Source organism: Gordonia sp. LMA167, assembly GCF_058130025.1.
Map to the genome: position 1 here is coordinate 5,857,455 of NZ_CM176708.1, position 56,641 is coordinate 5,914,095.

At 66.9% G+C, this 56,641-nt stretch carries 52 protein-coding genes, 4 tRNA genes and 1 pseudogene (1 of these 57 running past the window's edge); 12 read left to right on the forward strand and 45 right to left on the reverse strand.

What is annotated here, in order from left to right:
- Positions 1-14: 14 nt before the first annotated feature.
- The 13 genes from ACVT6V_RS26240 to rplJ all read right to left on the reverse strand — a co-directional run bounded on the left by ACVT6V_RS26240 (position 15) and on the right by rplJ (position 14,124).
- The gene (locus tag ACVT6V_RS26240; protein WP_489896999.1) at positions 15-1,121 is read right to left on the reverse strand and encodes a hypothetical protein; all 1,107 of its coding nucleotides are present in this window, start codon (positions 1,119-1,121) and stop codon (positions 15-17) included.
- Positions 1,121-1,753, reverse strand: coding sequence for a hypothetical protein (locus ACVT6V_RS26245; RefSeq protein WP_489897000.1), 633 nt, complete (start codon positions 1,751-1,753; stop codon positions 1,121-1,123). Before ACVT6V_RS26245 ends, ACVT6V_RS26240 begins: the two co-directional genes overlap by 1 nt.
- A gap of 118 nt (positions 1,754-1,871) precedes the next feature.
- On the reverse strand, positions 1,872-3,113 hold the full coding sequence (locus ACVT6V_RS26250; protein WP_489897001.1) for an MCE family protein: 1,242 nt from the start codon (positions 3,111-3,113) through the stop codon (positions 1,872-1,874).
- A 34-nt stretch (positions 3,114-3,147) separates the two neighbouring features.
- Positions 3,148-4,530 carry an MCE family protein gene (locus tag ACVT6V_RS26255; protein WP_489901022.1) on the reverse strand — a complete coding sequence of 461 codons (1,383 nt, stop codon included), beginning with the start codon at positions 4,528-4,530 and terminating at the stop codon, positions 3,148-3,150.
- A gap of 14 nt (positions 4,531-4,544) precedes the next feature.
- Positions 4,545-5,888 (reverse strand): MCE family protein, encoded by a 1,344-nt coding sequence (locus ACVT6V_RS26260; RefSeq protein WP_489897002.1) that lies wholly within the window; start codon positions 5,886-5,888, stop codon positions 4,545-4,547.
- Positions 5,888-6,967 carry an MlaD family protein gene (locus ACVT6V_RS26265; protein ID WP_489901024.1) on the reverse strand — a complete coding sequence of 360 codons (1,080 nt, stop codon included), beginning with the start codon at positions 6,965-6,967 and terminating at the stop codon, positions 5,888-5,890. Before ACVT6V_RS26265 ends, ACVT6V_RS26260 begins: the two co-directional genes overlap by 1 nt.
- Positions 6,968-6,985: 18 nt before the next feature.
- A complete protein-coding gene (locus ACVT6V_RS26270) occupies positions 6,986-8,068 on the reverse strand; it encodes an MCE family protein (protein ID WP_489897003.1) in 1,083 nt (360 codons plus the stop codon).
- Positions 8,065-9,399, reverse strand: coding sequence for an MCE family protein (locus ACVT6V_RS26275; protein ID WP_489897004.1), 1,335 nt, complete (start codon positions 9,397-9,399; stop codon positions 8,065-8,067). The genes ACVT6V_RS26270 and ACVT6V_RS26275 overlap by 4 nt, the downstream gene beginning before the upstream one ends.
- A 3-nt stretch (positions 9,400-9,402) precedes the next feature.
- A complete protein-coding gene (locus tag ACVT6V_RS26280) occupies positions 9,403-10,284 on the reverse strand; it encodes an MlaE family ABC transporter permease (RefSeq protein WP_489897005.1) in 882 nt (293 codons plus the stop codon).
- Between the two features lie 2 nt (positions 10,285-10,286).
- Positions 10,287-11,093: an MlaE family ABC transporter permease gene (locus tag ACVT6V_RS26285; RefSeq protein ID WP_489897006.1), complete on the reverse strand. Its 807-nt coding sequence runs from the start codon at positions 11,091-11,093 to the stop codon at positions 10,287-10,289.
- A gap of 2 nt (positions 11,094-11,095) precedes the next feature.
- A complete protein-coding gene (locus ACVT6V_RS26290) occupies positions 11,096-12,310 on the reverse strand; it encodes an ABC transporter ATP-binding protein (RefSeq protein WP_489897007.1) in 1,215 nt (404 codons plus the stop codon).
- Positions 12,311-13,121: 811 nt separating this feature from the next.
- A complete protein-coding gene (gene rplL, locus ACVT6V_RS26295; protein WP_164310988.1) occupies positions 13,122-13,511 on the reverse strand; it encodes a 50S ribosomal protein L7/L12 in 390 nt (129 codons plus the stop codon).
- Positions 13,512-13,599: 88 nt separating this feature from the next.
- Positions 13,600-14,124, reverse strand: coding sequence for a 50S ribosomal protein L10 (gene rplJ / locus ACVT6V_RS26300; protein ID WP_489897008.1), 525 nt, complete (start codon positions 14,122-14,124; stop codon positions 13,600-13,602).
- A gap of 356 nt (positions 14,125-14,480) precedes the next feature.
- Between rplJ and ACVT6V_RS26305 the strand changes: the two genes are divergently transcribed.
- Both ACVT6V_RS26305 and ACVT6V_RS26310 read left to right on the forward strand, forming a co-directional pair.
- On the forward strand, positions 14,481-15,809 hold the full coding sequence (locus ACVT6V_RS26305) for a glycoside hydrolase family 76 protein (protein ID WP_489901025.1): 1,329 nt from the start codon (positions 14,481-14,483) through the stop codon (positions 15,807-15,809).
- 175 nt (positions 15,810-15,984) lie between these two features.
- Positions 15,985-18,012 (forward strand): CocE/NonD family hydrolase, encoded by a 2,028-nt coding sequence (locus tag ACVT6V_RS26310; protein ID WP_489897009.1) that lies wholly within the window; start codon positions 15,985-15,987, stop codon positions 18,010-18,012.
- Between the two features lie 864 nt (positions 18,013-18,876).
- Here ACVT6V_RS26310 and ACVT6V_RS26315 read toward each other — a convergent pair.
- The 3 genes from ACVT6V_RS26315 to ACVT6V_RS26325 are packed head-to-tail and all read right to left on the reverse strand — an operon-like array spanning position 18,877 to position 21,964.
- The gene (locus tag ACVT6V_RS26315; protein WP_489897010.1) at positions 18,877-19,383 is read right to left on the reverse strand and encodes a TIGR04338 family metallohydrolase; all 507 of its coding nucleotides are present in this window, start codon (positions 19,381-19,383) and stop codon (positions 18,877-18,879) included.
- Positions 19,380-21,020, reverse strand: a complete 1,641-nt coding sequence (locus ACVT6V_RS26320) for an ABC transporter permease (RefSeq protein WP_489897011.1) — start codon at positions 21,018-21,020, stop codon at positions 19,380-19,382. Before ACVT6V_RS26320 ends, ACVT6V_RS26315 begins: the two co-directional genes overlap by 4 nt.
- Entirely contained in the window at positions 21,017-21,964 is a 948-nt protein-coding gene (locus tag ACVT6V_RS26325) for an ABC transporter ATP-binding protein (RefSeq protein ID WP_489897012.1), read from the reverse strand. Before ACVT6V_RS26325 ends, ACVT6V_RS26320 begins: the two co-directional genes overlap by 4 nt.
- An 89-nt stretch (positions 21,965-22,053) precedes the next feature.
- Here ACVT6V_RS26325 and ACVT6V_RS26330 point away from each other — a divergent pair, with 89 nt between their 5' ends.
- On the forward strand, positions 22,054-22,665 hold the full coding sequence (locus ACVT6V_RS26330; RefSeq protein WP_489897013.1) for a TetR/AcrR family transcriptional regulator: 612 nt from the start codon (positions 22,054-22,056) through the stop codon (positions 22,663-22,665).
- A 44-nt stretch (positions 22,666-22,709) separates the two neighbouring features.
- Positions 22,710-23,675, forward strand: a complete 966-nt coding sequence (locus tag ACVT6V_RS26335; RefSeq protein WP_489897014.1) for a YhjD/YihY/BrkB family envelope integrity protein — start codon at positions 22,710-22,712, stop codon at positions 23,673-23,675.
- Positions 23,676-23,684: 9 nt separating this feature from the next.
- On the opposite strand, the gene ACVT6V_RS26340 is transcribed toward ACVT6V_RS26335, so the two are convergent.
- The 11 genes from ACVT6V_RS26340 to ACVT6V_RS26390 form a co-directional block, all read right to left on the reverse strand.
- On the reverse strand, positions 23,685-24,515 hold the full coding sequence (locus ACVT6V_RS26340) for a DUF2786 domain-containing protein (protein WP_489897015.1): 831 nt from the start codon (positions 24,513-24,515) through the stop codon (positions 23,685-23,687).
- 123 nt (positions 24,516-24,638) lie between these two features.
- A complete protein-coding gene (locus ACVT6V_RS26345) occupies positions 24,639-25,097 on the reverse strand; it encodes a VOC family protein (protein WP_489897016.1) in 459 nt (152 codons plus the stop codon).
- Between the two features lie 65 nt (positions 25,098-25,162).
- Positions 25,163-25,606 carry a helix-turn-helix domain-containing protein gene (locus tag ACVT6V_RS26350; RefSeq protein WP_489897017.1) on the reverse strand — a complete coding sequence of 148 codons (444 nt, stop codon included), beginning with the start codon at positions 25,604-25,606 and terminating at the stop codon, positions 25,163-25,165.
- Between the two features lie 6 nt (positions 25,607-25,612).
- Positions 25,613-25,858, reverse strand: a complete 246-nt coding sequence (locus ACVT6V_RS26355) for an excalibur calcium-binding domain-containing protein (protein ID WP_489901026.1) — start codon at positions 25,856-25,858, stop codon at positions 25,613-25,615.
- Between the two features lie 148 nt (positions 25,859-26,006).
- Complete coding sequence (locus ACVT6V_RS26360) at positions 26,007-26,960, reverse strand: L-lactate dehydrogenase (protein ID WP_489897018.1); 954 nt, start codon at positions 26,958-26,960, stop codon at positions 26,007-26,009.
- A gap of 141 nt (positions 26,961-27,101) precedes the next feature.
- A complete protein-coding gene (gene rplA, locus ACVT6V_RS26365) occupies positions 27,102-27,815 on the reverse strand; it encodes a 50S ribosomal protein L1 (protein ID WP_489897019.1) in 714 nt (237 codons plus the stop codon).
- A gap of 100 nt (positions 27,816-27,915) precedes the next feature.
- Positions 27,916-28,350: a 50S ribosomal protein L11 gene (gene rplK, locus ACVT6V_RS26370; protein WP_489897020.1), complete on the reverse strand. Its 435-nt coding sequence runs from the start codon at positions 28,348-28,350 to the stop codon at positions 27,916-27,918.
- Between the two features lie 124 nt (positions 28,351-28,474).
- Entirely contained in the window at positions 28,475-29,344 is an 870-nt protein-coding gene (gene nusG, locus ACVT6V_RS26375) for a transcription termination/antitermination protein NusG (protein WP_489897021.1), read from the reverse strand.
- Between the two features lie 67 nt (positions 29,345-29,411).
- The gene (gene secE / locus ACVT6V_RS26380) at positions 29,412-29,861 is read right to left on the reverse strand and encodes a preprotein translocase subunit SecE (RefSeq protein WP_489897022.1); all 450 of its coding nucleotides are present in this window, start codon (positions 29,859-29,861) and stop codon (positions 29,412-29,414) included.
- A 39-nt stretch (positions 29,862-29,900) separates the two neighbouring features.
- Positions 29,901-29,973 (reverse strand) — tRNA-Trp (locus ACVT6V_RS26385).
- Between the two features lie 191 nt (positions 29,974-30,164).
- Positions 30,165-31,586, reverse strand: a complete 1,422-nt coding sequence (locus ACVT6V_RS26390; protein ID WP_489897023.1) for an aminotransferase-like domain-containing protein — start codon at positions 31,584-31,586, stop codon at positions 30,165-30,167.
- On the opposite strand from ACVT6V_RS26390, the pseudogene ACVT6V_RS26395 reads away from it, so the two are divergent.
- A pseudogene (locus ACVT6V_RS26395) lies at positions 31,585-32,415 on the forward strand (DMT family transporter); the annotation flags it as partial. The gene ACVT6V_RS26390 and the pseudogene ACVT6V_RS26395 overlap by 2 nt on opposite strands.
- A 93-nt stretch (positions 32,416-32,508) precedes the next feature.
- On the opposite strand, the gene ACVT6V_RS26400 reads toward ACVT6V_RS26395, so the two are convergent.
- The gene (locus ACVT6V_RS26400; RefSeq protein WP_489897024.1) at positions 32,509-33,537 is read right to left on the reverse strand and encodes an ABC transporter permease; all 1,029 of its coding nucleotides are present in this window, start codon (positions 33,535-33,537) and stop codon (positions 32,509-32,511) included.
- 88 nt (positions 33,538-33,625) lie between these two features.
- On the opposite strand from ACVT6V_RS26400, the gene ACVT6V_RS26405 reads away from it, so the two are divergent.
- Positions 33,626-34,219, forward strand: a complete 594-nt coding sequence (locus ACVT6V_RS26405) for a TetR/AcrR family transcriptional regulator (RefSeq protein ID WP_489897025.1) — start codon at positions 33,626-33,628, stop codon at positions 34,217-34,219.
- Here ACVT6V_RS26405 and ACVT6V_RS26410 read toward each other — a convergent pair.
- From ACVT6V_RS26410 to ACVT6V_RS26430, 5 genes are all read right to left on the reverse strand, one after another.
- Positions 34,212-35,294 carry a fused (3R)-hydroxyacyl-ACP dehydratase subunits HadA/HadB gene (locus tag ACVT6V_RS26410; RefSeq protein ID WP_489897026.1) on the reverse strand — a complete coding sequence of 361 codons (1,083 nt, stop codon included), beginning with the start codon at positions 35,292-35,294 and terminating at the stop codon, positions 34,212-34,214. The two genes, ACVT6V_RS26405 and ACVT6V_RS26410, sit on opposite strands and share 8 nt — an antisense overlap.
- A gap of 167 nt (positions 35,295-35,461) precedes the next feature.
- Complete coding sequence (rpmG, locus tag ACVT6V_RS26415) at positions 35,462-35,629, reverse strand: 50S ribosomal protein L33 (RefSeq protein ID WP_003929651.1); 168 nt, start codon at positions 35,627-35,629, stop codon at positions 35,462-35,464.
- An 82-nt stretch (positions 35,630-35,711) separates the two neighbouring features.
- Positions 35,712-35,785: transfer RNA gene (locus ACVT6V_RS26420), tRNA-Met, on the reverse strand.
- Positions 35,786-35,805: 20 nt separating this feature from the next.
- Positions 35,806-35,878, reverse strand: a tRNA-Thr gene (locus tag ACVT6V_RS26425).
- 123 nt (positions 35,879-36,001) lie between these two features.
- Positions 36,002-36,082, reverse strand: a tRNA-Tyr gene (locus ACVT6V_RS26430).
- A 152-nt stretch (positions 36,083-36,234) separates the two neighbouring features.
- On the opposite strand from ACVT6V_RS26430, the gene ACVT6V_RS26435 reads away from it, so the two are divergent.
- On the forward strand, positions 36,235-36,726 hold the full coding sequence (locus tag ACVT6V_RS26435; protein WP_489897027.1) for a YajQ family cyclic di-GMP-binding protein: 492 nt from the start codon (positions 36,235-36,237) through the stop codon (positions 36,724-36,726).
- A gap of 388 nt (positions 36,727-37,114) precedes the next feature.
- Here the strand turns inward: ACVT6V_RS26435 and ACVT6V_RS26440 are convergent, their stop codons facing one another.
- Positions 37,115-37,777 (reverse strand): hypothetical protein, encoded by a 663-nt coding sequence (locus ACVT6V_RS26440; RefSeq protein WP_489897028.1) that lies wholly within the window; start codon positions 37,775-37,777, stop codon positions 37,115-37,117.
- 97 nt (positions 37,778-37,874) lie between these two features.
- On the opposite strand from ACVT6V_RS26440, the gene ACVT6V_RS26445 reads away from it, so the two are divergent.
- Together ACVT6V_RS26445 and ACVT6V_RS26450 are read left to right on the forward strand one after the other, a co-directional pair.
- Entirely contained in the window at positions 37,875-38,804 is a 930-nt protein-coding gene (locus ACVT6V_RS26445) for an oxidoreductase (protein ID WP_489897029.1), read from the forward strand.
- Between the two features lie 257 nt (positions 38,805-39,061).
- The gene (locus ACVT6V_RS26450; RefSeq protein ID WP_489901027.1) at positions 39,062-40,480 is read left to right on the forward strand and encodes a stealth family protein; all 1,419 of its coding nucleotides are present in this window, start codon (positions 39,062-39,064) and stop codon (positions 40,478-40,480) included.
- A 16-nt stretch (positions 40,481-40,496) separates the two neighbouring features.
- Here the strand turns inward: ACVT6V_RS26450 and ACVT6V_RS26455 are convergent, their stop codons facing one another.
- The gene (locus ACVT6V_RS26455; protein ID WP_489897030.1) at positions 40,497-41,420 is read right to left on the reverse strand and encodes a phosphodiesterase; all 924 of its coding nucleotides are present in this window, start codon (positions 41,418-41,420) and stop codon (positions 40,497-40,499) included.
- A 123-nt stretch (positions 41,421-41,543) separates the two neighbouring features.
- Positions 41,544-42,401: a zinc metalloprotease HtpX gene (htpX, locus tag ACVT6V_RS26460; protein ID WP_489897031.1), complete on the reverse strand. Its 858-nt coding sequence runs from the start codon at positions 42,399-42,401 to the stop codon at positions 41,544-41,546.
- Between the two features lie 283 nt (positions 42,402-42,684).
- On the opposite strand from htpX, the gene ACVT6V_RS26465 reads away from it, so the two are divergent.
- A complete protein-coding gene (locus tag ACVT6V_RS26465) occupies positions 42,685-44,175 on the forward strand; it encodes a peroxidase family protein (RefSeq protein WP_489897032.1) in 1,491 nt (496 codons plus the stop codon).
- A 6-nt stretch (positions 44,176-44,181) separates the two neighbouring features.
- On the opposite strand, the gene ACVT6V_RS26470 is transcribed toward ACVT6V_RS26465, so the two are convergent.
- Positions 44,182-45,201 (reverse strand): polyprenyl synthetase family protein, encoded by a 1,020-nt coding sequence (locus ACVT6V_RS26470; RefSeq protein ID WP_489897033.1) that lies wholly within the window; start codon positions 45,199-45,201, stop codon positions 44,182-44,184.
- Between the two features lie 57 nt (positions 45,202-45,258).
- Between ACVT6V_RS26470 and ACVT6V_RS26475 the strand changes: the two genes are divergently transcribed.
- On the forward strand, positions 45,259-46,605 hold the full coding sequence (locus ACVT6V_RS26475) for a geranylgeranyl reductase family protein (RefSeq protein WP_489897034.1): 1,347 nt from the start codon (positions 45,259-45,261) through the stop codon (positions 46,603-46,605).
- A gap of 232 nt (positions 46,606-46,837) precedes the next feature.
- On the opposite strand, the gene ACVT6V_RS26480 is transcribed toward ACVT6V_RS26475, so the two are convergent.
- Positions 46,838-48,034, reverse strand: a complete 1,197-nt coding sequence (locus ACVT6V_RS26480; protein WP_489897035.1) for an FAD-dependent monooxygenase — start codon at positions 48,032-48,034, stop codon at positions 46,838-46,840.
- A 127-nt stretch (positions 48,035-48,161) separates the two neighbouring features.
- Here ACVT6V_RS26480 and ACVT6V_RS26485 point away from each other — a divergent pair, with 127 nt between their 5' ends.
- Positions 48,162-49,328, forward strand: coding sequence for a helix-turn-helix domain-containing protein (locus ACVT6V_RS26485; protein ID WP_489897036.1), 1,167 nt, complete (start codon positions 48,162-48,164; stop codon positions 49,326-49,328).
- Positions 49,329-49,715: 387 nt separating this feature from the next.
- Here ACVT6V_RS26485 and ACVT6V_RS26490 read toward each other — a convergent pair whose 3' ends face one another.
- The 7 genes from ACVT6V_RS26490 to ACVT6V_RS26520 all read right to left on the reverse strand — a co-directional run.
- Positions 49,716-51,107, reverse strand: a complete 1,392-nt coding sequence (locus ACVT6V_RS26490) for an IS1380 family transposase (RefSeq protein WP_489897037.1) — start codon at positions 51,105-51,107, stop codon at positions 49,716-49,718.
- Between the two features lie 309 nt (positions 51,108-51,416).
- Positions 51,417-52,115 (reverse strand): demethylmenaquinone methyltransferase, encoded by a 699-nt coding sequence (locus tag ACVT6V_RS26495; RefSeq protein ID WP_489897038.1) that lies wholly within the window; start codon positions 52,113-52,115, stop codon positions 51,417-51,419.
- A gap of 43 nt (positions 52,116-52,158) precedes the next feature.
- Positions 52,159-53,304: a glycosyltransferase family 4 protein gene (locus tag ACVT6V_RS26500; protein ID WP_489897039.1), complete on the reverse strand. Its 1,146-nt coding sequence runs from the start codon at positions 53,302-53,304 to the stop codon at positions 52,159-52,161.
- A gap of 101 nt (positions 53,305-53,405) precedes the next feature.
- Positions 53,406-54,554: a phosphotransferase gene (locus ACVT6V_RS26505; RefSeq protein ID WP_489897040.1), complete on the reverse strand. Its 1,149-nt coding sequence runs from the start codon at positions 54,552-54,554 to the stop codon at positions 53,406-53,408.
- An 8-nt stretch (positions 54,555-54,562) separates the two neighbouring features.
- Entirely contained in the window at positions 54,563-55,012 is a 450-nt protein-coding gene (locus tag ACVT6V_RS26510) for a hypothetical protein (RefSeq protein WP_489897041.1), read from the reverse strand.
- Between the two features lie 36 nt (positions 55,013-55,048).
- Positions 55,049-55,783, reverse strand: a complete 735-nt coding sequence (locus ACVT6V_RS26515) for a hypothetical protein (protein WP_489897042.1) — start codon at positions 55,781-55,783, stop codon at positions 55,049-55,051.
- Between the two features lie 135 nt (positions 55,784-55,918).
- Positions 55,919-56,641, reverse strand: the 3' portion of a protein-coding gene (locus ACVT6V_RS26520; RefSeq protein WP_489897043.1) for a CbbQ/NirQ/NorQ/GpvN family protein. The gene runs 84 nt beyond the window's last position; only the last 723 of its 807 coding nucleotides appear in the window; the start codon falls outside the window, past its right edge; the stop codon is at positions 55,919-55,921.

Here is a 56,641-nt window from a genome sequence, read left to right on the forward strand (position 1 = left end):
TCGGTGGGCGATCGTCAGAAGGCCTCGACCTTGTTGATCAACCAGTCGTCGCCCTGCTTGACCATCGCGAACTGGTAGCGCGGCGCGGCACTCTGTCCGGCGATGCCGGCCTGCTCCTGGCTGACGATCATGTTCACGACCACGCGAGCGGTGTCCCCGTCGCCGCCGCCGCTGAGATCGGCGACGCCGACGGATTCGACGCGGCAGTCGGCGATCGCCTTGGTCTGCTGCAGGATCTCACGTTGCTGAGGCAGGTACTTGTCGAACTCGCTGCGCGCCTCTCCGGTCAGCACCGACCGGGCCTTGTCCGCCCATTTGTTCACGTCCGCGGTGTCGACCGTCAGATTGCAGGCCTTGCTCTGCACCTGGGAGGTCAGTTCGGTGGTCGCCGCCTGGTCGACGAACGCCTTGTTGGCGCCGATCTTCGCACCGGGGTGCAATCCGGCGATGAGGGCGAAGATGCCCAGGATCACCGCCGCGGCGAGCAGGATGGCGATGGTTCGTCGGCGACCCGACCCGGGCGCGGACGAGGTGAACCTGCGCTTGCGCCGAGACCCGGAAGCACTGGCCGCAGCCGGGTCGCTGGGCCTCAGCGTCGAGACCCGCGCCACCGGTTTCTTGGCCGTCGGCCTGGGCTTGTCGGCGGGTTCTGGGGTTCCGTCGGCGGGTTCTGGGGTTCCGTCGGCGGGTTCTGGGGTTCCGTCGGCGGGTTCTGGGGTTCCGTCGGCGAGATCTGGGGTTCCGTCGGCGAGATCTGGGGTTCCGTCGGCGAGATCTGGGGTTCCGTCGGCGAGATCTGGGGTTCCGTCGGCGAGATCTGGGGTTCCGTCGGCGAGATCTGGGGTTCCGTCGGCGAGATCTGGGGTTCCGTCGGCGGGTTCCGGGGTTCCCTCGGCGGCTTCTAGGGTTCCGTCGGCGCGATCCGGGGTTCCGTCGGCGAGATCCGGGGTTCCCTCGGCGCGATCCGGGGTTCCATCGGCGGATTCTGGGGTTCCGTCGGCGAGGTCTGGGGACTCCGGGCCGGAACCGGCAGGAGCCGAGCTGCCCGGACGGGGGTGACCCGCGACGCGACGGGCGGCGTTGCGGTTGGTCTTCTTACGCGGGGGGCGTGGGTTGGTCATCAGTTGCCTCCCGGGGTGGTCGACGGCGCGGCGCCGCCACCGCCGGGCACCGCTGCGGCGGTGCCCGGGTCCTGATAGGCCAGCGAGTCGAGCGGGACGATGTTGTCGGCCTTCCAGTCGTCGCCGACCTTGGTCATCGAGACCGAGAAGCCCATGGTCTGGGTGACGCCGGCCTCGTTCTCCCGTTTGGAGGTCGCCGCGACGTAGACGAGGACCTTGGCCGAGCCGCCGTCCGCGTCCACCTCCGACGGCGCACTGCGCACCAGCCGTGAGGTCAGGGTCGCGGCCTGGGGTCCGGCCTGCGAGATCATCGAGTTGAGGTTGCTGACGTCCTGCTTCGTGATCTGCTCGCGAGCCTTGCCGGTCAGCGACGCGTCGACCCGACGCTTCCACTCGGCCGTGTCCTTCGGGTTCACGGTCGTCACGTTGATGATGGCCTGCTCGGCGCCGTCGACGGCACCGTCGCGGGCATCCTGGATCGGCTTCTGCACGAAGTAGGCCTGGTATCCCTGGTAGCCGAACCAGACCGCGCAACCGGCGGCCACGACAACTGCGACCACTGCGGCCACGAGGGCCAACGTGCGCCCGATGCCGGCCCCGGTGGGGGTCGTCGGTGTGTTACTCGTCGTCATCGGCCGTCACTGTAACCGGTGGCACCTGAGAGAAAACCAAGCTGCGCTACCGCACTCGTCACTGCCGAACACCTCACTGCCAAAAGCCTCATTGCCGAGCGCATCATTACCGAACACCTCACTGGGGACGCACGCCCATCAGCGCGGCCAGTTGTCGGGCCAGTGGGTTCAGGTTCAGCTTGTCCGGGTCCTTCTTCGGGATGTCATCCCACGGCTGCGGATACGCCGGATTGGCCAACGTCGCCCGCTGGGCGCTGCGCACACCGGTCGGGTTGCCCACCGGCACCGTGCACTTGGCGTTGGTGTTGAACGGGAACTCGTCGTAGTGGATGTCGAACGACGGATCCTTGCGCTTCATCTCCTGGATCATCGCGTTCGTGCTCTCATAACCGTGCGTACACGCCGCCGGGTTGTTCGTCTCCAACACCACACCGAAATGGATCTGACCATCGCCGGGCGCCGGACTGTGGCTGCCGGCCGACAACGCGGAGAGCATGGCGAACGTCGTCGACGTCGCATAACTCGTCGGTTCGATGGTGCGCAGCGTGGACGCCAACTGCTTGACCACCGTGGAGATGTCGCCACCCGACTGCTGCAACAACGCCGAGATCTGCGTCGCCGACGCCGTGCCCGTCGTCAGTAACCGCCGCAGATCCGGATCGGCCGACGCCAGGGTGGCGGTCACCACCTCCAGATTCCGCGACCATTCCAGGATCGCGTCCGACTGCTCGGCCTGCGTCGAGAGCACCACATCGGAATTCCGGATCAATGAGATCGTCTCGTCCAGCGAGTCGTACCCCGACCGCGACAATTTCGACAGCGAGTCCACCAACCGCGTCAGGTTCTCGCCCTGACCGTTGAAAGCCTTACCCAGCTCCGTGATCACTGTGTGCAGATCATCGATCGGGATCGACGAGGTGAAATCGATCGCCGAGGCCACCACATCCTCCAACGGCGGCGGCACCGACGTCTTCGTGATCACCGACCCGTCCGACAGGTAGGGCCCCTGCGCCGACGTCGGCTGCAGATCCACGTACTGCTCACCGATCGCGGAACGGTTCGCCACCACCGCGGTCGCCGACGCCGGGATCTTCGGGCCGCCGGAGTTCAACTCCAACGCGACATCCACACCGGTCTTGGTCAGGGTCAGCTTCCCGACCCGACCCACCGGCACACCCTGATACGTCACCTCGGCGTTGGTGAAGATTCCACCCGACGACGGCATCGCCGCCGTCACCGTGTACTGGCCGATCCCGGCGAGCCGATCCAGACGTGCGTACTTGGCGCCGACGTAGACCAGCGCGAGCAGGCCGACGACCGTGAACACGATCAATTGGATCTTGGCGAACTTCGACAGCATCAGCTCGCTCCGATCCGTGCCACGACGATGATCATCACTGTGCTCCGATCATGCTGAGCGGTCCGTCGATGAACCGCTGACCCGGCTGGGCCGGCGGCATCAACGTGAACTGTCCGTCATCGCTCTTCTCCGACTTCGCCGGGGTTTTCGCCGACGTCGGCGCCTTGGCCGACCCCGACGCCGGGTTCATCGGGTATGTGCCGCCCGACGGCGGGGTGTTCGGTCCCGGCTTCCAGTTCGGGCCCGGCGGCAGCAACGTGATCGTCGGCCACCCGTAGCGCGGACCGTTCCCGCCGACGTACGGGTTGCTCGGATCGATCGGGACCTTGACCCGCTCCGGGGGCGAATACTTCGGGGTGCCCTGACCGACGCCCAGTGCCTCGAGCTGGTTGAGCAGCCGGAAATCGAGCGTCATGAAGAGGTTCGTCGAGTCACCGTGGACCGCGGGCAGCAGCCAGTCCGGGAACGGAATGGTCAGCATCAGCGGTGCCGCGGTGATGAGGTCCGGGGTGGCCTTCGCCAATTCGGTCAGCACCGGGCGCAACGCCTTGAGGTCGGTGATCAACGCCGTGCGCGACTTGCCGAGGACGTCGGTGCCGACCTGCCCGAGCTTGTCGAGCTTGGTGAGCAGGTCCACCAACTGCGGACGCTGTTCCTCGAGCACCGCGACACCCTCGGGCAGCTCCTTGAGGATCCGCTCGATCTGCGTCTTCTGGTTCGACGCCCGGGTGGACAGCCGCGCGAGACCGTCGATGGCGGTGACGATGTCGTCGCGCTGCCGGTTGAGGCTGGTGATCAACGAGTTCGTCTGCTCCAGCAGGCTTCGGAAGGCGGGACAGCTGTTGCCCTTCGGCGGGACCTCGCACGGTTGGTCGACCGACCCGGCCAGAGCCTTGTTCAGCTCGGTGACGATGGGCTGCAGCTGATTGATCCCGCCACCGTTGAGCAGCATCGACAATGCGCCGAGCACCTGCTCGATGTCGGTTGCGGTGCGGGTGCGGTCGAGCGGGATCGGTGTCGCCGGGTCCTGCCGGGGCAGGTTCTCGGCGTCCTTCGGGTCGGTGAGCTCGATGAACTTCTCACCGAGCAGCGACGTCTGCTGCACCGCGGCCCGGGCCTTGTCGGACAGGTCGACCTCGTTCTTCACCTTGACCTTGACCTGGGCGTACCACTGGTCGTCTGGCACCTCGATCGCGGTGACCGTGCCGACCGGGATGCCGTTCATCTTGACCATCGACTGCGGCACCAGATCGAGGATGTCGTCGAACTGGATCTCGTAGGTCCGGGGGTTGTCGCCGGTGTCCACCCCACCCGGCAGCGGCAGGGACTGGATTCCATTGCTCATGCAGCCGGACACGACGAGCACCATCGACACCACCGCCGCGCCGAGGGCGGCGCGCAGTGGCCTGCGGGTCAGGAACTTCCGGGTCATCAGTTCTCACCTGCCCCGGGACGCGCCGACGGTCGGGTGGCCGTGGGCTTGGTCGGCTTCTTCGGAGTTCGCGGTGCCGACTCGGCGCCCGACTCCAGGTCCGGATCCGGGTTGCCCGAGCTGGTGCCCGGTGCCGGGTACCGCTGCAGCTTGTTGTTGCTCATGATGCCGAACGGCAGCACCGGCAACAGCGGGTCGAGGACGCCGTCGGTGATCTGCTTGCCCAGGTCCTCGCAGTGGGTGATCAGCGGACTCAGCGTGGTGCTGAACTGCTTCGCGGCGGGGTTGCCGGGCAGCAGTTTGCCGAGATCGAGCAGACGGCACTGCGCGCCGATGAGGTCCTGCAGATCCGGGATGGTCAAGCGCATCGCCAGCGTGCCGGATTCCGCGTCGTAGGCGTTGATGAGGTTGCTGATCGTGACCGGCAGGACGGTGAGGACCTCCTTGAGGTGGTCCTTGGTGTCCAGCAAGGCCTGCGTGGTCGGTTCCAGATCTTTGACGGTCTGGCCCAGCAGGTCACGGTTGTCCTCGACGAAACCGGCGACGTCGCCCAGCGCGACGGACAGCTTGTTCAGCGCGGCCGACAGCTGGGTGCGCTCCCCTGCCAGGAAGCTGTTGAACGAGGCCATCTGGGTGTTGAACTGCCGCACCTGTGCATCGTTCTCACGCAGCGCACCGACGAACACATCCAGGTTCTTGATCGTGTCGACGATGTTGCCGCGCGAATCGCTCAGCGTGGTGGTGGCCTTGGAGAGCTGCTCGATGGCGTCGCCCAGCTTGGCACCGTTTCCGCGCAGGTTGTCGGCGCCGGTGGTGACCAGATCGCTCACGGCGCCGTTCTTGTTCGCGCCTTCCGGGCCGAGCGCCTCGGACAGCTTCTGCACGCTCGCGTAGATCTGGTCGACCTCGACCGGGACCATCGTCTGCTTGAGCGACAGCGTGATGTTGTCGGGGGCCTTCTCCCCGCCACTGTAGGCGGGGGTCAGCTGTACGTAGCGGTCGGCGACGACCGACGGGATGATCTGCACGGCGCGCACATCGGCCGGCAGATCCACTCCCCGATCGACCGTCATCGTGACCTTGACGGTGTCGCCCTCCGGCGTGACCGAGTCGACCTTGCCGACCGGTACACCGAGGACCCGCACGTCGGAGCCGGAGTAGATGCCGACGCTGCGTGCAAACGTGGCGGTGATCTTGGTGGTACCGATCAGCGAGAACGCCCACCACAGCACACCGGCCACGATCAGCGCGATGATGAGACCGAGCACCAGCATCACGATGTGCCGCGGCGTGAACCACCGGCCGGGACCGGAGGTGCCGGTGAGGTCGGGAGCTGTCGTCATCAGCCGGCCTCCGTTCCACCGTTGTTCTGGTTCTTCTGCTTGTTGGGCGGCCGGGTCGTGTTCTGCTGCGGCAATGCCGGCGGCAGCAGGTTGGTCACCACGGACTCGAACCAGCGGCCGTTGCCCAGCACGTTGGCGTAGAGGCGATAAAACGGCGCCATATAGGTGATCGTCTGCCGCAGGTTCTGGTTCTGCGCGATGAGCAACTGGTTGACCTGCTGGACCGCCTGCAGCGCCGGACCGATCTGTTCCTCGTTGTCGCGCACGATCCCCGACAGCGAATCCGACAGGGTCGTGGTGGTGGAGAGCAGGGTCGAGATGGCCTTCTGGCGGTTGTTCAGTTCGTCGAGCAGCTGGCCCGCACCCGCGATCAACCGGACGAACTCCTGGTTGCGATCGGCCAGGATCTTCGACGTCGACTTGGTCGCCGCCAGCAGTCGCTGGACCTCCTGGTCACGGCTGGCGATGGTCGCCGACAGCCGCTTCAGACCGTCCAGCGACGGGCCGATGTCACCGGCCGTGCCGGAGAACGCATTCGACAGCGTCTTCATCGAATCCGCGAGCTGGGTGGTGTCGAGGTCCTCGATCTGCGTCGTCGCGTCGGAGAACGCCTCGACGACGTCGTAGGGCGAGACGGTGTCGGTGAGCGGGACGTCGGGGTCCGCGGGCTTGCTGCCCCGCGGGTTGAGCCCCAGGTACTTCTGCCCGAGGATCGTCTTGATCTGGATGGACGCCTGGGTCTGATCGCCGATCCAGGTGTTGGTCACCCGGAACTTGACGTCGACATGGTCGCCGTCGAGTGAGACGCCGTCGACCTCACCGACCTTGACCCCGGCCACGCGGACCTCGGCGCCCGGCTTCAGGCCGGCCGCCTCGGTGAACTGCGCGGTGTAGCGCGCGGCGGCACCGATGAGCGGCAGCGAGTTCAGGTAGAACGCCGACACCGCCATCATCAGCAGCACCAGGATGCCGATCGCGCCGATGCTCACCGGGCTTCGGCGCCCCGCGAACCGTCGATGGCTGTGCTCGGCGGGCGGGCTCTTCGTGTCGTCTTCGGACGTGTTGTCTTCGGGCTTCATGTCGTCGTCAGCCACCGGTCATCCCCCCGGCCTCTCGTCTTTCCAGCAACGGGTGGCCGCGCTGGTGTAGAGCACATGGTTGATGTCGGGCAACGGGACCAGGGGCTGGGTCAGCAGCGTCGACTTACCGTTACCGGCGACCACGTCGATGCCGCACAGATAGAACTGGAACCAGGAGCCGAACGTCGCGGCGCGGCCGATCTTCTGCAGTTTGACCGGCAGGTTCGTCAGGATCTGCGCGACGTCTTCGTCACGTGCGTTGATCTGGTCGGCAACCGCCTTGAGTCCCGCGATGTCCCCCTGGATCGCCGGTCGGGTCGGTTGCAGGATCGACGCGGTGACCGCGGTGAGGTTGGAGACCGAGCTGATCGCCGAACCCACCGATCCACGTTGCGCGGCCAGGCCGGTCACGAGCTGCTCGGTGTTGTCGAGCAGCGCGGTGAACTGGTCGTCGTTGCGGTTGACGGTGTCGAGCACCGTGGTCAGGTTGGTGATCAGTTCCCCGATCACCTTGTCCTTGTCGGCGATGGCGTTGGTGAGATCCGACGTACTGCTGATCAGCTGGGAGATGTTGCCGCCCTCGCCCTGGAAGATCTTGATGATCTGCTCGGAGAGTGTGTTGACGTCGGCGGCCGACAGTTCGCGGAACAGCGGCTTGAACCCGTTGAACAACTCGGTCAGGTTCACCGCCGGATGGGTGTCCTGGTTGTCCGGGTCGGTGCCGAAGGTGTAGCCCGTGCTCACGGTCTGGTCGGGGTCGCCGGCGCCCTTCTCCAGCGCGAGGTACCGCAGGCCGGTGAGGTTGCGGTACCGGATGTAGATCTGGGTGCCCGCGGGCAGATGGTCGCGGTCGACGTTGAACGACACCATCGCCTGGTTGCGGTCGTACACCTCGACGTTGGTGACCTGCCCGACGCGGACACCGGCGATACGCACGTCGTCGCCCTTGTTGAGCAGCGCCGCGTCGGAGAAGACGGCCTTGTAGTCGCTGTCGCCGTCACCGCCGGCGTTGGCGATGGTCAGCGCCAGCAGACTGGTGGCGAGGACCGTGACCACCGCGAAGGTGATCAGTTTGATCAGCGGTCCGGTGAGAGATTTCATCGGATGGTGACCTGCGCTCCCTGAAGCGACGCGCCACCGATCGTGGTGACCCAGGTGGGCACCTTCTCGGGATCGGTGCCGTTGGCGCCGCCGTAGATGACCTTCAGTTGCTTGACGTAGTCGGGGTCGTCGAACGGATTGGCCCGGATGGTGCCGACCGGGGTGGCCGCGAACTGCGGCTGCGGCAGGGTCGGCATGGTCCGTGGGCCGGCGTTACGCGACGGCGGCTGATAGGAGCCGTCGGCGAGTCCGCCGCCCGGGTACTGCGGGAACGGACGGCCGTTGGTGGCCGGCTCGTAGCAGACCGCGGGTGGGTCGAGGTCGAGGAAGCGCGGTTCGTCCTGGTTCGGCAGATACCGGCCGCGCGGGTTGACGAACGTCAGGTTGACGCGCACGCCGGGATTCTTGGTGCCCTGCCCGACGATGGTGCGCGACTCCGGGATCAACGTCGCGAAGTTGTGGAACGTGCACGTGAACGTCGGGGACTGCTTGGCCAGTCCGACCAGGAACGGTTCCGCGTCGACGGTGAGGTCGATCAGGTCGGTGCGGTTCTGTTGCAGGAACGTGGTGGTGTCGGTGGCGGCCACACCCACCGTCGCGATGAGTGTCCGCAGATCCCCCTGGCGCTCGACGATGGTCCGGTTCGTGGTGCGGAAGTTGTCCAGTGCGTCGATGACGTCGGGCAGCGCATCGGAGTACGTCTGCGAGAAGCTGGCCAGTCCGCGCAGGGTGCCCTGCAGCTCCGGCATGTTGTCGTTGAACCGCCGGAAGATGGTGTCGAGTTCGCCGACGGTGACGCCGAGCTGCTCGCCACGACCCGCCAACGCCTGCGACAGCGACGTCAGCGTGACGTTCAGGTCCTGCGGCGGGATCGCCTTGAGCACCGGCAGCAGTTTGTCGAAGAGTTCCTGGAGCTCTTCGGCGTTGCCGCTCTTGTCGGTGTAGATGGTGTCGCCGGAGGCCAGCGTCGCCGAATCCGGGTTCTCGGTCGGCACCTGTAGCGCCACATATCGCTCACCGAACAGGGTCTTCGGCAGGATGCGCGCGGTGGTGTTCTGCGGCAGCTGATCGGCCATCTGCGGGTCCAGTCCCAGCGTGACCGAGACGGAGCCGTCGGGGGCGGGTTCCACGTCGCGCACCTCACCGACGAGGACGCCGCGCGCCTTGACGTCGGCGTTCTGCGGCAAGGCATTGCCGGTCGAGTCGGTCTTGAGGGTGACGTCGGTGAACGTCGTGAAGCTGTCGTTGAACTTCATGATGGTGACCGTGAAGAACAGGGCGACCACCAGGAAGAACACCAGCCCCAACAGTCGGCGACGCAGCGTCGACATCGATCAGCCTCCCACTCGAACCGTCGTGGTGGTTCCCCAGATCGCGAGTCCGAGGAAGAAGTCGAGGACTGCGATCAGCACCAGCGCGGCGCGAACAGCGTGTCCCACCGCCACGCCGACGCCGGCCGGACCGCCGGTCGCGTAGTAGCCGTAGTAGCAGTGCACCAGGATGATCACGAAGGCGAAGACCAGGACCTTCCCGAACGACCAGAGCACGTCGGCGGGTGGCAGGAACAGATTGAAGTAGTGGTCGTACGAGCCGCCGGACTGGCCGTTGAACACGGTGGTGATGACCCGCGAGGCCAGATACGCCGACAACAGACCGAGCACGTAGAGCGGGATGACCGCGATGAACCCGGCGATCACGCGGGTACTGACCAGGAATGGGATCGACGGCACCGCCATCGACTCCAGAGCGTCGATCTCCTCGGAGATCCGCATGGCGCCCAGCTGCGCGGTGAAGCCACATCCCACCGTCGCCGACAGCGCCAGACCCGCCACCAGCGGCGCCACCTCACGGGTGTTCACGTACGCCGAGAGGAAGCCGGTCAGTGCCTGCGACCCGATCTGATCGAGCGCCGCATAGCCCTGCAGCCCGACGACCACACCGGTGAACCCGGACATCAGCACCATCACGCCGACGGTGCCGCCGATCACCGCCAGGCCACCGGAACCGAAGGCGACCTCGGCCAGCAGGCGCAGCACCTCCCGGGTGTAGTGCACCAGCGTCTTGGGAATCCACGCCAGCGTTCGTCCGTAGAACGACATCTGCTCGCCGGCGCCGTCGAGCACCTTGAGCGGTCGGCCCAGCTGTTTGCGCGCCTCGTACATGTAGTACTCGGGCCGCGACTTCGCGATCGTCACGCCACCCTCATCACCGGCCATGCCTAGCTTCCCTTCGGCGGAACGATCTGCAGGTACACCGCAGTGATGATCAGGTTGGCCAGGAAGAGCAGCAGGAACGTGATGACCACGCTCTGGTTCACGGCGTCACCGACGCCCTTGGGGCCGCCCTTGGGGTTGAGGCCCTTGTAGGCTGCGACAACGCCGGCGAGCACACCGAAGATCGCCGCCTTCAGCGTCGAGACATAGAGGTCGGGCAACTGCGCCAGGGCGCCGAAGGACGCCAGATACGCGCCGGGCGTGCCACCTTGCACGATGACGTTGAAGAAGTAGCCACCACCGATACCGACCACGGCGACCAGGCCGTTCAGCAGCATCGCCACCAACACCATGGCGAGCACACGAGGCACCACGAGGCGCTGGATCGGGTTGATGCCGAGTACCTCCATCGCGTCGATCTCCTCACGGATCGTGCGCGACCCGAGATCGGCGGCGACCGCCGACCCGGCGGCGCCGGCGATCAGCAGCGACGTCACCAGCGGTGAACCCTGCTGGATGACCACCAGGACACTGGCCGCACCGGTGTACGACTCGGCGCCGAGCTGCTTGATCAATGAGCCGGTCTGCAGCGACACGATCGCCCCGAACGGGATCGCGATCAGGGCGGTCGGCAGGATCGTCACGCTCGCGATGAACCAGGCCTGCTGGATGAACTCCCGCCATTGGAACGGGCGCACAAAAGACTGCCGCGCGACATCGACGAAAAGCTGCACGATGTTGCCGGTCTGTGCGAGTGCACCTGTTCCGGCCCGAGCTATCCGATCAACGCCACGCGTGGTGGCACTTGCCATTCTTATTGACTCCGACCGTCGTTGGAATGGTGCCGGCCGGCTTCGATCGGCTGGGTATCGGTGCTGTCGGCGGAGCTGTCGCTCACCGGCGGAGTCGCCCAACTCTGGGTCGGTGCGTCACTCCCGGGATAGTCGTCCCCGGCAGATGTCCACTCGTCCGAGGAGCGGCCGTCACCACCTGCAGCGATGTTCTGCTGATCCTCGTGGTGGGCGTCGACCTCGGCGCGCATCCGGTCTTCTTCTTCCATGCTGCGGCGGATCGCTTCCTGGGCGTTCGGCGGCAGGGTGTGCAGCATTTCGTGCACGCGCTCGCGGTGCCGGGCGACGGCCTTGCGCTCGGGCATCCCCGGGTTGGGTTGCACCTGCGGGATGATCTCGGAGAAGTCGTCCTTGGTACCGCCACCACCGATACCCGCGGCCTGCATCGCCTCTTCCTGCTTCTGCACGGCCTCGTCCTTCTCCTCGGACATACCGATCGGACCGAACCGGTCACCGGAGAGGAACTGCTTGACCACCGGCTGCTCTGAGGTGAGCAGCTGCTCACGCGGGCCGAACATCACCAGCTCCTTGCGGAACAGCATGCCGATGTTGTCGGGGATGGTGCGCGCGATGTTGATGTTGTGCGTCACGATCAGGATCGTCGCGTCGATCTGCGCGTTGATGTCGATCAGCAGCTGGGAGATGTAGGCGGTACGCACCGGATCCAGACCGGAGTCCGGCTCGTCGCACAGGATGATCTGTGGGTCCAGCACGAGGGCGCGGGCCAGGCCGGCGCGCTTGCGCATACCGCCGGAGATCTCACCGGGCAGCTTGTCCTCGGCCCCGGTCAGACCGACCAGGTCGATCTTCTCCATCACGATGTCGCGGACTTCGTCTTCCTTCTTCTTCGTGTGCTCACGAAGCGGGAAGGCGATGTTGTCGAACAGGCTCATCGACCCGAACAGTGCACCGTCCTGGAACAGCACGCCGAACAGCTTGCGGATCTCGTAGAGTTCCTTGGCCGAGCACTTGGTGATGTCGGTACCGTCGATGATCACCGATCCCTGTTCGGGATGCAGCAGGCCGATCAGCGTCTTCAGGAACACGGACTTACCCGTACCGGACGGTCCCAGCAGCGCCGACACCTCACCCGTCGGCAGCGTCATCGTCACATCACGCCAGATGTTCTGCGAACCAAACGACTTGGTGAGCCCCTCAACACTGACCTCTACACCCACGGCATCCTCCCAGACATTCGCTGCCCCCTTGCGGCGGTCGGTGTGACCACACACGAACCGGTGACATTTGTGGTTGGGGTCACTGTAGCGGACACCCACCTGCACCCACACCTGTCAATCGCCGGAAGCTGGACGATCGACCCGCACCCCCCGCGGTCATCGCCGTCCACCCTTACCCATCGGTAACTTGGCTCGGGGGATGAGCGTAGCCGATCCCACCCACCGATGAAAAGTGCGCGGGCCATCACATGCGGGACGACGACCGCGCTCGCGTGGCCTCTCCGCGGTTCGGGCGCCGTCGACCGATGTCCGTCCACATCGCCGTGGTGTCCGGTCGACTGGATAATCCACCTCGCGGCCCGCTGCGGTGATGTCCACGGACACCAAGAGGCGTCGGCCCCACCGCACGGGGGCGCGACGCCACCCCCAACCCAACCCGCAGACCCCAGCACAAGGGCGACCCCACCGCTCCCTGCCGACCCGCAGACCCCAGCACAAGGGCGACCCCACCGCTCCCTGCCGACCCGCAGGCCCCAGCACAAGGGGCGACCCCACCGCTCCCTGCCGACCCGCAGACCCCAGCACAAGGGCGACCCCACCGCTCCCTGCCGACCCGCAGGCCCCAGCACAAGGGGCGACCCCACCGCTCCCTGAGGAACCCCGGAGCGCCAGCGGAGGGGTGTCACGAAGGGCGCGTGACCGGCCTGCAAACGCGAGAAGGCCCCGAGTCGCAATGACTCGGGGCCTTTCGTGACGCTGACGCTCAGCGAGCGGGCATCAAGGTCTTACATGCTCGGTCGGAGACCGAACGTCACTTCACGGAGACCGAAGCGCCGGCCTCTTCGAGCTTCGCCTTGGCGGCGTCGGCGGCTTCCTTGTCGACCTTCTCCAGGATCGGCTTCGGAGCACCCTCGACGAGGTCCTTGGCTTCCTTCAGGCCCAGGCCGGAGACGATCTCACGGACCACCTTGATGACCTGGATCTTCTTGTCGCCCGCGCCCTCGAGCACGACGTCGAACTCGTCCTGCTCAGCAGCGGCCTCGGCGCCACCGGCAGCCGGAGCACCGGCAGCGGCAACGGCGACCGGAGCGGCCGCGGTGACCTCGAAGACCTCTTCGAACTTCTTCACGAAATCGCTGAGCTCCAGCAGGGTCAGTTCCTTGAACTGATCGATGAGCTCGTCAGCGGTGAGCTTCGCCATGGTGGCGTCCTTCCTGTCAGTCCCCGTACGGGGGTTGGTTCATCCCAGTGCGGATTGGCCCGTCGGGGATTGCTTTGTGCGGCGCGAGTTACTCGCCGGCTTCGGTTTTCTTCTCCTGCAGGGCCGCGGCCAGGCGCGCCACCTGCGAAGCCGGCTGGTTGAACAGACCGGCAGCCTTTGCCAAGTTGCCCTTCATGGCACCGGCGAGCTTGGCCAACAGAACCTCACGGGTCTCCAGGTCGGCGATCTGTTCGATCTCCGCCACGGACAGCGCACGGCCGTCCATGGTGCCGCCCTTGATGACCAGAGCCTTGTTGTCCTTGGCGAACGTCTTGATCGCCTTCGCGGCCACCACCGGCTCGCCTTCGATGAAGGCGATCGCGGTCGGACCGGTGAACAGCTCGTCGAGCCCTTCCACGCCCGCCTCGGCGGCGGCACGCTTCACCAGGGTGTTCTTGGCGACGGAGTAGGTTGCGCCCTCACCGAGCGAACGACGCAGTTCGGTGATCTGACTGACGGACAGGCCACGGTATTCCGTGACGACCGTCGCCGTCGATCCCTTGAACTGCTCGGCGATCTCCGCTACTGCGGCGACCTTGTCGGACTTGGCCATACTTCGCCTCCTCTCTCATCACTAGAGTTGGGTCGGGCCCAACCGGAGCCGAGAGGGGCGAACATCCGTTGTCGCAAAACAACAAACGCCCCGGCACGCAGATGGCACGGGGCGTGAACAGGCGGGTAGAAGCTCGCCGGTCAATCCTCGTTCTCCCTGCGTGGGCCGCCGACCACATCGCCACCTCGATGACGTGGGCCGGACCTTCGATCGGGATCACTCCCGACGACCGACGGTCTCTGGTTGAACCGATACGGCACACGGATGTGCGCCACACCAAGGAATGAGGCTACCGGACGGTGCGTGATGCATCCAAATCGTCCCCCGAGCGGGCATCGTCGGGCGGACCTGCGTCGATGACCGCCGCCGATCGGGCGTCGGCAGCAGCGGCGGCCGTGATCGATCGGCATCTGCACCGCCTGCTCGGCATGCCGGGCACCCGGTTGGCCGCGATCGCGTGGCCCACCGGACGGTTTCCCGGGCACCTCGGCCGGTGGCACTACTGGTGGCAGGCACACTTCGTGGACCTGTTGGTGGACCACGCGATCCACCGTGATCTCGGTGCCGGGTCTCGATACGCCTCCTCACTTCGTTCGTCGGCTACTCGACCAGCGAAAGGCAGTTCGTCGGCCACTGCACCAGCGGAGAGAGGTTCGTCGACCACTCGACCAGCGGAAGGAAGTTCGTCGGCTACTGGACCAGCGGACAGGAGTTCGTCGGCCGCTGCACCAGCGGAAACGGGTTCGTCGACGAGTGCATCAGCGTACACGGTCGACCGGCTGCTGCGGGGCATCCGGCTGCGCAACCTGGGCCGATGGACCAATGACTACTACGACGACATGGCCTGGCTGGGCCTGGCGATCGAACGCGCCGACCGACACCTGCACCTCGACCACCATTGCGCGCTGAGGACCTTGACGGGCCGCATGCTCGACGCCTGGGTGCCGCAGCACGGTGGCGGGATTCCATGGCGGACGACGGATCTGTTCTTCAACGCGCCGGCCAACGGCCCGGCGGCCATCCTGCTCGCCCGCACCGGCCACGTCGAGCGGGCGAGCGCCATGGCCGACTGGATGGACCGGACCCTCATCGCCGACGACTCACACCTGGTGATCGACGGCGTCAAACCCGGTCCCAGCGGCGAGCTCACACCGGTCACCGACATCTACACCTACTGCCAGGGCGTGGTGCTGGGCACGGAGGTGGAGCTGATGCGCCGCACCGGTTCGGCGGTCCACGCCGACCGCCTCGACCGGCTGTTGCGCGCGGTGGAGACACGGTTGTGCGATCACGGGGTGATCCCCGGCGCCGGGGGTGGCGACGGAGGATTGTTCGCCGGGATCCTCGCCCGTTATCTGGCGTTGATCGTCACCGACGTCCCGTCTTTCGACGGCGCCGACGATCTGCGCACCCGGGCGGCCACCATCGTCACCGCGAGCGCCGACGCGGTGTGGAACCACCGTCTGGACACCGAGTACGGGCCGATCTTCGGCCCCGACTGGCGGCGGCCGGCCACCAAACCAACCGAGTCAGGCCGAAAAGCCCAGTTCAGGGGCGGTGCGGTGTCATCGTCACAGATCCCGGAGTGCGACCTTTCGGTGCAGCTCTCGGCCTGGATGGCGCTGGAAGCGGCCCTCGCCGTTGACCTTCGGTTACGAGAGCATGATGAAACCGACGCCCCCTAGTTAGCGATCCGATACAGACGCTGAGTTATCCTCGTCCGGCGAGGTGACGGACACCACATCTGTGGAGTGTGTCTCACCTCGCATTCGGTACCAAGGCGGGTACCGGGACGAGTAGCAGGCAATGATGCCCGCGGGATAGTGGTGTGCATCATCGCCAGAGGCAGGGTGATGCACCATGACGTATCGGTTGGATCAAGCCGGACCTTCCGGGGCAGGTCAGCCCCAACCCCGCCGTGGGTCGGTCCGGATTGGCAAGCCGCATTTCGGTTCGCTTCCGCTCGGTGATCCCACCGGCGGCGCCGACGCCATCCGCTGGCGTGAACAGGTCGACGGAAAGCCGCTCTTCCCGCGCGTCTCCATCGACCGCGACGTCGTGCTGACGATGAGCGACGGTGTCCGGCTGCGCGCCACCGTGGTCCGCCCCGCCAACCGGTTCGGCCAGACCGTCCTGACGCCCTACCCCGCCATCGTCAACATCAACCCGTACAACCGCCTGGCCGTCGACGTCCTCGATCACACCCTGCATGCGCCCGTTCTCGGGAAGGCGCTGCGCACGGCCTCGGAGTCCATCGACGGCACGGGCACCGGGCTCGAGGGGGTCACCACCCTCACCAAGACACTGGCCGGCGGCGTGTTCGACGTTTTCGGCGTCAACCGCAACCTGGTGCGCAGCGGCTACGTCCAGGTGATCGTCGACGTCCGCGGCACCGGGGCCAGTCAGGGCAAATGGCAGATCCTCGGCAAACGCGAGCAAGAGGACTCCGTCGAGATCATCGACTGGGCGTCGCAGCAGGACTGGTGCAACGGGGCCGTCGGCCTCGCCGGATGGTCGTACTCGGCGATCAACTCGCTGCAGGCCGCCGACAAAAGACCGCCCGCGCTGCAGGCCGTCTTCGCCGTCGAAGGTTGCGACGACATCGTGCGCGACATCTACATCACCGGTGGCATGCCGTCGGCATTCATCCCGGCCTGGCTTTCGGTGGTCAACCTCCTCAAATGGGTACCCAATCCGTCCAGCCCGATCCGTGATCTGCTGCGCGGCGACACCCTGCGATGGGCGCGCGACCGCATCAAGTCGCCCGCCACCGAGATCGGGTCCCTGTTGTGGGGTTTCCTGACCGCTCGCGACGACCGCATCTTCGACGACCCCTACTTCGACGAGCGCGACCCGCTGATCGATCAGATCGAGGTCCCCACCTTCACCGTCGGCGCCTGGCACGACCTCTTCGGGCGCAGCGCGACCGGCATCTACGAACGCCTGCAGATGGAGCCGGGCCGCAAGCAGATGCTCGTCGGCGACGGCTATCACGTCGACGTCGGCTCAGGGTACGGCGGCAAGTTCTCACCACCCCGGCTCGACGTCCTGGAGCGAGCCTGGTTCGACCGTTGGCTCAAAGGCCACCGCAACGGCGTCGAGTATTACGGGCCCGTCACCATGCGCCAGCAGGGCGGATCGTGGACGTCGGGCCCGAGCTTCCCGCGTCCCGGTGTGCAACCGACGCGTCTCTATCTCAGCGACGTGTCGTCGGGCACCGCCGAGCATGCCGTCCACGACGGGACGCTCACGCGGCACCCCGTCGACCACCAGGCGTCGCTGACCGTCCGGCCCGACGTGCGCGGCGCCGCGTCACGGGACATGACGCAGGTGACCGCCGGGGCCGCGATGGCATTCGGGCAGAACTTCACCGTCGACGCCCGATACCAGGAGCAAGGTGGTCTGTCGTTCACATCGGAACCGGTCACCGCGTCCACCCAGATCAGCGGTGCCATGAACCTGCGGCTGAATGTCGCCACCACCGCTCACGAGGCCATCTGGGCGGTCACCGTGAACGATGTGGCACCCGACGGCACGTCGACGGTGCTCACCAACGGCGCTTTGTCGGCATCCAATCGGGCACTGGACCGTTCGCAGTCGACCTACGCCTCGGACGGCAGCCTGTTGTCGGCCCACCACTACCTGTCACATAAGCGGAAGCTGCCCGTGCCGGCCGACCAGCCGGTGCGCATCGACGTGGACCTCGTGCCGACCGACGCGGTCCTCGAACCCGGGCATCGCCTGCGGGTCGACGTGTACGCGGCCAGCTTCCCGCGATATCTCACGGTGGTCCCCGACCTGATCAAGGCCCGGGGTCGACGGCAGCGGCTCGTGCTCGATCCGCGGCATCCGAGCTATCTGACATTCCTGGCCGGCGGGGACTTCTGAGGCGAACGCCCCTCGGTGAGGTTGTGCCTGCGAGTGCTCCCATCCGGGCTCACACCCGGTCCCTGAGGAGCCTCCGAGCCCGCGAGCGGCACCCACACCCGGTCCCTGAGGAGCCTCCGAGCCCGCGAGCGGCGCCCACCACCCGGTCCCTGAGGAGCCTCCGAGCCCGCGAGGATGCGTCACCATCCGGTCCCTGAGGAGCCTCCGAGCCCGCGAGCGGCGCCCACCACCCGGTCCCTGAGGAGCCTCCGAGCCTGCGAGGATGCGTCACGAAGGGCCCTTCGTGACGCATCGCTCGTTCCTCGCGAGGCTCCTCAGGGACCGGGTGGTGGCGTTCACCCTCCTCAAACTCCCGGACCTCCTCACGCACTGGGTGGTGGCGTTCGCCCTCAACCCCGGCCTTCCTCAGGCACCGGGTGGTCGCCTTCACCCTCCCCAACCTCCAACCCTGCTCAGGCACCGGGTGGTGGCGTTCACCCTCCTCAAACTCCCGGACCTCCTCACGCACTGGGTGGTGGCGTTCCCTCCCCAACTCCCGGACCTCCTCACGCACTCGGTGGTGGCGTTCCCTCCCCAACCCCCGGCCCTCCTCAGGCACCGGGTGGCGGCGTTCGCCCTCCCCAACCCCCGACCCTGCTCAGGCACCGGGTGGTCGCCTTCGCCCTCCCCAACCCCCGACCCTGCTCAGGCACCGGGTGGTCGCCTTCACCCTCCCCAACCCCCGACCCTGCTCAGGCACCGGGTGGTCGCCTTCACCCTCCCCAACCCCCGACCCTCCTCAGGCCGCGGTTGGTCGCCTTCGCCCTCCCCAAACTCCCGGCCTCTCAGCGACCGGATGACGACACCCCTCCACAACTCCGGCGCTCAGCCGACGCCGCTGTCGGCGAACATCACCCGATAGACGAACGCGGTCTCGGCCCCCATGACCAGCCCGACCAGGTCGATCAGGGTGTGCACGAATCCACGGCCGTGCGGCGGGTCATCCGAGTCGTCGAGGTGGTGTGCGAGTTCGTGTAGGACGACGAGTTCGCGTAGCGCCCAGCGGCCCTCCTCCGATGTCGGTACCGCGATCTCGGCCCCGTCGGCCGTGAGGTGATACTCCGCGGATCGATGACCGCGTCGTCGGCGTACCCGCACCGGCGTGGCCGCCCGCGTGAACTCGTCGGCGACACCGGGCATCGCGAGCACGCGCGTCACATAGTCGGCGACCGACTCCACCGACGCGAAGAGCGCCTCGGAGGGCAGGGTGACCTGCGTGCCGGCCAACTCGACCGTCCGTCCGTTCACGCCGCTGCCCGCGTGGTCGAACAATCGGTGCACGAGCCGTTCGGCGGCGTACACCTGACTTCGACCGGTGTCGCGCGACCTCACCCGGGGATGTCTCGTCGACGGAACCCGACCATCGACGCACTTACCATCGCGACCGTGACAACGGCGAGGACCACCACACCGGTGACCGACACCGACTCCAGCGGGACGTTGCCGACGGAGTACATCGGCGAGAGCCGCAGCACCGCGTCGGGAATGTCGAGGATGCCACCGAGGAACGCGATCGCCGTCGTGTAGCCGAGCAGCAGCCATGCCAACGACTGCCACCGCGGTAACCAGCCGAACAGCAGCAACGCGAACCCACCGAGAACTCCCACGGCCGGCAGGTAGTCGACACCGGCCATCAGGTTGTGCCCGATCTCGGTGCTGTCCGAGAGCTGTTGGGCCACAACCAGGCCGAGGACCAGCGTCGGGACGAGGGTGACGATCAGCATGCCCACGGTGATCACCAGGATCTCGGCTCCGAACCACGACGGTCTGTTGATCGGCTGCGCCAGCGTCGTCTCCAGCCGTCCATCCGTCTCGTCCGCCCGCAGTCGCGACACCGCGGAGATGACGAAGCCGCCCGCCATCAGGACAAGGATGGTGATCGTCAGCGCCAGATACAGGTCGATCGCCTCGGCACCCGAACCGCTACCGCCCAGCGCCTCGCCGAGCGATGGGTTACCCGCGAACGCCTCGCTGACGTCATGCACCAACGCGCCGAAGACGATGGCGACGGCCAGTCCCCCGGCGGTCCAGCCGATAACCGACCCGCGGTGCTCGGCGATCGCGCGCCCGATGGTTGATCCGGCGATCAGCCCGGCCCGCTCCTTGCCGGGCCGACTGGTCATCAGGCCCGACCCGAGGTCGCGGGTACCCGCCTGCCACACCCCGACCGCGAGCAGGGCCACCGCGACCGCGATCGCGAGCAGCAACGGCCACCAGCGCGAATCCGACGCGAACGGCCGGGTCTCCTGCTGCCACGCCAACGGCGACAGCCACTTCCAGCCGTTGTCTCGAACGTCGCCGATCGCGCGGAATCCGTAGGCGGCTCCCAGTACGAGCAGGCTCGCCGTGTACACCTTGCGGGTGCGCCGCACCCACTGGGCCGCGCACAGCGCAATACCCGTCCATACCGCGCCGAGTCCGGCCAGCGACCACGCATACAGCGCCGAGCTACCGACGTCGACGCCGTAGGCGAGCAGGCTGAACCAGATTCCGAGCGCCACCAGCACGAAGGCCGCCAGCGCCAGGGTCACCGCGGCGACGGCCGGCGCCCACCGCGCGACGCAACGCGAGCGCACGAGTTCGAGGAGTCCGGATTCCTCCGGCCCTCGGGTGGCGCGGGCGATCAGGTGGGTGGCCATCAGCGGGAACGCGATCGCGGCCAGGAAGGCGAACTCGTTGGCCGCAACACCCCCGAGAGTCGTTGCACCGTAGGGTGTTCCGTTGATGGCGGCGAGCGCCTTGTCGTCGGCGAAAGTCGCTCCGTAGGACGCGAGCTGCTCCGGGGTGGTGTAGGTGGAGTCGATCGCGGCGACGGTGCCCAGATAGCCGAGGACGATCGACGCGATCCAGATGAGGTACGGCTTCCAGCCGGTACGCAGTCTGAGCGCGATCATCGTCGTCACGCCTGCACTGCGACGGACGGTCGCCGCGGCCCGCCCGGTCGTCGGGGCGGTGGCGGTCGCGGTCATGACGCGCCGACGCTCTCGTCGGCGGGACTGGGCTCGCCGGCGTCCTCGTACGAGGTGAGGAACAGCTCGTCGAGGCTCGGCGGGCGCACGGTGAGGGCGTCGATACCGACGGCCACCAGCGCGGCCACGGCGTCGTCGAGGCCGGTGTCGGCCACGTCGAACCGCACGTCGCGCTCCTGGCCGTGCCCTCCGTCGGCGGTGGTCACGTCGAGATTGCCGATGCCGGGCATCGTCGAGAGCCCGTCGGGAACACCGCGTGTGCGGGCATGAACCTTGATCCGCGACCCGCGGCGCAGCTCATCGAGCCCACCGGATCGGACGGTCTTCCCGGCACGGATGATGGTGACGTCGTGGCTGAGGGTCTCGACCTCGGAGAGGATGTGGCTGGAGAGCAGGACAGTGACACCGTCGCTGACGCGTTCGCGCACGGACTCCTGGAACGCCTCCTCCATCAGCGGGTCGAGCCCGGAGGTCGGCTCGTCGAGGATCAGCAGGTCCGCGCGCGACGACAGCGCGGCGATCAGGGCCACCTTCTGGCGGTTGCCCTTGGAGTAGTCGTCGGCCTTCTTGGTGACATCGAGGCCGAACCGGTCGACGAGGTCGGACCGGCGTTTCTCGTCGAGCCCCGAACCGGCCGAGGCGAGCACGTCGATGCACTGACCACCGGTCAGGTCGGGCCACAGCGCGACGTCGCCGGGGACGTAGGCCAGCCGCTCGTGCAGGGCGACCGCGCGACGCCACGGGTCCTCGCCGAACATCCGGGCACCACCTCCGTCGGCGCGGATCAGTCCGAGCAGCACTCGGATCGTCGTGGACTTGCCTGCTCCGTTCGGCCCCAGAAAACCGTGTACCCGACCGGCCCGCACACGCAGATCCAGGCCGTCCAGCGCCTGGGTGCGCCCGAACCGCTTGGTCAAACCCGAAACCTCGATGACGTCATCCACCACTGCCCCGCTTCCGTCGCCATTCCATTTTGGCAGTCACCGCCACTTGGCAGTAAGTGTACATTTGTCGGAGAGCCGAAGGAACCCCGATGACCGCACAACCACAGCTCCCCGACCTCCGCTCCCGCAAGCGTGCACGGGCGATGCAGCACATCCAGAGCGTGGCCCTGGATCTGTTCGACGAACGCGGATACTCCGCCGTCACCATCGCGGACATCGCGGCGGCCGCCGAGGTGGGCGAACGTTCGGTGTACCGGTACTTCGGCAGCAAGCAGGACGTCCTGCTGTACGACGAGCTCGACGACGTGGTGCTCGCCGCACTGACCGAGAACCTCCGGAGCACCCCGCTGCTCGAGGCCGTCCACCGTTCGCTCGACGCCGCAGCGGAGATGTTCACACCCGAGGCGATGTCCGACGTCCGCCGGAAACTGCGACTGCTCGATGCCAGCCGCGAGTTGCGCATGGCTGTGTCCGGATACGCCGAGGCGCTCGGCGACGGGATCGGTCGGACGATCGCGGCCGGGAGGTCGCTGCCCGACGACGATCTCGCCGCCCTGATCCAGGGACGCTGCATCGTCACCGCACTGGTCGCCGCGATCGATCGCTGGTTCCGGGCCGGTGGCGAGGGGTCGGCCCTCGACGAGCTGCACCGGGCCGTCGACGTACTCGGCGAGGGATTCGGGGACGGCACTAAGATCTGACCGGCAGCCGCAGCAACCACCGGCCGCGGGAGGGAGGCGTCCGGTTGAGTTCTCCATCGCTGGGTACCCGGATGCGCGAGCGCGGTAACGCACTCGCCGATCGGGCGCGTGTCATCCCCGGCGCGCACATCATCATCCGCATCATCCGCGACCTCGCGGTCAACGACGTCACCGATCGGGCGATGACGCTCGCAGCGCAGGCGTTCACCTCGATCCTGCCGATCGTCATCCTGCTCACCGCCCTGCCCGATCACACCTTCATCACCAAGGCGCTCAACGGGCTGGGCGTCGATCCGCAACAGGTCGACGTCGTCTCCAACGCCACTCCCCAGTCGGCCACCGCTTTCGGTGTGCTGGGCGCACTGATGACGATCGCGGGCGCCACCTCGTTGTCGCGGGCGCTCGGACGGATGTACGTGTCGGTGTGGGGCGTGACCAAACTGCCCATCTCGGGGTGGTGGCGCTGGGTGGTGGTGATCTTCGCCGTACCGCTCGGTGTGGTCGCTCAAGGACTGTCGAGCTCGCTGCACGGGATCACCGTCACCGGTCACACCTTCGGCGGATACGGCGGTGTCGGTGTTGCGCTGGAGGTGATGGCCACCTTCGTGATCTGGACGATCATGTGGACCGTGGTGCCGCGGCTGCTGGTGTCGTCGCAGGTCCCGATGCGGTTGCTGGCGTTCGCGGGGGCGGTCACCGGGGTGTTCATCACGATCCTGCTGGTGGGCAGTCGCATCGCCCTGCCGACGATTCTCGGGGAGACGACTCGCCACTACGGCACCCTCGGCGGCATCTTCGTCGCCATCAGCTGGCTGTTCTTCTATGCCGCGATCGTGGTGGTCTGTGCCATCGTGGTGCAGACGCTGATGTCGGACGACGGCGCCATCGGCGCCTGGCTGCGTCATCGACTCGGCACACCACAACCCTTCCCGGTCCGGCCCAGCGAGTTCCTCAGCGGGGACGTGTTCCATGTCGAGAAGCAGGTCGACGAGGCCGCCACGGAGACCTGATGTCCCGCCTCACTTCTCCAACGATCCCCGCGCGGTGCCGAACTCGCGATCGGCACCGATCTTGGCCCGCCGACCCGCCCGGTCTCCCGCCTTTCGTGCCGCCTCCGAGTACCCGGCCGAGGCGCTCGACGGCCGCCAGGTGCCGCGCGCCTTGGACTCGGTGCGGTAGAAGTCGGTGACCTCGATCTCCTTGTTGCGCAATGCCAGCGCGGTGCTCGACGGACGGTGCGCGTCGTCGGCGTCGGCGGTGAGCGCCTCGGCCCGTGCCTGCTCCCGAGCCTCGTTCAACCGTTTGCCGATCCGTTCGGCGAACGCCGACTGGAAGTTGAGTCGGGCGGTGATCGGCGACAACGGCTTGGTCTCGAGGACCCGACGTGCCCTCCACCCGGAACCGCGGGTGACGACGCGGGAGAACTCCTCACCTTTGTAGGCACCGGACCGGAGGTAGGCGTCGCTGGCTGCGACCATCTGCACGACCAGCGAGGTGTAGAGGGTTTCGCAGGTGTCGATGTCGGCGGCATAACCGTAAGCCAGGACGAACGTCGAGTTGCCTGCCACATCGACCGTGATGTCGTTGGCCCGCGCGATCGCGACGAACAGCTGAACGTAGGTTTTCAACCCCCGCTTGCCGGCCTCGCCGATGGTGATCTGACGCGAGATCGGCGTGGTCTTCTGACGACCGTTCGGGTCGTGGCTGCGTGCCACGGCCAGGTCGATCGACGCCGCGGTCGCCAACCGCTGCGCCGCCTGCATGAACGTCTCGGCCTCGTGCGGGTTGTCGGTGCCCTCGGCCTGCCGCAGCAGCGCCGAGATCTTGGAGAGCAGCTTGTCATCGCGCATATATCTCAGACTATCCAGCGGTCCAATCGGTTCCATGTTTCTGTTCTTCCGCCCGAATTCGCCGGCTCCCCCGCGTGCGCGTGGAGAGTTTGGCGACACCCGGGGGACGAACGGTCACGCCGCTCAGTTGTCGGGGGCCCACCGACTGATGTCGTCGTCGGTGATCTCGCGATCCTGCGGCGCGCGCTCGGTCATCCGGATGTGGTTGCCGAACGGGTCGCGGAAGGCACAGTCGATGCCGTACGGCTGATCCTCGGGTTCCTGCGTGAACTCGACACCCTTGGCCGACAGGTCCGCAAAGGTTGCCCGGCAGTCGTCGGTGGACAGGATCGTCGTACCGAGGGCGCCCTGGGTCAGCAGATCCCGGACTGCGGCTGCCGCGTCCTCCGACATCGCCGGCGGGCCGGGCACCGAGAGCAGGATCTCGCGGTCCGGCTGTTCAGGTGCCGTGATCGTCAGCCACCGCATGAAGCCCATGTCGACGTCGGCGCCGACGGTGAACCCGAGTTTGCCGACGTAGAAGTCGAGCGCCTCGTCCTGGTCGAGAACGTAGATGGAATGGATGCTGATGCCGTTGATCATGCACCTGACGATACGGTCGCGGGACCGCGCGAGGCTTCTCCGAAACTGCTCAGCCGAGGGGCCGATCAAGCACCGGCGCCGGGAGCGTAGCGAGCGGGCCGATCAGATACCGGCCTGGCCCATTCGCGCACGAAGCACGACGGCACCTTCCCCGACGCCACCCGCCCCGACAGTGCAGCGGCTCGATACTCCGACGGATTGCGCCCGATGATCGAGGCGAACGTTCGGCTGAACGTGCCGAGGCTCTCGTAGCCCACGGCCGCCGCGACGTCGGTCACCGGCAGATCGCTGTTGCGCAGCAACGTGCATGCCCGCTCGATGCGCCGACGTTGCAGATAGCGGTGCGGCGTCTCACCGAACACGGCGCGGAACCGTCGGGTGAAGTGTGCCGGTGAGATCAGCGCGATGCGCGCCAGTGTGGGGACGTCGAGCGGTCCGGCGTAGGCGCGGTCGATCGCATCGCGCGCCCGCAGCAGTCGACGGTTCTCGTCCTCACGTGGGCTGAACAATCCGGATCAATGCTGTTCGCAGGCGATTCCGTCTTTGTCGCGATCGCGGCCGGACTTGTTGGCGTCATAGGTGTCCTGGTCGACGGTGAAGTTCGTGACCGGGTCCCCGGATGTCGAGTCGACGGCACCGGGCTCTCCCACCCCGTGCGGGTAGTCGGCGTTGAGTGCGTCGCAGTTGCGGTAGACGGTCGCTGCATCGGCGGGCGCGGTGACGGCCAGCGGCGCGATCACCATCGTCCCCGTTGCCATCATTCCTGCGATAACGACCCGTGAGCGACGCATGTCGAACCCTCTTCCCACATTCCTCGATGAATGCAGTGACAGTATCCGACCGCGGGCTGCTCGATCGGTCGCGTGCTCCGAAATAGTCCGATTGACGGACCGCTGAACACCCGACCGACTACAACCCGAACTTCGCCTGCATACCGCGCAGGGTTTCCGCCGACGACATCAACCCGGACAGCTCCAGTTCGGACATCGGCATCTCCAGCCGCGTCTGGGCGCCGTGTCGGTCGACGATCGTCGGCAACGACAGGCACACGTCATCGAGGCCCTCATACCCCTTGGCGACCGTCGACACCGGCAGCACACGATGTTCGTTGTTCAGCACCGCCTCGACGATGCGTGTGGCGGCCAGCCCGATCGCATAGTTGGTCGCGCCCTTGCCCTCGATGATCTTGTACGCCGCGTGCACCACCTCATGGTGAATGCGCTCACGGGCGGCAGCATCGATGGGCTCACCGCCCGGCAGCGGCTTCCAATGCAGTAGTGGGACACCGCCGATGGTGGCTGAACTCCACAGCGGGATCTCGGTGTCGCCGTGCTCGCCGACGATGTAGGCGTGCACATTCTGCACCGCCACGTCGCAATGCTGCGCGATGAGGAAGCGCAGCCGCGACGAGTCCAGCACCGTCCCGGACCCGAACAACTGATTACTGGGCAGGCCACTGTATTTCAGCGCCGCGTAGGTCACGATGTCGACTGGGTTGGTGACCATGATGTAGACGGCGTTCGGCGCCACCTCGAGCACCCCCGGCATGATCTTCTTGGTCAATCCGATGGTGGCCTCGGCCAATTCGAGCCGCGACTGTCCCGGCTTCTGCTTGGCCCCCGCGGTGAACACGACGACGTCGGCGTCGGCGCAGACCGACACGTCGTCGTCGCCGATGATGTCGGTGCGAGGGACGAATTCGAGTCCGTGCGACATGTCGAGCACCTCGGCGGTCACCTTCGCCGTGTTGATGTCCATCAGCGCGATAGTCCGCGCCACACCACGGATCAACGACGCGTACGCGACGGCGGTGCCGACCGCCCCCGCGCCTATGATGGCCAACTTCGTCGGTCGTGCTTCCATCAGAACACCGCCTGTGTCTCGTGGATCCGCCTCTGCGCAAGATTATTCACAAACGCGACGGACCGCGCAGGAAGACGCCCACATACGCGGAAAACCCCCGACCCATGACGGGTCGGGGGTTTCCGGAGTCTGCTCAGGGACTCAGGACGGCGCCTCGGTGAAGTTCCGGCTCACCTGCGGGTCGACCGGGATGCCCGGGCCCGTGGTGGTGGAGACGGTGACCTTCTTGATGTAGCGGCCCTTGGCGGCCGACGGCTTCGCACGCATGATCTCGTCGTAGGCTGCACCGTAGTTCTCGGCCAGCTTCTCGACGTCGAACGATGCCTTGCCGATGACGAAGTGCAGGTTCGCTGCCTTGTCGACGCGGAAGTTGATCTTGCCGCCCTTGATGTCGTTGATGGCCTTGGTGACGTCGGTGGTCACGGTGCCGGTCTTCGGGTTCGGCATCAGGCCACGCGGTCCGAGGACACGGGCGATGCGGCCGACCTTGGCCATCTGATCAGGGGTGGCGATCGCGGCGTCGAACTCCAGCCAGCCGCCCTGGATCTTCTCGATGAGATCCTCGGCGCCGACCTCGTCGGCTCCGGCGGCGGTGGCCTCGGCGGCCTTGTCACCGGCGGCGAAAACGATCACGCGGGCGGTCTTACCGGTGCCGTTCGGCAGGTTGACGGTGCCACGGACCATCTGGTCGGCCTTGCGCGGGTCGACGCCCAGGCGGATGGCGACCTCGACGGTCGAGTCGGTGTTCTTCGACGACGTGTCCTTGGCAAGCTGCGCAGCTTCCAGCGGGCTGTACAGCTTGTCCTTGTCGACCTGTTCCGCGGCGGCGCGATAGGCCTTGCTCTTCTGTGCCATTGCTCTGTTCTTTCTCCGTAAGTGAATGTTCGGGTTAGTGGTTAGTGGGCCGAGCCGGCCCTCCCACGGGATCTCCGCTGATCAAGCAGCGGCAGACCGGTCAGCCCTCGACGTTGATCCCCATCGACCGTGCAGTACCGGCGATGATCTTCGCGGCCTGGTCGATGTCGGTGGCATTGAGGTCTTCGGCCTTGGTCTTGGCGATCTCGCGGACCTGGTCCATCGAGACCTTGCCGACCTTCTTGACGTGCGGCTCGCCCGAGCCCTTCTGCAGGCCGGCGGCCTTGAGGAGGAGCTTTGCAGCCGGCGGGGTCTTCAACTTGAAGTCGAAGGACCGGTCTTCGTACACGAAGATCTCGACCGGGATGACGTTGCCACGCTGCGACTCGGTCGCCGCGTTGTACGCCTTGCAGAACTCCATGATGTTCACGCCGTGCTGACCAAGCGCCGGACCCACGGGCGGAGCCGGGTTGGCCGCGCCTGCCTGGATCTGGAGCTTGATGATCCCGGCGAGCTTCTTCTTCTTGGGAGGCATCTCTAGTTCCTTGGTTGTTTTCTTGCAGATCCACGCCCGCTGGAGACGTGAAAGTTTCTGTTGGTCGGCCTTCGTGACGCTCGCTCGTACGTCGCGGGCTCCTCAGGGACCGGGTTGGTCTGTTCTAGATCTTCTCGACCTGGTTGAAGCCGAGCTCGACCGGAGTCTCACGACCGAAGATCGACACCAGCACCTTGACCTTGCGCTGCTCGGCGTTGACCTCGCTGATCGAGGCGGGCAACGTCGCGAACGGGCCGTCCATGACGGTGACCGACTCGCCGACCTCGAAGTCGACCTCGATGACCGCGGTCGCTGCGGCGGCAGCGGCCTCGACGCCTTCGGCACCGGCCTTGGCGGCGGGCTTCTTGGCTTCCACCCGCGGCATGAGGAACTGCAGCACCTCGTTGAGCGACAGCGGCGACGGCTTGGAGGTCATCCCGACGAACCCGGTGACACCCGGGGTGTTGCGCACTGCGCCCCACGACTCGTCATTGAGGTCCATCCGGACCAGGATGTAGCCGGGGAGCACCTTGCGGTTGACCTTCTTCGGCTGACCGTTCTTGATCTCGGTGACCTCTTCGGTCGGGACCTCGACCTGGAAGATGTAGTCGCCGACGTCGAGGTTCTGCACACGGGTCTCGAGGTTGGCCTTCACCTTGTTCTCGTACCCGGCGTAGCTGTGGATGACATACCAGTCGCCGGGCGCGCGGCGAAGCTGCTTGCGCAGTTCCTCGACCGGGTCGACGTCCTCGGCGGGGGCTTCCTCAGCGGGGGCCTCCTCGGCGGCAACCTCATCGGCCACCTCGACCTCGTCGGCAACCGCGTCCTCGATGGCCTCGGCTTCCTCGACCGCGGCCTCGCCACCCTCGACGGCTGCCTCGTCGTCCTCGGCAGCCTCGACCTGCGCCTCGACACCGGGATCATCGGTGTCGACGGCAGCGCCGATCGTCGTATCGACCTCGGTCGATTCGAACTCGTTCTCCGGGGTGCTCACTGCAGCCCACGCTCCTCTGTCGGTTCCGGTCTCCGGGGTCCGGCCACTCCCACTCACGCGGGAGTGCTCAGCCGAACATCCAGAGGACCAGCTTGGCGAAGGCCACGTCGAGACCGGAGATGAAGGCGGTCATGATGACCACGAAGACCAGCACGACGATCGTGTACGTGATCATCTCCCGGCGGGTGGGCCAGATGACCTTCTTCAGTTCGGCGACGACCTGCTGCAGGAAGAGCCAGATCCGTGCGAACGGATTGCGACTCTGACCTGCGTCGGCCTTCTTCTTGCGTTCCTTTACGGCGACCGCGGAACCGCTGTCGGATTCCGCGCCGCTGTCGGTGGTGGAGGCACCCGCCGACGACCGGCGGCGCGACGAGCGCTTGCCCGACGGACGGAGCTCAGACGACTCCGACCCGGTCTCCTCGACGTCGTCGCGACTTTCGAGCCCCTCCACCGAATCGGTGGCGGTGTCGTCCGCGGCGCCTTTGGCGCGGGCAGCTCGATCTCGCTTGCTCACTTTCGAGGTCCTCTCGTCAACGTGTGCCCTTCACCAGGGCAGGGGCGACAGGACTTGAACCTGCAACCTGCGGTTTTGGAGACCGCTGCTCTGCCAGTTGAGCTACGCCCCTTTGCGACTGTTCCGTGGCTTGACGCCACGCTACAGCTGCCATCTGGTCCGACCCTGAGGAAAGCTCCCCACAAAACCAACGCGCTACCCTACGGGCAGCGCGCAAGTGTCAAGTCAAACCAGACACTTCAGTGTAGATCACCGGGGTCGTTGAACCCAAAACGGGTTCGGTCACCCGCCTCGACGGGTGGTCTACAACGCCCGGGCCAGGATCTCCACCGCCTCCGGGTACCGCTCGGGTGGCGCCGCACCGTAGTTGAGCCGGATGAACGGGCCGGTCGGCTCGGTCGGGAACCACTCCCCGCCCGGCGAGATCGACAGACCACCAGCCAACGTACGCGCCGCCATGACATCCGGATCGGTAGGCGTGCCGTCGCGGCCGTACGCGGGCAGCGCCGCCCACAGGTTCAGGCCTCCGGCCGGCCGCTGGACGACGTCGATCATCGGCGCTCCACCTGCGATGGCCGCGAGCAGCGCATCCCGGCGAAACTGCAGCGCGCGCCGGAGTCGTTGCAGGTGGGTGCGCCACGCCGGTCTCGACACCACGTCGAGCGCCACGGCCTGGAGGACCGGGGCCACGTACAGATCCGACACGGTCAGCGCGTTCTCGATCCGCGAGCGAGCGGGCCCGCGGGCGATCAGCGCCGCCACCCGCACGGTCAGCGACAGGCTCTTGGTCAGCGACCGGATGTAGATCACGTGACCGTCGGTGTCCGAACAGATCAGTGGTCGCGGTTGCGCCTCCATCGCGAAGTCGTGCGCCCAGTCGTCCTCGACGATGAAGGCCCGGTGGGCGGCGACCACGGCGAGCACCTCGTCGCGTTGTGCGGGGCTCCAGACGTCGCCGGTGGGGTTGGCGAACGTCGGCTGGGTGTAGCAGAGCCGCGCCCCCGACGACGCGAACGCTTCGTCGAGGTCGGCGGAAGTCGGCGCCCCATCCGTGCGCGGCACCGGCACGATCACGAGCCCCGCCTGCCGCGCGGCCGCGATCGCACCCCAATAGGTGGGCGACTCCATCACGATCGGGTCTCCCGGTGATGCCAGCGCGCGAAAGGTCGCGGCGAGTGCCGCCTGCCCGCCGGAGGCGATGACCGCGTCGGTCTCCCGCAGTCCGTCAGCACCGAGTTCGTCGACGAACCACCGCCGCAGCTCGGGGAGGCCCGCGGTGGGCGGGCGGACGAACACCGCGTCGCGATTCGGGCCACTGCCGGCGCCACGGGTGACGCGTGCGAACGCGTTGCGCACCTCCCGGATGGGTAGCAGCTCGACGTCGGGATAGCCGCTGTGCATGGCGATGGTGTCGTGCGGCACCTGTCGCATGCTGGAACCGATCGGCGACGGCCCGGCCCGTTCCGGTCCCAGCGCCGCCGTCTGCCAGGCGATGTCACCGGACATCAGTCCGGGCACCCTCGGGCGGACGAAAGTTCCTGATCCCGAGCGTGTTTCGACGACCCCTTCGGCGACGAGCCGCGCCAGCGCCCGCTGCACGGTCACCGGCCCGGCACCGAATTGTGCCGCCAACGTCCGCGTCGACGGCAGTTTTCCACCCGGCTCGGACGCCGCGGCGAGCGAACGCAGATGACGAGCGATCCGCTCACTGCTATCGTCAAACATGAGTAATCATAGTAGCGCTATCCCCAGCCGTCCGCCTGCGCTATCGCATCATGGCGTGGCGTGGGGGTTCCTCGGTGTCGCGGCGTTCTCGTTCACGGTGCCGTTCACCCGGGTTGCCGTCGACGGTTTCGACCCGTTCTTCATCGGCTGCGGCCGCGCCGTCGTCGCCGCCGGGCTGGCCGTGATCGCGCTCCTACTCGGCCGGGTGCCAGTGCCGACCCCGCGACAGTGGGTTCGGCTCGTCCCCGTCTCGCTCGGCGTCGTGGCCGGGTTCCCCATCCTCACCTCGCTGGCCTTGCGCGAGACGTCGGCCGGTCACTCCGCCGTCGTGATCGGCCTGCTCCCCGCCGCCACCGCGGTGGTGGCGGTCAGCGCCACCCGTGAACGTCCGACCCGCCGGTTCTGGGTCGGCGCGGCGTTCGGCGCCGTCGCGACGCTGGCGTTCACCGTTCTCGGACATGGCGCACTCGAGATGCCCCGCATCGGCGACCTGTATCTCCTCGGCGCAGTCCTGCTCGCGGCGATCGGTTACGCCCAGGGCGGTGTGCTCGCCCGCGAGCTCGGTGCGTGGCAGACCATCTGCTGGGCCCTCCTGCTCGCCCTGCCGGTCATGCTCATCGGCACGCTAAGCGTCAGCGGCGGGCAGCTGCCGCACGCCACGCCCGGAGAATGGGCAGCGTTCGGCTACCTGTCGGCGGTGAGCATGTTCCTCGGCTTCTTCGCCTGGTACCGCGGGCTGGCGATCGGCCCGATGACCACGGTGAGTCAGGTCCAGCTGATCCAGCCGGTGGTGACCGTGCTGTGGGCCGTGGCGTTCCTCGGCGAGGATCTCACGTGGTCACTGGCGGTCGGCGGACTCGCCGTCATCGCGTGTGCGGCGTTCACCGTACGCAGCCGGGTCGTGGTCGCCGCCTCCGCCGATTCACCGGTGCGCGACACCGGTTTGCTGCGACGGCGGATCGATGCCCACCGCTTCGTCGATGAGTTCGTCGTCGGCACTGATGTCGGTGTGTCGACGAAGCGCCACGCCGTAGAGCAGCAGGCCCACCACCAGCCAGCAGGCCAGCACCACCACGGGCATCACGATGTCGTGACCACCGAAGAAGACGGTGTTCCGCAGCAACGTCCCGGTGGCTCCCGGTGGCAACAGCTGGCCGATCGTGCCCCACGGCGACGGCAACAGGTCGGGAGCGGTACTCAGCCCCGACAGCGGGTTGCCGAACACGATCAGCGCGAGCGCCGCGATACCCAAACCCGCACCGCCGAACAGCGAACGTAACCCGATCACACCGAATGCCGTCGCCAGAATCCCCAGCATCCCGGCGAGGGCGGCAAACCAGAAACGGTCGTCGAAGGTTCCGACCACGAAGCGCAACATGGTGATGAGGCCGAGCGAGCCGACAACCGAGAACGCGACAACGGTCGGGATCATCCGCCCCGGCGTGCGGATCAGCATCATGATCACCAGTGCACCGATCCACCCGCCCAGCGCGAGCGGCAACGCGCCGGCGGCCAGGCCGATCCCCCGCGGATCGCCGGTTCCGAATGCCCGGACGTCGTCCACGGTGCTGGTCATGTCGTGCGACGACGCGATCCCGTCACCGATCTGTTCGATCAGCGTCGCCACCGCCGGGCTCCCCGCCGTGGCGACGAGCGTCGTCATCGAGTCGCCGTCGATCACCAGCGCGCCGTCGACCGTGCGGTCCTCGATCTGGGCCCGCGCGGTCGCCTCGTCGGGCACCGACGTCACGTCGAAGCCACCCGGGTGGGACCGCTCGAGGCCGGACGCGACCTGCTCGACGACCGCCGACGGTGCGACCACGCCGAGCGGTAGGTGATTGGGCCTGGCATTCACGCCGGGCAGTACGAAAGCGAGCAGCAAGGCCGAGAGGCCCACGGTCAAGCCGACGACGATCGCGATCGCACGTCGGGTCTCAGCACTGACGGTCACCGTCACCACTCCTTAAGATACGGAACGTTTCTTCTGGAGTGATGCTAGTCTCGACCCATTAGATACGCAACGTTTCTTGGGGTGTGAGGTGGCGGGAAGTCGGCGACGCGGCGCAGAACTCGACAGCGCGATCTTCGATGCCGTGCTGGCCGAGCTCGAGGAGGTCGGGTACCACGGACTGACGTTCGAGGGTGTCGCGCGCCGCGCAGGAACCAGCAAACCGGTGCTCTACCGACGCTGGTCGACCCGGTTACAGATGGTCACCGCGGCGATCGTCAGCGTGAGTGACAGCGCCATCAGCAGCGTCGACACCGGTTCGTTGAGTGGAGATCTGCGCGCGACTCTCAGACGAGTGCTGGAACGACTCGAGGCGACCACACGTCCATCGGCCCTCGGCATCCTCGCCGACGCCGCCGACGAACCGGAAGCGCGCACACTGGCGATCCTGCAGAGCAAGGGCACGGCGCTGACCGACGAGGTGGTCGCGCGGGCGCGTAGCCGTGGGGAGATCGGTCACGGCGAGCTACCCGAACGGGTGCGGGCGCTGCCGTTCGACCTCGCGCGCTACGAGTTCCTGATCAACGCGAGTCTGACGCCCGACACGATCGACGAGATCGTCGACGCCGTGGCGGTACCGCTGATCAGGTCGTACGCCGGAGTGAGTGGATCGGGTCTCAGTTGAACTGGACGTGCGCCTGGGCGCGGCCGAAGATCTTGCGGTCACCCTGCTTGCCGATGATCGCGATGACGCCGCGACGCGTCTCCGGGTCGAGCGACTTGATCTTGCCGGTGAAGTCGACCTGGGCGTAGCCCTCGGCCGGAACATAGACCGGGCTGGTGAACCGCACGTTGTATTCGAAGATCGCGGCCGGGTCGCCGACGAAGCTGCTGACGAAGCTGGCGCCGAGCCCCATGGACTGCATGCCGTGCGCGACGACGGTCTCCAGGCCGATCACCTTGGCGACCTCATCGGAGAAGTGGATCGGGTTGGGGTCGCCGGCGACACCCGCATAGTTGACCAGGTTGCCGCGGGTCAGCGTCTTGGTGACCGGAGGAAGTTCCTGACCGACGCTCAGATCGTCGAAATTGATCGCCGAGTACGGCTTGGGGGCCACGGACGGGTCGGGGTCCGAGTAGCGGTCGAACGGCCCGTGCACAGTCTTCGGCATGACCGCCTCACGGTCGACCTTCATCATCACGTGCTCGAGCTTGTCGATGACCTCGGGATCGGCTTCCACGGCCGGGCGGGCCACGAGGCTGGTCCAGGTGGTCATCACCGGTTCGTCGTACTGGTTCCAGATGATGTTCTTGGTCACCATCACGTCGGTTCCGGCCATCTGACGGAACGAGTCCAGCGAGACGTCGCAGATGAGCTGATCGCCGACCTTGATCGGCTGGTGGAACACCAGGCGCTGATCGGTCTGCATGATCTGCCACAGGTCGTAGCCGGTGACGACGTCCTCGAAGAGTCGACGCTGGGCGATGATGCCGAGGACCGAGACGAAGGTGGGCGCGGCGATCAGGGTGTCGTGACCCATCTCGAGGGCAGCGGCCTCGTTCCAGTGGACCGGGTGGTCATCCTGGACGGCGCGTGCGTGCTTGCGGATCTCTTCGCGGCCGACCTCGTAGTAGTCGTCGACGGTGTAGTTGAAGCCCACCATCTGCGTGGTGTGGGCAGCGATCTCCGCCGGAGTCAGTTTGTCACCGTTCTTCAAGGCGTCGATCCGCTCCTGGATCTCGGTTTCGGTCACTGACATCGGACGCCGCTCCTTCACTTCAGCCAATTTCCCCGATGGCTGCGTTCTCGTTCGGGGCCGTGGACCGGGGCCCGGTCAACACCGACCGGTTCACCCTACCTACGGCTGCGGGCCACCTCTTGGATCAAGAGGCAGCCCACATGTCGTTCATCCCGCAGGATGCTGTGTCAGCGCGATTCCTTGTGCGCCTGATGCTTGCCGCAGTTCGGGCAGAACTTCTTGATCTCGAGACGATCGGGATCGTTGCGACGGTTCTTCTTGGTGATGTAGTTACGGTGCTTGCACACCTCGCACGCCAAGGTGATCTTGGGGCGAACATCTGTTGAGGAGGCCACTTCGTTGCCTTCTTTCGGTGGTACGTGGGCGGGCTCGGCAGCCCTTTGCGTGTTCGGGTCCGAGCTGGTCGGCACCGATGTGTAGCGGTGGAGGGACTCGATCCCTCGACCTCACGATTATGAGTCGTGCGCTCTAACCAGCTGAGCTACACCGCCATGTGGACTGGGGTCCAGCGAGCCCCCTGACGGAATCGAACCGTCGACCTTTTCCTTACCATGGAAACGCTCTGCCGACTGAGCTAAGGGGGCGTGCCCGCTCCGGGCGTACCCGGCTCGAGAGCCTTAACGAGATTACACACCAACCTAGGCGCTCACCAAATCGCTGGTCGCGACCGGTGGCGAGCGCCGATGAGTCAGCGTGAGACCACGTCGTGGCAGGTATAGGATTCGAACCTATGTAGCTTGCGCGACGGATTTACAGTCCGCTCCCTTTGGCCGCTCGGGCAACCTGCCGTGCCGTTCCTCCGGCCGGGCTCCCGACCGCATGAACAACGCCGTGAAGAATACAACGAACATCCCATGCCAGTGCAAACCCGCTGGTAGATGGGGCAGTTTGACCGTGGGCCGTCGCCGACCGCCAATCGGTGAGGCGCTAGGGTGTCGTCATGGCTGATTCATCGTTCGACGTGGTGAGCAAGGTCGACCGCCAAGAGGTCGACAACGCCCTCAACCAGGCCGCCAAAGAGCTGTCCCAGCGCTACGACTTCCGTGGCACCAACACCGGCATCGAGTGGTCCGGCGAGGAGGTCATCGTGATCACCTCCGACGCCGAGGAGCGTGTGCAGGCCGGTCTCGAGGTCTTCAAGGAGAAGTTGATCCGCCGCGACATCTCGCTCAAGGCGTTCGACGCCGGCGAGCCCGCCGCGTCCGGCAAGACCTTCAAGATCACCGGCAAGATCGTCGAGGGCATCGACTCCGAGCACGCCAAGAAGATCTCGAAGAAGATCCGCGACGAGGGCCCCAAGGGCGTCAAGGCGCAGATCCAGGGCGAAGAACTGCGCGTGTCCAGCAAGAAGCGTGACGACCTCCAGGCCGTGATCGCGCTGCTCAAGGGTGAGGACTTCGGGATCGCGCTGCAGTTCGTGAACTACCGGTAGCGGCCGAGGCGTCGGCCGAGGCCCCCACTAACCGCTGATCGAGTAGCGACCGAGGCGCCAGCCGAGGCCGCGCATCGAGATCACCCCACCCGGTCTCGATACACCCCTCGCCCAGCGGCTCGGGCCTACTCGACCAGCGAAACACTCACCCCAACCGCTGATCGAGTAGCAGCCGAGGCGCCAGCCGAGACCCCCAACCGCTGATCGAGTAGCAGCCGAGGCGCCAGCCGAGGCCGCGCATCGAGATCACCCCACCCGGTCTCGATACACCCCTCGCCCAGCGGCTCGGGCCTACTCGACCAGCGAAACACTCACCCCAACCGCTGATCGAGTAGCAGCCGAGGCGCCAGCCGAGGCCGCGTATCGAGATCCCCCGCCGCATCACGCATCACACGATGCCGATCTCCCGTGCCCGCATCCCGGCCTGGAACCTCGACTGTGCGCCGAGCGCCGACATCAGCTCGGCGACACGTCGCCGATAGGTGCGTACGCCGAGGCCGAGACTGCGCGCGGCTGTCTCGTCCTTGACACCTTGGCTGAGCAGGTCGAGCACCTGGGACGCGAGCCGACGAACGTCGGCGATGCTCGCGTCGAAGGAGGCGAGGTCAGTCGCCGACCGCCACGCGACCTCGAACAGCGACGACACGCCGGCCACGGTGTCAGGCTGGGTGATCACGCTGTAGCTGCGTCGGCCGGCATCGCGGTTGCCGGCCAGGATCACCAGTCGCTGGTCGAGGATGATCGTCTCGTTGATCTCGTCGGTGGTGACGCGTATCTCCGCGCCGAACTGATCCCGGCGCTTGGCCAACTCGTGGGCGGCCACCGGGTCGAGCAATGTTCCCGCCCGATAGATCTTGCGGACTCGTCGGTCGGTCCGGTGCGGTTGCGCCGATTCGGTGTCCGCGAGGTCACCGGTGCCGTGGGCCCACGCGAAGGTCCACAGGTCGTTCGCGGCGCACGACACCTCGCCGGCGCTCGCGAACAGATGGGCGGTGCGAGCGAACAGTTCCTCTTCGCCACGCACGACGGTGACGGCATCGGTGCTGTGCATGGGTTCAATTGTGCGCCCGACCGACGTCGCGGCGCCCGGTTGGCAGGTTGTTGCCAGAACCGGCGAGCACGTTCTGCGCGACACCATGCTGGCTGACATGACCACAGATTCAGCCATCACCGGAATCATCCCCACCGCCGACGCCGCAGGCACCTGGCAGCTCGGCGACGTCACCGTGAACCGCATCGGGCTGGGCGCCATGCGCCTGGGCGGCATGCCCTGGGAACCGCCCCGCAGCCGCGACGACGCCATCGCCGTCCTGCGCCGCGCCGTCGAGCTCGGCGTGAATCACATCGACACCGCAGCCTTCTACTTCACGTCCGTGCGGTCGTCCAACGAGTTGATCAGCAGCGCCTTGCAGCCCTACCCCGACGACCTGGTGCTGAGCACAAAGGTCGGGCCGAGCCGGTCCCGCTACGGCGAGTTCGAGGACATGGCACGTCCCGATCAGCTCCGCGGTCAGGTCGAGGAGAACATCCGTCAGCTCGGCATCGACCAACTCGACGTCGTCAACCTGCGCTGGGGAACGAGCATGGACAAGGCACCCGGATCGATCGCCGATCACCTCGGTGCGCTCACCGAACTGCGCGATGCGGGTCTGCTGCGCACCATCGGCATCTCCAACATCACCGCCGACCAGCTCGCCGAGGCGCTGACCATCACCCCGGTCGTCAGTGTGCAGAACCGATACGGACTGACCGATCGCGGCGACGACCACCTGCTCGAACTTTGCGGTCGCGAGGGCATCGCATTCGTGCCCTTCTTCGCCGTCGCGACCGCCACCGGGGCCTCCCCGGACGGTCCGGACGACACAGGCGAGGCCCAGATCAGGGCGGTCGCCGACGCACACGGCGTCACGCCGGCACAGATTCGGCTGGCATGGACGCTGCACCGCGGGCCGCATGTGCTCGCCATCCCGGGCACCGGCAACCCGGCCCACCTGGAGCAGAACATCGCGGCGGGCAGCATTCGGCTCAGCGCCGACGACCTCGCCGTGCTCGGTGACCTCGCGCCTGCCGACGATTAGGCGGCAGTGTCGGCGACGGTTCGGCAGGCCGTCGCTGACCTGGGACTACACTGGACCTGTCGCGGTTGCGGCGAGCAACCGGAAGGCCACCCATCACACAATCTCCCGCCCCGATCGATGTCTACTTCGCAAACCCGGAGCAGGAGTCCCTCGGCGCCACCGCGCGTTCGTCGGCACCCACCGAACGCGATCCCGATGTGGTCCGGTTCAACGGCCGTCTCGCGTTGATCAACACCGGCACCACGCCGCACGAGGCGATGGTCGAGGATCTTTTGTTTCTTCGGGACGCCCTCGACACGGCCGGGGTCTCGTATCTGCTGGTTCGCGGGAACGACGAACGTCCGGTGCTGGCGATCGATTGGGCGCAGCGCAAGCAGCTTCGATCCGCGTTGGCCGCGGCGTGCGCGGGACATCCCTTCTACGCCAAAACGGTTGGTGACAAGCACGGTCGACTCGCCCTGGTCGCCGACGGCACGTTGTCGACGCATCGCAAAGCGCGGGTGTTCCGACTGTTCCGCCCGCGCGTCCACCTGGCCAGCGGCATGAGGTATGGCGCGGCGACCGGGGTGCAGATCGAGCTCTGGGCGACCGATGGCGACGATCTCCTTCTGCCGGTGGCGAATTCGTTGACACGGCGAACCGTGTCGTCGCGCGAGGCGGTACGCGGTGAGGTCGAGAGATTCGGCCGCACGTGGCCGACGTTCGACAAGATGTTCGCCCACCAGGCCTCCGACATCACGTTCGACATCGACCTGGTGTTCTCCTGGGTGGACGGGTCGTCGAAGGAATGGCAGGCCCAGCGCGCCAAGAGGATGCAGAGTTACGTGGTGGGCGAGGGCGACGATTCCGAAGCCCGGTTCCGCCAGATCGACGAGTTGCGGTACGCACTGCGCAGCGTGCACATGTATGCACCGTGGATCCGCCGGATCTTCGTCGCGACCGACTCACCAAGGCCCGCATGGCTGTCCGATGATCCACGCGTGACGTTCGTGCGCAGCGAGGAGTTCTTCGCAGACCCGTCTGTGCTACCGACGCACAATTCGCAGGCCGTCGAGTCGCAGCTGCACCGCATCCCCGGTCTCGCCGAACACTTCCTGTACTCCAACGACGACATGTTCTTCGGTCGTTCGGTGGGCCCGCAGATGTTCTTCTCCCCGGGCGGGGTGAGCATGTTCATCGAGGCTCCCATCCGGATCGGACTGGGCTCCAACCACGGTCAACGCAGTGGTTTCGAGAACTCGGCGCGAGTGAACCGAGGGCTGCTCAGCGACCGGTTCGGCCTGGTGACCACCCGCCATCTCGAGCACGCGGCAACGCCCCTGCGAAGGAGCGTGATGGCGGAGATGGAGGGAAAGTTTCCCGCCGAGTTCGCCGCCACCGCGGCCAGCACCTTTCGGGCCGAGACCAACATCTCGGTCACCAACTCGCTCTATCACTACTACGCACTCATGAGTGGCCGCGCGGTGGTGCAGCGCTCGGCCAAGGTGAAGTACGTGGACACCACGATGAAATCCGGCTTTCGGCAGATGGATTCGCTGCTCAAGAAGCGGTCCATGGACTTCTTCTGCCTCAACGACGGCAGCACTCCCACCGTCGATCTGGAGGTGCGCGCCGCCAAGGTCACCCAGTTCTTGCAGAACTATTTCCCGATCCCGGCGCCCTGGGAAGCGGCCTGAGTCATCGCGCGGGGGGTCACCGTCTGACCGCTGTCGTCTCGGGGCCCGGTATGCGGACTCCGGCCTCGTTCAGCCGGCGCTCGGTCTCCGCCGAGGTCACATACTCGCCCACCGTGTCGTAGTCGCCCACGGGGGCCACCGAGTGCACGATGGTTTCCGGATAGACATGCACCAGATTGAAGCCCTGGGCGCCGTTGCGGCCACGCAACGCGCCTGCCGGACCGGTGAGATCCTGTGTGTAGCAGGTGGCCGAGGCAACCGAGACCGGGATGCCGGCAAACATCGCGGTCGTCGAGTAATGCAGATGACCGGCGAGGATGGACCGGACGTCACTGCCTCGGAGAACGTCGGCCAGCCGATGCTGGTCGCGCAGTTCCACCAAGACCGCGAGGTCGAGGACGCACGGCACCGGGGGATGGTGCATGGCCAGGATGGTGCCGTGTGGTGCCCGAACCAGCAGTTCGGTCGCCAGCCATTCCAGTTGTTGGTCGGTGATCTCGCCATGATGAAGGCCCGGCACGGAGGTGTCGAGGGTGATGATGCGCAGACCGTCGACGTCATAGACATGGTCAACCGGCGCCACCGACGGAGCCTCGCCGAGCAGCTCGGCCCGGAACCGCGCACGATCGTCATGATTACCGATGGCCCAGATAACCTGCGCACCAATGGAATCGGCAACAGAATCGACGATCGACCGCAACTTCCGGTAGGCGGCCGCCTCTCCCCGATCGGCCAGGTCACCGGTGAACAGCAGGGCGTTGGGTCGCACGTGTGACGCCTCGACCTCGGCGAGGATCTGGCGCAGCGTCACCTCGCTGTCGACCGCACCGTAGAGCGGACCGGCATCGCCGAGCAGATGCGTGTCACTCAGGTGGAGGATCAAATGCGACGGATGCGGGTACTCCGACATCCGGATGCCGGGTGAAACCCCGTTGGTCATCGGTCTCCTGCTTCCGCCGCCCGATGGTGCAGGGGCCCGACCGGGCACCCGCATGGGGTCAAGCCTAGACGCGTCGCGGGCCCGGCGGTCAGAACAGCCGGTCGGTGCGGGTCGCAGGCAGCGTCAACCCCTCCCCGACCGCCGGGCCATCTCCTGCAGCCGCGCGATGCGGTCGGCGGTCGGCGGGTGGGTGGAGAACATCTTGGCGACCGCGCCGCCACGGAACGGGTTCGCGATCATCAGGTGTGACTGGGCCTCGATCTTCGGGTCTTCCGGCAGCGGTGCTCGGTCGATACCGCCGCTGATCTTCGCCAACGCCGACGCCAGCGCCAGCGGATCGCCGCTGAGCTCGGCGCCGGACTCGTCGGCCTGATACTCCCGCGACCGCGACACCGACATCTTGATGACGGTGGCGGCCAGCGGCCCGAGGAAGGTGATCAGCAGCACGCCGAGCAGCCCGGGGCCGTTGCCGTTGCGGTTGCCGCCGAAGAAGAATGCGAAGTTCGCGAGGCCGGTGATGATCGACGCCATCGCGCCGGCGATGGACGAGATCAGGATGTCGCGGTTGTAGACGTGCGACAGCTCGTGGCCGAGCACCGCCCGCAACTCGCGTTCGTCGAGCAGCCGCATGATCCCCGCGGTGCAGCAGACGGCGGCGTTCTTCGGGTTGCGGCCGGTCGCGAACGCGTTCGGCGACTCGGTGGGGCTGATGTAGAGCGCGGGCATCGGCTGGCGCGCCGTCGTCGCCAGCTCGCGCACGATGCGGTACAGCACGGGCGCCTCGACCTCGGTCACCGGCTGCGCATGCATCGACCGCAGGGCCAGTTTGGCGGAGTTGAAGTAGACGTAGGCGTTGGTGCCGATGGCGATGATCACCGCGAAAAGCAGGATCGTCGGGCTCCGGAAGAGCGCACCGATGCCGACGATGATCGCCGACATCAACCCCATCAGGGCTGCCGTCTTCAGGCCGTTGAAATGCATCTGTTCCTCGTTCTCGAGCGTACCCCCGGCGTCCGCGCCTGGGTGCTATCACTGTGCCAAACGAACGTGAGTGCGGCAGAGTTTCCGAGGCCGTATGAGTAGGTAGACACCCGAGTGCCCGTTTGGGGTAGTTCTCTACTCACGACCAGGGCTTTTCAGGGCAATAACGTCGCTGATCAACACACCGACGATCAGCGAGGTTCCCGACCATGTTCAAGAAATTCAGCCACACCGGCGAGCCGCCACGCAGGACGAACTCCTCTTCACCACACCCTTCGGCTACATGTTCGACGGCGCGGCACATTCGTCGTCGCATCTGCTGCCCAACTCACCCGACACCGTCGCCGCCCTCAAACAGCTCGGCGATGCGATGGCCGCCGATGAACTGGCCGGACCGCCCGACCCGCACGATTCGATGACGCCGGCGATCTTCACCTACTTCGGGCAGTTCATCGACCACGACCTCACCGCCCGCACCGATCGGGACACCACCGCATCGACCATCGGCCAGGGCGAACCGGTCACTCCGCGCGACCCCGATGAGGTGATCGCGAGCCTGCACAACGGACGTCGCCCGCAGCTCGACCTCGACAGTGTCTTCGGCGACGGGCCGTCGCTGGCGGCCGGCTCGGTCACCGAGTCCGACGACCTCTACGAGAACAACCTGAAGCTCAGGGTGTTCCGTGCGGGTGCCCGCCGGGACGTCCCGCGCGAGGACGGGACGAAGAAGAACCAGAAGCGACGGTCAGCGATCATCGGCGATGCACGTAACGACGAGAACACCAACATCTCGGCGCTGCACTGCGCGTTCCTGTTGTTCTACAACAAGATCTACGACGCGCAGACGGCGGGGACAGACGTGTGCAAACACATCCGCGCCCGCCAGTTGACCCGGTGGGCCTACCAGTACATCGTCGTGCAGGACTACCTGAGCCGGGTCTGCGATCTGGGTATCGTGATCGACACCCTGGCCAACGGGCCGCGTTTCTACGGGGTCTCGGCCGGTCATGGCCAGACGTTCATGCCGCTCGAGTTCTCGACCGCCGCATTCCGGTTCGGGCACACCATGATCCGCCCGCAATATCAGCTACGGGCGGCCGGAGGCCTGATTGACGTGATGAACCTGCTCGCGCCGAGCCAGTCGGTCAACCCCGACCCCTTCGACGACACGGCCAACCCCGACTTCTTCGACGACACCGACCCGGTCCCGTTCCAGCTGAAGCCCGCCGCGATAGTGGATTTCAACTTCTTCGCCGCCGGCGGCACCAATACTCAGATGGCCCGCAAGATCGACTCCAACATCGCCAAAGGTCTGGGCACGCTACCGCTGGGCACGCGCAAGGGAGATCCCATCCTCGGCCACCTCGCCAAGTCGAACCTGGTTCGCGGATACAGCCTTTCGGTACCGACCGCGCAGGCATGCTGCGAGGCCATGGGTGTGAAGCCGCTGACGGTGGCGCAGATGGGTGGGACCGGCGAATCATTGTCGGTGAAGAACGTTCTCGAGACCACCGCCCTGGGCCAACGCACTCCGCTCTGGTACTACATCCTCCGCGAGGCCGGCGCCCAGCAAAACGGTGAACGCCTCGGCGAACTCGGCAGCCGCATCGTCTGCGAGACGATCATCGGCTCACTGAAATCCGATCCGAACAGCTATCTCAACGCACGGGACCTCGCGGTCACCCCGACCGGCGTCAACGTCGACGGCATGACGGTCGTCGGGAGCCTCACCGATCTCATCAACTACTCCGAGGCGGGACCCGTCGGACCCTGACCGCCGCTAACCCGTCCGATCGATGGTGTAGCGCACCAGTGACGACAACGCGGCGTGCGCCGGCCCGTCCGGCAACTCGGCGAGCACACCGTCGGCCTCGGCGGCGTACGCACGCAGCCGGTCGTGGGCGGCCGCCATCCCCGACGAACCGTTCAGCACCTCGATCGCCTCGGTCACGACGGCGTCGTCGGTGACGGGTGCTGCCAGCCCGGTCTGCGGGTCGATCAGCAGTTCGGCGAGCCGGGTCGAGGCGGCGTCGTCGGCGCGCAACGCATAGAGCACCGGCAACGTGTGGACGCCCTCGCGCAGGTCGGTGCCCGGTGTCTTGCCCGAGTCGCCGCTGGCGGAGCTGATGTCGATGATGTCGTCGGACACCTGGAAGGCGGTGCCGATGATGTCGCCGAGTTTGGAGAGGCGTTCGACGTCTTCGGCCGACGCGTCCGACGACATCGCGCCGAAGCGGCCGGACGCGGCGATCAGCGAACCGGTCTTCTCCCACACCACCTGTAGGTAGTGCTCGATGGGGTCGCCGCCCTCGCGGACGCCCACGGTCTCCCGCATCTGACCGGTTACCAGCTCGGCGAAGGTCTCCGCGATGATCCGCACGGCGTCGGGACCCAGCGTCGACACCAGGCGTGACGCCCGGGCGAACAGGAAGTCGCCGGACAGGATCGCCACCGAGTTGGTCCAGCGGGCGTTCGCGCTCGGTGCGCCACGCCGCAGCGCCGCCTCGTCCATCACGTCGTCGTGATACAGCGTCGCGAGGTGGATCATCTCCACGACCGTTGCCGACGTGATCACCCCGGTGGCCTGCGGGTTCTTGCCGAACTGGGCGGCGAGGATCGCGAACATCGGACGGAACCGCTTGCCACCGGCCCGTGCCAGATGGGTGGCCGCCTCGGTCATGATCTCGTCGCCCGAGGACAGCTCGCTCAGCAACAGGTCCTCGACCTGCGCCAACGATGCCCGAACCGTCTCGGCGAACTCATCGGTACCCAGGTCCAGCCCGGCGAATGTGGACTTCACGCGCTCTGCCGCTCCATCTCGTCGTCGGTCGCGACCGGCCATCGGGGCTCGGCTGCCATGCTCCGAAGAGTAGTCGTTCCGCACTCCCGACATACTGGTCGGGTGAGTAGCGACATTCCTCCGCGCCCGCTGCCGGAGCGCGCCGACGTTCTCGTCGTCGGAGCCGGGCCGGGCGGATCCGCCGCCGCCGCCCACGCCGCCACCGCCGGGCTCGACGTCGTGCTGCTGGATTCGGCGACGTTTCCCCGCGACAAGACCTGCGGCGACGGTCTGACGCCGCGGGCGGTCGCCGAACTCGACCAACTCGGGCTCGGCGACTATCTCGCCGACCGGCCCCGCATCGACGGACTCGCCCTGCACGGCTGGGGTGCGAGTCAGCAGGTGCGGTGGCCGGCGGGCCGCTTCCCGGCGTTCGGCAGCGCCGTGTCCCGCATGGAGCTCGATGACGCGATCCGCGCCGTCGCCGTCTCCCGGGGAGCCCGAATGGTGCAGGGCGCCAAGGCCGTCGACGTCACCATGCACGACGGCCGGATCGCCGAGGTGATCGTCGACGACGGCGCCGGGCCGCGGCCCATCGCGGTGCGTGACGTCATCGTCGCCGACGGCGTACGTTCCGGTCTCGGCAAACGACTGGGCCGCGAATGGCATCGCGACACCGCCTACGGGGTGGCCGCCCGCGCCTACGTGGAATCCGGGCGCGCCGACGACAACTGGATGGGGTCGCACCTGGAACTGCGCGGTCCCGACAGCACACTGCTTCCCGGCTACGGCTGGGTCTTTCCGCTCGGCTTCCCCGACCCGGGGCCACTCCCGACGTTGCGTGGCGACGGCCTGCTCAACGTCGGCGTCGGGGCGCTCGCCACGGCCAAACGGCCCGCCCACATGGCACTGCGACCGATCCTCGAGCACTACGCCACCATGGTCGCCGACGACTGGGCCATCCACGGCCCGCCGCTGCGCGTGACGTCGGCGCTGCTACCGATGGGCGGTGCCGTGAGCGGTGTGGCCGGCCCGAACTGGATGCTCATCGGCGACGCCGCGGCCTGCGTGAACCCGCTCAACGGCGAGGGCATCGACTACGCGCTGGAGACCGGCCGGCTGGCCGTCGAACTGCTCGGCGAGACGGCACACCGCCCCGATCACACCACGCGGTGGCGCGACATCCTGACCGAGCACTACGGTCTGGCGTTCTCCGCCGCCCGGCGCCTCGCCGGGTTGCTCACCGTTCCGCAGACCGTGCCTGCGCTGGGCCGACCGGGCATCCGGTCGGCGGCGTTGATGTCGCTGGTGGTGCGTGTGATGGGCAACCTCATCACCCCCGAGGACACCGACCTGGTGGCCCGGGCCTGGCGCACGGCCGGCCGCGTCTCCACCCGCGTCGACACCCGTCCCCCCTTCCGCTGACCGGCGCCGACAGAACCCTGAATCCCACCGACAGCACCCCCCACCTCGCCGACAGCACCCCACAACCCGCCGACAGCACCCCGCAACTCGCCGACGGAACCCGACACCTCGCCGACAGAACCCCACATCCCGCCGACAGAACCCGTCCGCTGATCGAGTAGCCGCGAACGAAGTGAGTGGCGTATCGAGATCACCGCACCGGCCTCGATACGCCACCCACCACCCCCACACCTCACGCACCCACGAACGAAACCTCCGGCACTTCCTCATCCGCACGGAACGAGTGAATCCAGTCCAGATGCCGGTCGAAGGCACCCGGCGCCGCAAGCCGCGCGTTGCGTTCCTGGGCTCGCGGACCGTCGGGCAGATGCAACATCTCACCGACGGTGACTGCGGCGTCGGTGACCTTGCGGGTGCGGAAACGCCGACGCTGCTCGTACTCCACCCGCGCGGCATCCCAGTCTGACGTTCCAGACAGCAGATCCGACAGCACGATCGCGTCCTCGATCGACTGGTTGGCGCCCTGCCCGTGATGCGGGACGGTCGCGTGTGCGGCATCGCCCAGTAGGGTCACCCGCCCCGCCGACCAATGGGTGAGCGGCGGACGGTAGACCAGCGCCCACTGTTCCTGCACGGGCACGGCCGAGATCATCTCGACGACGGCCGGCGCCCAGTCCGCGAACGGCTCGATGTGTTCCTTGTCCTGCGCCGGCACCACCCAGCTCTTGTGCGCCCACGGCAACGACTCACGCTTGACCAGGAAGAAGTTCTGATCACCATTGCCGATCGGGTAGTGCAGCAGGTGCCCTCCCGGGCCCATCCAGAACTGGATGGCCGCCGGGTCCGGCAACGACAGCATGAGTTCGGGTGCGACGATGCCGCGGGCGGCGGTGCAGCCCGAGTAGCGGGCGTCGTCGTAGCCCAGCAGGAGTCGACGGGTCAGGGACCTCGCCCCGTCCGCCCCGATCACCAGATCGGCCTCGGCATCGTCGCCGTCCTCGAACGAGAGGCGCGCGGTGGGGCCGGTGTCGTCGATGCCGGTGAGCCGCTTGCTCAGATGCAGGCTCGTCGCGTCGAGAGCACCGAAGAGGATCGCCTGCAGGTCGGCTCGATGGATGCCGACGTACGGTGCGCCGTAACGGCTCCGGTAGTCCTCGCGTGAGGACAGTCGTGCGATCTGCGCACCGGTGCGACCGTCGCGGAAGATCAGTCCGTCGACCTCGGCCCACGTGGACCCGAGCTGCTCGGCCAACCCGAATCGGCCCTCGTAGAACCGGGTTGCGTTGGCGGACAGGGCCACGGCGGCCCCGACCTCCTTGAGGACGGCGGTCTGTTCATAGACCTGCACGTCCATGCCCTTGCGTTGCAGGTCGATCGCAAGGGTGAGGCCGCCGATTCCTGCGCCGACGATGGCGATGCGCTTGGTCATGAGATGACTCCTTCTGAGGTGATGCATCCTGAGCGTAGGCAGCGGCTATGACCCAAAGCACTGGGCAATTGTGCAAATCTGGAGGGATGATTTCCGACAAAGTGTCCACCTCCGGACGTGGGATCTGATGGCCACACCAGCCGGTTTGGATGACGCATTGCAGGATCTGTCGGAGACCGCCGGACGTCGGCTGGTGGTCCTGGACTGGACGATGGCGGTGGTCGGTTACTCGATCCACGAGGCCGACGACGACCGGCATCGACTCTCGCTGCTCCTGGCCCATTCGGGCGGATGGGATCCGCCGGCCGCCACCACGCAGGGATACGTCGACGTCGAGCTCGCCCCCGTGGGGCGCTGCCTGCTGATTCCGCTCACCGATCACCGCCGACGCGTGGGATTCCTCGTGACCGCCCTCGACGACTCGCCCCTCGACGACGGACAACTCCCCACCCTGCTGAAGGGTGCATCCGGACTCGGCGTCCTGCTCTCCCTCCGGCTGCTGTACGAGGAGCACGACCGCTCAAGGGCTCGCGAGTTGCTGACCCGGGTGACCGGCCCCGATCCGGCTGCACGGCGTGCCGCGGCGGAGGCCCTCATCGCCGAGCACCACGTCGGGTCGGCGTCGCAGTACGCCGCGGTCGCGGTGGCCGGCGACCCGCGCCCCGGACACTCACCCGACAGTTCCGCACTCGCGGTGTGGACGACCCTGGATTTCGTGGCGAGGTCGTCCACGGCTTCGGTGGTGGGTTCCACCCTCGACGACGGCACTGGCGTCCTGATCTTCCCGCGGCCCGTGGTCACCGACCGTCTGGCGAGAATCCTCGATGACCCGAAGCTGGGAGACGTTCGCGCCGGGATCGGACCAGTGGTTGAGCGGCTCGAGGATGTTCATCAGTCGCTCTCACTGGCGAGAAGAGCGCTGCGGGCGGCGTGGTTGACGCCGGCAGATCATGGGCGTGCGACCACCTGGGACGACACGGGCCTGGACGGCCTGTTGGCGCTGCTGCCCGTCGAACAACTGACCGTCGACGACCTCCCCCGATCGGTGAGAACCCTTCTGGCGGCGGGATTGTCGTCGGAGATCCTGTCGACCCTGCAGGCTTATCTGGACTGCGGTGGCGATGCCCAGCACACGGCGTCGCACCTCAACATCCACCGGTCGACGCTCTACTACCGGCTCGGCCGGGTTCGTTCCGCACTGGACACCGACCTGGGTGACGGGCGGCTACGCACCGAGCTGCACGTGGGGCTGCGCCTGCACGACATGCGATTGGCCGCGACCCCCGTTCCGTGAGCTACGGAGGCCCTGATCCGAATTGCTGGTGACCGAGCCGCTGAAGCCTCCACCGCTCCCCGAGGAGCGCGAGGAGCGAGCGTGCGAGCCTCCCCCGGTCCCTGAGGAGCGAGCTTGCGAGCCTCCCCCGGTCCCTGAGGAGCGAGCGTGCGAGCCTCCCCCGGCCCCTGAGGAGCGAGCGTGCGAGCGTCACGAAGGGCGCCCCTTCGTGACGCATCCTCGCAAGCTCGGAGGCTCCTCAGCCTCGATCTTTCATGTGGTGGTGGGTTGGGGGTTTCGGCGGCTGGGTGTGGGGTTGGTGTGGTGTGGGTGTGGGTGATCGCCGGCGCTGGTGTTCGCCGGTTCTTCGGGTCCTGGGTTGAGGGGCAGGGGCTGCTGTGTGGTGTGTCAGGCGGCGTGCAGGGCGGTGTAGCCCTGGTAGATGAGGTCGTTGTAGGGCCAGCCGCGGGGTAGTCGTAGCAGGTGGCGTCGGCCGGTGTGGATGGTGCGTCCGGCCACGGCGAGGATGCATAGGCGCATGCGTTTGGGTTCGAAGAGGCGCGCGGGGTGGTGTTCGGGCCAGCATAGGGTTTGGGTCCAGGCCAAGAGTTCGGCGGCCAGGCAGACGATTTCGAGCCAGATCTGGTTTTTGGTGAACTCGTGGAAGGGCAGGTTGGCCATGCCGGTGTCTTTGAGGTTGCGGATGCGGTCTTCGGCGCGGGCGCGTTGGCGGTGGCGTAGTTCCAGGACCGGCAGGGTCCAGCCGGTGCCGCGGGTGTTGGTGGCGAACGCAGTGTAGCGGCGGCCGTCGATGTCGGTCAGGCGTAGTTGGGCGCCGGGGTCGGGGTATTCGCGGCGCACGATGACGCGCATCCCGGCCGGCCAGGGGTCGGTGGGGTCGGCGGCGGGGACGATCAGGTCGGTGAGCTCGGCGACCTGGGCGCCGTTGCGGGGTTGTTCGTCACCGTTGAACGCATCGCGCCAGGCCTGCTCGGGCAGCGCGGCGATGGCGGTTTTGACGTTGTCGTAGAGGGTGAACCCGATCGAGTACGCGAGTTTCTCGGCGCGCAGGAACCTGAGGAATTTTTTGGAACAGCCGCCGGCGTCGGTGCGGAGCAGCACCTGGGGGCGTTCGGCGGCGGGCAGTTGGGCCAGCGCGGCGGTCGTGGTGTTGATGTGCAGGTCGGCGCCTTGTGGGGAGGCGCCGCCGCGGCGTAGATCGATGATCAGTGGTTCGCCGGTGCCGTACTGGCCGTGATCGACGAACGCGCACATCGGGGAATGCCCGAACTGGCGTTTGTAGGTCAGTTGGGCGTGTTCTTTGAGTGAATGCGCACCGATGGTGGTGGCGTCGAGATCGACGATCACCTGCCCCCCATCGCGGGTGCCGGGTGTTCCGGCCAGCGGGCGCGCCCGCGTCCATACCCGGGTGCGGGCCGCGGCACGCGCGGCGCGGATCGCCGGTAGCGCCGTGCTCAGGTCGTCGGCCAACACGCTGATCAGCCGGGAGAACGTCGCATCCGAGGCCACCGGCCCGAACAGGTCGGGTTGGGCTCGCACGATCGCCACGTCGGCCGCGCAGTCACCGCCCAGAGCCAACGCGATCGCCAGATCCAGCAGCATCAGGCCCGGATCATGGGTGGCCCGCGGCGAGGTCCACGGCGCCAACGCCGCCGATAACGCCTCGTCCAGGCCCGCGACCTGCGCCGCGTCACGCAGCAGCAACGCCCCCGACGAACTCGTCAGCGACTCGCGGCGTTGATCATCGACAACCAGACGGGGATAGCGGTTATGCTTCACCTGCGAAGTGCCTTTCTGCCAGGAATTATTGTGTTGTGGAGATTCAATAATCCCTTGCCAGGTAGGCACTTTCGCATTTCCCACGCCGAACACCCCAAACAAACATGAAAGATCCAGGCTCAGGGAGCGGACGAGAAACGCTGCACAACCGGCGTGCCCACTTCTCCCGGTCCCTGAGGAGCGAGCGTGCGAGCGTCACGAAGGGCGCCCCTTCGTGACGCATCCTCGCAAGCTCGGAGGCTCCTCAGGGAGCGGACGAGAAACGCTCATCCTCGCCAGCCGAGCGTCACGAAGGGCCCGGCGAACCGGTCAGCGCACCGCCGAATGAATCGCCGCGATCCCGCCGGTCAGGTTCTGCCAGTTGACATCAGAGAATCCGGCCGAGCGGATGAGCGCGGCCAGGTGAGGTTGGTCGGGCCACGCCCGAATCGATTCCGCGAGATAGACATACGCGGCCGGGTTGCTCGACACCTTGGTCGCGACCGACGGCAGCGCCTTCATCAGGTATTCCATGTAGACCGTGCGGAACGGCCGGAACGTCGGGGTGGAGAACTCGCAGATCACCAGTCGCCCACCAGGTTTGAGGACCCGTCGCAATTCCGACAGCGCCTTCTCGACGTCGTTGACATTGCGGAGGCCGAACGAGATGGTCGCGGCGTCGAAGGACTCGTCCGCGAAGGGCAGCGCCAGCGCGTCGGCAGCCACCTTCGGCACGTCGCGGTCGGCGCCGGCCTTGAGCATGCCGAGAGAGAAATCGGCCGCGACGCAGTGCGCGCCAGAGGTCGCGAGTTCCACGGTCGACACGGCGGTGCCGGCCGCGAGGTCGAGCACGATGTCACCGGGCCGCAGATCCAGCGCCTTGCGGGTCTTACGCCGCCAACCCCGGTCCTGCCCGAACGAGAGCACCGTGTTGGTGATGTCGTAGCGCTTGGCGACACCGTCGAACATCGCCGCGACCTCGGCCGGATCCTTGTCCAGGGTTGCGCGATCGTGCGAGCCGTCTCCCATGCCGACCACGCTACCCCGACGTCCCCGCAGGGCAGCGACCCCGTCAGCCCGCCAGCGACCGGATCGCCGACGTCACGCCCATCACGTCCCGATAGTGTCCGAGCAGTTCGTCGCACACGGCCGGCCAGGTGCGGGTACGCACCGCGTTGAGGCCGACCCGCCCCATCTCGGCGCGCAACGCATCGTCGCGCAGCACATCGATCACCGACGGCAGCCGATCGACGAACTCGTCCGGCGGCAGCAGGTAGCCGGATCGGCAATGCGCGATGAGGTCGCGTGGGCCACCGGCGTCGGGTCCCACGACGGGCAGTCCGCTGGCCATCGCCTCCTGCACCGTCTGACAGAAGGTCTCGTGCTCGCCGGCGTGCACGAAGACATCGAAACTCGCGTACGCGCGTGCGAGGTCGGCGCCCCGCAGCTCCCCGGTGAAGACCGCCCGCGGCATCAGCTTCGCCAGTCGCCCCCGTTCGGGCCCGTTCCCGACGATGACCACCTGCACCGACGGATCGTCGGCGACCGCGGCCAGCCGTTCGACGTGCTTCTCCGGCGCCAGCCGTCCGACGAAGCCGACCACCAGGCGGTCGCCGGCACCCCATCCGGCACGAAGCGCCGTGCAACGGTGGACCGGGTCGAACTGTTCCAGATCGACGCCCCTGCCCCACCGATGCACCCGCGGGATGCCCCGTATGGCAAGTGCTTTCATCGTTTCCGACGACGGTGCGAGTGTGCGGTCACACATCTCGTGCAGCCGGCGGGTGTAGCGCCACGCCAGCTTCGACGTCATCGCCAGCCCGTAGCTCGCGGCGAACCCGGCGACGTCGGTCTGGAACACCGCCACCGACGGCACGTCGAGGCGTCGCGCGGCGACCGCACCCGCAGCACCGACGACGAACGGCGAGGCCAGGTGCACCACGTCCGGCTCGACGTCGCGCACGGTGCGGTACATCGCCGGCGTCGGCACCCCGATCGGCAACGACGTCACCTTCGGCACCATCACCGACGGCACCAGGTGCACCGGCGTGCGGCGTCCGACCAGCCGTGGCGCGGGAGCACTTCTCCGCGGGGTGTCCGGTGCGACCACGACGGCCTGGTGACCTGTTCGTTCGAGGTGGTCGACCACCCGCAGCACGGAGTTCACGACTCCATTCATCTGCGGCAGGAAACTCTCGGCGACGATCGCGACCCGCATGCCGCCAGTGTCGTCCCCCGCACTTGACCGCAGGGGTCAGACCGGGGAAAACGCGTACGAACACCCGGTGAACACTCGCCCGCCCACCGTGCCGCGGCCGGTCAGCCCCCGATCATTTTCTCCAGCACGCCGAAGCTGTCGTGCGCCTCCACTCCCGCCACGGCCCGTTCGACGCCGACCCGCGAGATCTCCTTCGGCTGCATCCGCTCCCCTGCCTCGGCGGTGCAGACGGCTGCGAGGACGACCTCGGTGATCGCGGCCCGATACAACGTCCACTGCTCAGCCGGATCGACGTCGATGCCCGCGAGTTGCAGCCGGTCCGCGTACCGCTCGACGAGGTCACGTTCGATGCGACGGAGCAGGTCGGGTTCGGTGGATGCCGTGGCGAAATAGGCGACATCGCGGATGCCGACGCCCGCCGACGCGATCTGCCAGTCGAGCAGGCCCGGCCCATCCGCCTCGAAGAACAGGTTGCCCAGGTGCGGGTCGCCGTGGATCAACGTCTGGGGCTGCGCCGCCCAGAACGCGTCGATCTGCTTGCTGCGCTCGAAGAAGATCCGGGCACGACGTTTCGTCTCGGCCGGGATCAGGTCGGCGGCATGCCCGGTGATGTCGGCGATGAACCGGCGGCGGATGAGATCGGCGGTGTGGGTCTCGGTCGATGTGCGGCGAGCCAGTGGAGCCAGGTCATCGTCGAACCGTTCGCTGCGCCAATAGGCCGCGTGCAGATCGGCGAAGGCGTCGACGACCGCCTCGGCCTCGGCGCCGCTCACCGAGTCCACGCAGGTCCGGAAGTCTGCGGTGTGCGAGAGATCCTCCAGCACCAGGACGCTGCGTTGGCGCCGTTGGTCAGATTGTGCGACATAGCATTTCGGTACACGCACCGGTGGCGCATCGCCGAGTGCCCGATAGGCGAGGATCTCCCGGGTACCGAGCCGGAAGACGTTCATCAGCACCCGCTGGATGTAGTTGCGGGGCGGTAGCTTCACGAACATCGTCTCGGGCAGCTCGACATCGGATTTCACCGCGATCCGAGCCCGCGCCGCGGTCCCCGAGTCCTGGTCGAGCACGCTCACCGACGTAATGGAGTCGGGTGACAGACCCAACGCCCCGGAGAGCCACCGTGCGTCGACAGCATCGACCCCCAACGGAATATCGGCGTGGCCGACCAGCGGATCGAGCCCGGCACGCACGGCTTCCCTGGCGATCAATCCGAGTCCGATCGCGGACGAGATCGCCTGTCTGCTCATCGAACTGTTCATCCGGGTGGCTGCCCTGTGCTCTGCGCCGCCTTCTCGCGCTCCATCCGCTCCTCGTAGTGGCGGACGAGTTCGCGGAAGCCGATGCGGTCGTATCCGGGCACCGGTTGCACTCCCCATTTATCCTTGGCGGTCGTCTGATCGGCCGCTTCGGCGTTGTCACCGAATGGTGGCGCATCCAGTGGGTACGGCTGTTGGCACTCGAGACTGTCGTCGGAGTACCGGACCTTCATCATCTCGCTGCAGATCTGGGTCAGCGACAAGGTCGGCCACCCGTACCAGATGGCCAGCGCCGGAATGGTGAACGCACCTTCGATGACAAGTGCGAACAGGCAGACGAAGATGCCGCGCTTGAGCCAGGTGTGCATGCGCGCATAGGTGGAAGTGGTGCCGAGTGGCAGTTCCTCGGCGTCGTTGTCGGTGTCGGAGTCGGTGTTCGACGTACTCATGATGATCTCCTGAGGCTGTGCGGACCGTGACGCGGATCAGTCGGTGAAGATCTCGCGGTTGACCGTGTGCAGGTATGGGATGGCCAGGAACGGTGTGATGTAGAAGATGTCGTAGAGCCACCATCCGAAGACCGGCAGGACAGTGCCGTCGAAGCGGATGTGGGCGTACATCGTCATGTTGGCGACGTAGCCCACCCAGATGACCACCCCGAACCAGCAGGTGACGGTGAGCCATTGGTGGCCCCAGCGTTTCATCTGCAGGAAGGCGATGGCGGCGGCCACCCGCATCGGGAAGACGACGAAGATCAGTGCGATCTCCCAGCCCTTCTCGCCCGGTGCTGCCGATCCGCCGATCAGCATCTCGTTGTAGTGCCAGAAGTAGCCGTTGTCGACGAAATTGCCCCACGCCGTGAAGAACACGCGGGAGATCAGCGTGTGGCTGGCCAGCATGTCGAGGACCCAGCCGATGCTGTTGAGAAAGCCGTCGAGTATCACCAGGTAGCCGATGAGGGTCACCATGATCGGCCGGACCGACAGCCCGTCCTGTTGCGCTCGTCGCTGTAGCCAGACGCCGCGGAGGAAGATCGGCAGGCCGATGAACCCGAAGATGAAGGTGCCCATCAGGGCGGTGCCCGAGGTGAGCCAATAGTCGGCGTGACGTTGCGCGGCGCGGCTGTCCTCATCGTGCTGGTCATAGCTGAGAGTTCGCTTGCCGCCGTTGTTGTTCGCGGCCGCTGCGGGGCGGCCGCGGGTGAAGGTGGGGAGATTCACGGGGTGGCCCTTTTCTAGGTGTAGATGATGGCGACCTGGATGCAGAACATGGCCAGCAGATATCCGTAGATGACGATCTGGAAGACGATCAGCGCATGCTTTCGTCTCCGGTCCTGTTCGTTCATGGGGCTCCTCTCAGGGGGACTGCAACCGCGAGTCGCCCGCGGCCGACAGATGGGCGGCTGCGATCTCCCGCAGCCCTTCGCCGATCGCGCCGTCGCTGCTCAGCGGGGCGAGCACGCAGGTCTGTACCGCATCCATCTCGCTCGCGCCGACGGCGATCAGCCGAGCCGCCGCGACCAGCACCCGGGTCGACGGCGGCTCGAAATGGAAGGCGTCGTCGGCGTTCCGGATACTGTTGGCACAGTCGACAAGTCGTCGTGCGACGGCCGCGTCCACGCCGGATTCGGCGACCACGACCTCGGCTTCCCGCTCGGCCGCCAGATAGTCCATCGCGACGGTGACGAAGCGTTGCCGGAATGACGGTTTCAGATCCTTCAGCGAGCTGCGGTAGGCCGGGTTGTAGGAGCACACCAGCATGAATCCGTCTGGCGCACGCACGGTTTCCCCGGCGCGGTCGAGGAACAAGGTGCGGCGGTGGTCGGTGAGCGAATGCAGGATGGCCAGCGAGTCGTGGCGCGCCTCGACAACCTCGTCGAGGTAGCAGATCGCGCCGGTCCGGACCGCGGTGGTGAGCGGGCCGTCGGACCACACCACGTCGCCACCGGCGACCATGAATCGGCCCACCAGATCGGAGCTGGTCAGGTCGTCGTGGCAGCTGATGGTGATCACCGCCCGGGCGAGCAGATGGCCCATGTGTTCGACGAACCGTGTCTTGCCACAGCCGGTCGGTCCGGT

What these genes read in the sequence shown, in the direction of transcription:
- ACVT6V_RS26510 (WP_489897041.1), bottom strand. Translation starts at nt 55,012, where the DNA reads ATGAGTACGTCGAACACCGACTCCGACACCGACAACGACGCCGAGGAA.
- ACVT6V_RS26280 (WP_489897005.1), bottom strand. Translation starts at nt 10,284, where the DNA reads ATGGCCGGTGATGAGGGTGGCGTGACGATCGCGAAGTCGCGGCCCGAG.
- rplK (WP_489897020.1), bottom strand. Translation starts at nt 28,350, where the DNA reads ATGCCTCCCAAGAAGAAGAAGCTCGCCGGGATCATCAAGCTCCAGATC.
- ACVT6V_RS26360 (WP_489897018.1), bottom strand. Translation starts at nt 26,960, where the DNA reads ATGGAAGCACGACCGACGAAGTTGGCCATCATAGGCGCGGGGGCGGTC.
- ACVT6V_RS26340 (WP_489897015.1), bottom strand. Translation starts at nt 24,515, where the DNA reads ATGCGCGATGACAAGCTGCTCTCCAAGATCTCGGCGCTGCTGCGGCAG.
- ACVT6V_RS26310 (WP_489897009.1), top strand. Translation starts at nt 15,985, where the DNA reads ATGACGTATCGGTTGGATCAAGCCGGACCTTCCGGGGCAGGTCAGCCC.
- ACVT6V_RS26240 (WP_489896999.1), bottom strand. Translation starts at nt 1,121, where the DNA reads ATGACCAACCCACGCCCCCCGCGTAAGAAGACCAACCGCAACGCCGCC.
- rplJ (WP_489897008.1), bottom strand. Translation starts at nt 14,124, where the DNA reads ATGGCCAAGTCCGACAAGGTCGCCGCAGTAGCGGAGATCGCCGAGCAG.
- ACVT6V_RS26265 (WP_489901024.1), bottom strand. Translation starts at nt 6,967, where the DNA reads ATGAAGCCCGAAGACAACACGTCCGAAGACGACACGAAGAGCCCGCCC.
- ACVT6V_RS26345 (WP_489897016.1), bottom strand. Translation starts at nt 25,097, where the DNA reads ATGATCAACGGCATCAGCATCCATTCCATCTACGTTCTCGACCAGGAC.
- ACVT6V_RS26435 (WP_489897027.1), top strand. Translation starts at nt 36,235, where the DNA reads ATGGCTGATTCATCGTTCGACGTGGTGAGCAAGGTCGACCGCCAAGAG.
- ACVT6V_RS26320 (WP_489897011.1), bottom strand. Translation starts at nt 21,020, where the DNA reads ATGACCGCGACCGCCACCGCCCCGACGACCGGGCGGGCCGCGGCGACC.
- rplL (WP_164310988.1), bottom strand. Translation starts at nt 13,511, where the DNA reads ATGGCGAAGCTCACCGCTGACGAGCTCATCGATCAGTTCAAGGAACTG.
- ACVT6V_RS26270 (WP_489897003.1), bottom strand. Translation starts at nt 8,068, where the DNA reads ATGAAATCTCTCACCGGACCGCTGATCAAACTGATCACCTTCGCGGTG.
- ACVT6V_RS26390 (WP_489897023.1), bottom strand. Translation starts at nt 31,586, where the DNA reads ATGTTTGACGATAGCAGTGAGCGGATCGCTCGTCATCTGCGTTCGCTC.
- ACVT6V_RS26445 (WP_489897029.1), top strand. Translation starts at nt 37,875, where the DNA reads ATGACCACAGATTCAGCCATCACCGGAATCATCCCCACCGCCGACGCC.
- ACVT6V_RS26410 (WP_489897026.1), bottom strand. Translation starts at nt 35,294, where the DNA reads ATGTCAGTGACCGAAACCGAGATCCAGGAGCGGATCGACGCCTTGAAG.
- ACVT6V_RS26285 (WP_489897006.1), bottom strand. Translation starts at nt 11,093, where the DNA reads ATGGCAAGTGCCACCACGCGTGGCGTTGATCGGATAGCTCGGGCCGGA.
- ACVT6V_RS26450 (WP_489901027.1), top strand. Translation starts at nt 39,062, where the DNA reads ATGGTCGAGGATCTTTTGTTTCTTCGGGACGCCCTCGACACGGCCGGG.
- ACVT6V_RS26480 (WP_489897035.1), bottom strand. Translation starts at nt 48,034, where the DNA reads ATGACCAAGCGCATCGCCATCGTCGGCGCAGGAATCGGCGGCCTCACC.
- ACVT6V_RS26505 (WP_489897040.1), bottom strand. Translation starts at nt 54,554, where the DNA reads ATGAGCAGACAGGCGATCTCGTCCGCGATCGGACTCGGATTGATCGCC.
- ACVT6V_RS26500 (WP_489897039.1), bottom strand. Translation starts at nt 53,304, where the DNA reads ATGCGGGTCGCGATCGTCGCCGAGAGTTTCCTGCCGCAGATGAATGGA.
- ACVT6V_RS26275 (WP_489897004.1), bottom strand. Translation starts at nt 9,399, where the DNA reads ATGTCGACGCTGCGTCGCCGACTGTTGGGGCTGGTGTTCTTCCTGGTG.
- ACVT6V_RS26485 (WP_489897036.1), top strand. Translation starts at nt 48,162, where the DNA reads ATGGCCACACCAGCCGGTTTGGATGACGCATTGCAGGATCTGTCGGAG.
- ACVT6V_RS26245 (WP_489897000.1), bottom strand. Translation starts at nt 1,753, where the DNA reads ATGACGACGAGTAACACACCGACGACCCCCACCGGGGCCGGCATCGGG.
- ACVT6V_RS26260 (WP_489897002.1), bottom strand. Translation starts at nt 5,888, where the DNA reads ATGACGACAGCTCCCGACCTCACCGGCACCTCCGGTCCCGGCCGGTGG.
- ACVT6V_RS26250 (WP_489897001.1), bottom strand. Translation starts at nt 3,113, where the DNA reads ATGCTGTCGAAGTTCGCCAAGATCCAATTGATCGTGTTCACGGTCGTC.
- ACVT6V_RS26455 (WP_489897030.1), bottom strand. Translation starts at nt 41,420, where the DNA reads ATGACCAACGGGGTTTCACCCGGCATCCGGATGTCGGAGTACCCGCAT.
- rplA (WP_489897019.1), bottom strand. Translation starts at nt 27,815, where the DNA reads ATGGCACAGAAGAGCAAGGCCTATCGCGCCGCCGCGGAACAGGTCGAC.
- ACVT6V_RS26465 (WP_489897032.1), top strand. Translation starts at nt 42,685, where the DNA reads ATGTTCGACGGCGCGGCACATTCGTCGTCGCATCTGCTGCCCAACTCA.
- ACVT6V_RS26440 (WP_489897028.1), bottom strand. Translation starts at nt 37,777, where the DNA reads ATGCACAGCACCGATGCCGTCACCGTCGTGCGTGGCGAAGAGGAACTG.
- ACVT6V_RS26330 (WP_489897013.1), top strand. Translation starts at nt 22,054, where the DNA reads ATGACCGCACAACCACAGCTCCCCGACCTCCGCTCCCGCAAGCGTGCA.
- ACVT6V_RS26355 (WP_489901026.1), bottom strand. Translation starts at nt 25,858, where the DNA reads ATGATGGCAACGGGGACGATGGTGATCGCGCCGCTGGCCGTCACCGCG.
- ACVT6V_RS26495 (WP_489897038.1), bottom strand. Translation starts at nt 52,115, where the DNA reads ATGGGAGACGGCTCGCACGATCGCGCAACCCTGGACAAGGATCCGGCC.
- ACVT6V_RS26475 (WP_489897034.1), top strand. Translation starts at nt 45,259, where the DNA reads ATGCTCCGAAGAGTAGTCGTTCCGCACTCCCGACATACTGGTCGGGTG.
- ACVT6V_RS26305 (WP_489901025.1), top strand. Translation starts at nt 14,481, where the DNA reads ATGACCGCCGCCGATCGGGCGTCGGCAGCAGCGGCGGCCGTGATCGAT.
- htpX (WP_489897031.1), bottom strand. Translation starts at nt 42,401, where the DNA reads ATGCATTTCAACGGCCTGAAGACGGCAGCCCTGATGGGGTTGATGTCG.